The 49,383-nt window shown below is 44.4% G+C and carries 49 protein-coding genes, 1 riboswitch and 1 other annotated feature (1 of these 51 only partly in view); of the genes, 4 read left to right on the top strand and 45 right to left on the bottom strand.

Going from position 1 to position 49,383, the window contains the following annotated elements; genetic code table 11:
- From ndk to prsW, 29 genes are all read right to left on the bottom strand, one after another.
- Positions 1-139: the beginning of a nucleoside-diphosphate kinase gene (gene ndk, locus G475_RS0108730; RefSeq protein ID WP_026700956.1), read on the bottom strand. Its footprint begins 305 nt before the window's first position; the window shows 139 of its 444 coding nt (coding positions 1-139); it begins with the start codon at positions 137-139; its stop codon lies off the left edge, out of view.
- A 96-nt stretch (positions 140-235) separates the two neighbouring features.
- Positions 236-1,207 carry a heptaprenyl diphosphate synthase component II gene (hepT, locus tag G475_RS0108735; RefSeq protein ID WP_026700957.1) on the bottom strand — a complete coding sequence of 324 codons (972 nt, stop codon included), beginning with the start codon at positions 1,205-1,207 and terminating at the stop codon, positions 236-238.
- 11 nt (positions 1,208-1,218) lie between these two features.
- Positions 1,219-2,082: a menaquinone biosynthesis protein gene (locus G475_RS0108740; protein WP_035710594.1), complete on the bottom strand. Its 864-nt coding sequence runs from the start codon at positions 2,080-2,082 to the stop codon at positions 1,219-1,221.
- Positions 2,079-2,669, bottom strand: a complete 591-nt coding sequence (locus tag G475_RS0108745) for a UbiX family flavin prenyltransferase (RefSeq protein ID WP_026700959.1) — start codon at positions 2,667-2,669, stop codon at positions 2,079-2,081. Before G475_RS0108745 ends, G475_RS0108740 begins: the two co-directional genes overlap by 4 nt.
- Complete coding sequence (locus tag G475_RS0108750) at positions 2,666-3,526, bottom strand: UbiA-like polyprenyltransferase (protein ID WP_026700960.1); 861 nt, start codon at positions 3,524-3,526, stop codon at positions 2,666-2,668. The genes G475_RS0108745 and G475_RS0108750 overlap by 4 nt, the downstream gene beginning before the upstream one ends.
- On the bottom strand, positions 3,523-4,257 hold the full coding sequence (locus G475_RS0108755; protein WP_026700961.1) for a demethylmenaquinone methyltransferase: 735 nt from the start codon (positions 4,255-4,257) through the stop codon (positions 3,523-3,525). The genes G475_RS0108750 and G475_RS0108755 overlap by 4 nt, the downstream gene beginning before the upstream one ends.
- 16 nt (positions 4,258-4,273) lie before the next feature.
- Positions 4,274-5,194 (bottom strand): heptaprenyl diphosphate synthase component 1, encoded by a 921-nt coding sequence (locus tag G475_RS0108760; RefSeq protein ID WP_026700962.1) that lies wholly within the window; start codon positions 5,192-5,194, stop codon positions 4,274-4,276.
- Between the two features lie 7 nt (positions 5,195-5,201).
- On the bottom strand, positions 5,202-5,420 hold the full coding sequence (gene mtrB, locus G475_RS0108765; RefSeq protein ID WP_026700963.1) for a trp RNA-binding attenuation protein MtrB: 219 nt from the start codon (positions 5,418-5,420) through the stop codon (positions 5,202-5,204).
- Positions 5,421-5,439: 19 nt separating this feature from the next.
- Complete coding sequence (folE, locus tag G475_RS0108770; protein ID WP_026700964.1) at positions 5,440-6,009, bottom strand: GTP cyclohydrolase I FolE; 570 nt, start codon at positions 6,007-6,009, stop codon at positions 5,440-5,442.
- Positions 6,010-6,199: 190 nt separating this feature from the next.
- Positions 6,200-7,681: a stage IV sporulation protein A gene (gene spoIVA / locus G475_RS0108775; protein WP_026700965.1), complete on the bottom strand. Its 1,482-nt coding sequence runs from the start codon at positions 7,679-7,681 to the stop codon at positions 6,200-6,202.
- A gap of 157 nt (positions 7,682-7,838) precedes the next feature.
- Entirely contained in the window at positions 7,839-8,561 is a 723-nt protein-coding gene (locus tag G475_RS0108780; RefSeq protein ID WP_233275753.1) for a DUF3939 domain-containing protein, read from the bottom strand.
- Positions 8,562-8,628: 67 nt separating this feature from the next.
- Positions 8,629-8,823 carry a DUF2768 family protein gene (locus G475_RS0108785; protein ID WP_026700967.1) on the bottom strand — a complete coding sequence of 65 codons (195 nt, stop codon included), beginning with the start codon at positions 8,821-8,823 and terminating at the stop codon, positions 8,629-8,631.
- A 254-nt stretch (positions 8,824-9,077) separates the two neighbouring features.
- A complete protein-coding gene (locus tag G475_RS0108790) occupies positions 9,078-9,338 on the bottom strand; it encodes a stage VI sporulation protein F (protein WP_026700968.1) in 261 nt (86 codons plus the stop codon).
- 64 nt (positions 9,339-9,402) lie between these two features.
- Positions 9,403-10,485: an NAD(P)H-dependent glycerol-3-phosphate dehydrogenase gene (locus G475_RS24610; protein ID WP_051302349.1), complete on the bottom strand. Its 1,083-nt coding sequence runs from the start codon at positions 10,483-10,485 to the stop codon at positions 9,403-9,405.
- A gap of 18 nt (positions 10,486-10,503) precedes the next feature.
- Positions 10,504-11,154, bottom strand: a complete 651-nt coding sequence (gene plsY, locus G475_RS0108800) for a glycerol-3-phosphate 1-O-acyltransferase PlsY (RefSeq protein WP_407636195.1) — start codon at positions 11,152-11,154, stop codon at positions 10,504-10,506.
- A 36-nt stretch (positions 11,155-11,190) separates the two neighbouring features.
- Positions 11,191-12,504, bottom strand: coding sequence for a ribosome biogenesis GTPase Der (der, locus tag G475_RS0108805; RefSeq protein ID WP_026700970.1), 1,314 nt, complete (start codon positions 12,502-12,504; stop codon positions 11,191-11,193).
- A gap of 124 nt (positions 12,505-12,628) precedes the next feature.
- Positions 12,629-13,228 (bottom strand): YphA family membrane protein, encoded by a 600-nt coding sequence (locus G475_RS0108810; protein ID WP_026700971.1) that lies wholly within the window; start codon positions 13,226-13,228, stop codon positions 12,629-12,631.
- A gap of 42 nt (positions 13,229-13,270) precedes the next feature.
- Positions 13,271-14,356 (bottom strand): type 2 isopentenyl-diphosphate Delta-isomerase, encoded by a 1,086-nt coding sequence (gene fni / locus G475_RS0108815; protein WP_026700972.1) that lies wholly within the window; start codon positions 14,354-14,356, stop codon positions 13,271-13,273.
- Positions 14,357-14,368: 12 nt separating this feature from the next.
- The gene (rpsA, locus tag G475_RS0108820) at positions 14,369-15,523 is read right to left on the bottom strand and encodes a 30S ribosomal protein S1 (protein ID WP_026700973.1); all 1,155 of its coding nucleotides are present in this window, start codon (positions 15,521-15,523) and stop codon (positions 14,369-14,371) included.
- A gap of 71 nt (positions 15,524-15,594) precedes the next feature.
- Entirely contained in the window at positions 15,595-16,212 is a 618-nt protein-coding gene (locus G475_RS0108825) for a lysophospholipid acyltransferase family protein (protein ID WP_026700974.1), read from the bottom strand.
- A complete protein-coding gene (cmk, locus tag G475_RS0108830; RefSeq protein ID WP_026700975.1) occupies positions 16,209-16,886 on the bottom strand; it encodes a (d)CMP kinase in 678 nt (225 codons plus the stop codon). Before cmk ends, G475_RS0108825 begins: the two co-directional genes overlap by 4 nt.
- Before the next feature lie 108 nt (positions 16,887-16,994).
- The gene (locus tag G475_RS0108835) at positions 16,995-17,687 is read right to left on the bottom strand and encodes a flagellar brake protein (protein WP_026700976.1); all 693 of its coding nucleotides are present in this window, start codon (positions 17,685-17,687) and stop codon (positions 16,995-16,997) included.
- An 88-nt stretch (positions 17,688-17,775) separates the two neighbouring features.
- Positions 17,776-19,128, bottom strand: a complete 1,353-nt coding sequence (gene ypeB / locus G475_RS0108840; RefSeq protein WP_026700977.1) for a germination protein YpeB — start codon at positions 19,126-19,128, stop codon at positions 17,776-17,778.
- A gap of 18 nt (positions 19,129-19,146) precedes the next feature.
- Positions 19,147-20,166: a spore cortex-lytic enzyme gene (sleB, locus tag G475_RS0108845; protein ID WP_407636196.1), complete on the bottom strand. Its 1,020-nt coding sequence runs from the start codon at positions 20,164-20,166 to the stop codon at positions 19,147-19,149.
- Between the two features lie 262 nt (positions 20,167-20,428).
- Positions 20,429-23,884, bottom strand: a complete 3,456-nt coding sequence (metH, locus tag G475_RS0108855) for a methionine synthase (RefSeq protein ID WP_026700979.1) — start codon at positions 23,882-23,884, stop codon at positions 20,429-20,431.
- A 109-nt stretch (positions 23,885-23,993) separates the two neighbouring features.
- Positions 23,994-25,826 carry a bifunctional homocysteine S-methyltransferase/methylenetetrahydrofolate reductase gene (locus G475_RS0108860; RefSeq protein ID WP_026700980.1) on the bottom strand — a complete coding sequence of 611 codons (1,833 nt, stop codon included), beginning with the start codon at positions 25,824-25,826 and terminating at the stop codon, positions 23,994-23,996.
- Positions 25,827-25,861: 35 nt separating this feature from the next.
- Complete coding sequence (locus tag G475_RS0108865; protein ID WP_026700981.1) at positions 25,862-26,965, bottom strand: methionine biosynthesis PLP-dependent protein; 1,104 nt, start codon at positions 26,963-26,965, stop codon at positions 25,862-25,864.
- A gap of 99 nt (positions 26,966-27,064) precedes the next feature.
- Positions 27,065-27,170: riboswitch (SAM riboswitch) on the bottom strand.
- 63 nt (positions 27,171-27,233) lie between these two features.
- The gene (locus G475_RS27530) at positions 27,234-27,398 is read right to left on the bottom strand and encodes a hypothetical protein (protein ID WP_169728515.1); all 165 of its coding nucleotides are present in this window, start codon (positions 27,396-27,398) and stop codon (positions 27,234-27,236) included.
- Positions 27,399-27,413: 15 nt separating this feature from the next.
- Complete coding sequence (gene prsW, locus G475_RS0108875) at positions 27,414-28,064, bottom strand: glutamic-type intramembrane protease PrsW (RefSeq protein WP_026700982.1); 651 nt, start codon at positions 28,062-28,064, stop codon at positions 27,414-27,416.
- 105 nt (positions 28,065-28,169) lie between these two features.
- Here prsW and G475_RS0108880 point away from each other — a divergent pair, with 105 nt between their 5' ends.
- On the top strand, positions 28,170-29,144 hold the full coding sequence (locus tag G475_RS0108880) for an asparaginase (protein ID WP_026700983.1): 975 nt from the start codon (positions 28,170-28,172) through the stop codon (positions 29,142-29,144).
- Between the two features lie 12 nt (positions 29,145-29,156).
- On the opposite strand, the gene G475_RS0108885 is transcribed toward G475_RS0108880, so the two are convergent.
- The 6 genes from G475_RS0108885 to G475_RS0108915 form a co-directional block, all read right to left on the bottom strand.
- A complete protein-coding gene (locus tag G475_RS0108885; RefSeq protein ID WP_026700984.1) occupies positions 29,157-30,131 on the bottom strand; it encodes a YpdA family putative bacillithiol disulfide reductase in 975 nt (324 codons plus the stop codon).
- A 29-nt stretch (positions 30,132-30,160) separates the two neighbouring features.
- The gene (locus G475_RS0108890; protein ID WP_026700985.1) at positions 30,161-30,721 is read right to left on the bottom strand and encodes an adaptor protein MecA; all 561 of its coding nucleotides are present in this window, start codon (positions 30,719-30,721) and stop codon (positions 30,161-30,163) included.
- 202 nt (positions 30,722-30,923) lie between these two features.
- Positions 30,924-31,676 carry a metallophosphoesterase gene (locus G475_RS0108895; protein ID WP_026700986.1) on the bottom strand — a complete coding sequence of 251 codons (753 nt, stop codon included), beginning with the start codon at positions 31,674-31,676 and terminating at the stop codon, positions 30,924-30,926.
- 378 nt (positions 31,677-32,054) lie between these two features.
- On the bottom strand, positions 32,055-32,291 hold the full coding sequence (locus G475_RS0108905) for a hypothetical protein (RefSeq protein WP_026700988.1): 237 nt from the start codon (positions 32,289-32,291) through the stop codon (positions 32,055-32,057).
- A complete protein-coding gene (locus G475_RS0108910; RefSeq protein WP_026700989.1) occupies positions 32,288-33,796 on the bottom strand; it encodes a RecQ family ATP-dependent DNA helicase in 1,509 nt (502 codons plus the stop codon). Before G475_RS0108910 ends, G475_RS0108905 begins: the two co-directional genes overlap by 4 nt.
- Complete coding sequence (locus tag G475_RS0108915; RefSeq protein ID WP_026700990.1) at positions 33,780-34,844, bottom strand: helix-turn-helix domain-containing protein; 1,065 nt, start codon at positions 34,842-34,844, stop codon at positions 33,780-33,782. Before G475_RS0108915 ends, G475_RS0108910 begins: the two co-directional genes overlap by 17 nt.
- A 163-nt stretch (positions 34,845-35,007) precedes the next feature.
- On the opposite strand from G475_RS0108915, the gene G475_RS0108920 reads away from it, so the two are divergent.
- Both G475_RS0108920 and G475_RS0108925 read left to right on the top strand, forming a co-directional pair.
- Positions 35,008-35,253 carry a ferredoxin gene (locus G475_RS0108920; protein WP_026700991.1) on the top strand — a complete coding sequence of 82 codons (246 nt, stop codon included), beginning with the start codon at positions 35,008-35,010 and terminating at the stop codon, positions 35,251-35,253.
- A 110-nt stretch (positions 35,254-35,363) separates the two neighbouring features.
- Positions 35,364-35,858: an inorganic diphosphatase gene (locus G475_RS0108925; RefSeq protein WP_026700992.1), complete on the top strand. Its 495-nt coding sequence runs from the start codon at positions 35,364-35,366 to the stop codon at positions 35,856-35,858.
- A gap of 146 nt (positions 35,859-36,004) precedes the next feature.
- Here G475_RS0108925 and G475_RS24620 read toward each other — a convergent pair whose 3' ends face one another.
- Entirely contained in the window at positions 36,005-37,078 is a 1,074-nt protein-coding gene (locus tag G475_RS24620) for a M14 family metallopeptidase (RefSeq protein ID WP_169728516.1), read from the bottom strand.
- A gap of 113 nt (positions 37,079-37,191) precedes the next feature.
- Positions 37,192-37,411: a binding site (T-box leader), on the top strand.
- A 102-nt stretch (positions 37,412-37,513) separates the two neighbouring features.
- Between G475_RS24620 and serA the strand changes: the two genes are divergently transcribed.
- Positions 37,514-39,136, top strand: coding sequence for a phosphoglycerate dehydrogenase (serA, locus tag G475_RS0108935; RefSeq protein ID WP_026700993.1), 1,623 nt, complete (start codon positions 37,514-37,516; stop codon positions 39,134-39,136).
- Between the two features lie 708 nt (positions 39,137-39,844).
- Here serA and G475_RS0108940 read toward each other — a convergent pair.
- The 9 genes from G475_RS0108940 to G475_RS0108980 form a co-directional block, all read right to left on the bottom strand.
- Positions 39,845-40,252, bottom strand: coding sequence for a hypothetical protein (locus tag G475_RS0108940; protein ID WP_026700994.1), 408 nt, complete (start codon positions 40,250-40,252; stop codon positions 39,845-39,847).
- 73 nt (positions 40,253-40,325) lie between these two features.
- Positions 40,326-41,039 (bottom strand): peptidoglycan DD-metalloendopeptidase family protein, encoded by a 714-nt coding sequence (locus G475_RS0108945; protein WP_035710599.1) that lies wholly within the window; start codon positions 41,037-41,039, stop codon positions 40,326-40,328.
- An 84-nt stretch (positions 41,040-41,123) separates the two neighbouring features.
- Positions 41,124-42,224 carry a Ger(x)C family spore germination protein gene (locus G475_RS0108950; RefSeq protein ID WP_026700996.1) on the bottom strand — a complete coding sequence of 367 codons (1,101 nt, stop codon included), beginning with the start codon at positions 42,222-42,224 and terminating at the stop codon, positions 41,124-41,126.
- Positions 42,225-42,226: 2 nt separating this feature from the next.
- A complete protein-coding gene (locus G475_RS0108955) occupies positions 42,227-43,342 on the bottom strand; it encodes a GerAB/ArcD/ProY family transporter (protein ID WP_233275754.1) in 1,116 nt (371 codons plus the stop codon).
- Entirely contained in the window at positions 43,335-44,834 is a 1,500-nt protein-coding gene (locus G475_RS0108960) for a spore germination protein (protein WP_026700998.1), read from the bottom strand. The genes G475_RS0108955 and G475_RS0108960 overlap by 8 nt, the downstream gene beginning before the upstream one ends.
- A 165-nt stretch (positions 44,835-44,999) precedes the next feature.
- A complete protein-coding gene (locus G475_RS0108965; RefSeq protein ID WP_026700999.1) occupies positions 45,000-45,581 on the bottom strand; it encodes a cob(I)yrinic acid a,c-diamide adenosyltransferase in 582 nt (193 codons plus the stop codon).
- Positions 45,582-45,608: 27 nt separating this feature from the next.
- Positions 45,609-47,009 (bottom strand): ABC transporter ATP-binding protein, encoded by a 1,401-nt coding sequence (locus G475_RS24625; protein WP_051302353.1) that lies wholly within the window; start codon positions 47,007-47,009, stop codon positions 45,609-45,611.
- A 6-nt stretch (positions 47,010-47,015) separates the two neighbouring features.
- The gene (locus G475_RS0108975; RefSeq protein ID WP_084414062.1) at positions 47,016-48,086 is read right to left on the bottom strand and encodes a FecCD family ABC transporter permease; all 1,071 of its coding nucleotides are present in this window, start codon (positions 48,084-48,086) and stop codon (positions 47,016-47,018) included.
- On the bottom strand, positions 48,043-49,038 hold the full coding sequence (locus G475_RS0108980; protein ID WP_026701001.1) for an ABC transporter substrate-binding protein: 996 nt from the start codon (positions 49,036-49,038) through the stop codon (positions 48,043-48,045). The genes G475_RS0108975 and G475_RS0108980 overlap by 44 nt, the downstream gene beginning before the upstream one ends.
- Positions 49,039-49,383 lie beyond the last annotated feature (345 nt).

Raw genomic sequence — 49,383 nt, forward strand, 5'->3', positions numbered from 1 at the left:
CTTCCGCAAGTTCTTTAGAAATTGTCATTAATTTTCCGGCGGCCAGCGCATAGCCTTTTTTTTCAAAACGCTGTATAATTTCACCGATCAGGTTACGCTGTACTCCATCAGGTTTTACCATAATAAAAGACTTCTCCATGTCCTATCCCTCTTTCTATGTATTCCTGTTACTAAACCCATATGATTATACCAAACGTTGAAAGCGTTAGCAATGTAACAACCAGAACATCGTGGTTTAATTACTTCGGCTGCCGATATAGGAAGCTATATCCTGCAGAGATTTTTTTGCGGAAATATCCGGTAGACCATCCAGAGAACGAAACGCTTTATTAAGGTATTTTTTACTTAAATTTTTAGAATACTCAATGCCGCCGGACGTCTTAATAATATCGATAAGCGGTGCCATATCCACATTTGTTTTATTAGCGTCATCCAGTACGGCAGCAATCTGGCCTTTGTGGCTGGAATCATAGTACATCGCATACAGGGCCGGCAGGGTGACATTCCCCTGAAGAAGATCACCGCCGGCCGGTTTTCCCAGTTCTTTTTCCGTCCCTGTGAAATCCAGAATATCATCGATAATTTGGTAGGACATCCCTACATTATATCCATAATGATACAGTCTGGATTGGTCCTGTGCTGAAGCGCCGGCACTTATGGCTCCAAGCTGGCAGCTCACGGCAATTAGCAGAGCTGTTTTTCTTTTGATTCGGCGCAAGTATGTTTTTAAATGCTGGTCCCAGTTATACTGGTGCCGTATTTGCTCAATTTCTCCAAGGCACATTTCCGTCATAGCTCCGGAGATAACCCGGTGAATAGACTCGTTCTCAAAAAACGCCGCTTTTTCTATCGCCTTGGCAAAAATATAATCTCCGGTATACATAGCCACCCTGTTATCCCACTGCGCTTTTATTGTCTTTTGTCCCCTTCTTAAATCAGCATCATCAATGACGTCATCATGGACCAGTGAAGCCATGTGGATAAGTTCCAGGGCTGCAGCTATATGTTTGATCCTGTTAATATCATAACTGCCGAATTTTGCACTTAACAATACAAAAACGGGGCGGATTCTTTTCCCCCCGGCCTGAAGGAGGTGAAGTGATGCCTCCCTTAATACAGGATGTTCTGCTTCGACCGCTTTTTCCAGTTCTTTTTCTATTTTTGCAATATCCGGTTTTAAGAACATATACAAATCCGCCAACTTCATAATATTCACCTTCAAGATAAGTGTTGCACCTCGTTTCCGGCCACCCACATATTAATGTTTCTTACTGGATGTTCTAAATAATTGTGTTTATGCAATAATTCGAAATAATATAAGAGCCCTGTTTTTTCCTTTTCTCGAAAATCATAATGAAGGCCGCGGAAATATTGTTCCCAAAATGATACTGTTCCTCCGTACTTTTGCTGGACCTCTCTGATCATAGGAGGAAAATAAGTATGTAAAGAAAGAGTTTTACTATATAAAAATTCTTTATATATTTTTTTTACCGTTTGCGGATGCTCATCGCCAGCCGTTTTTTTTACAGCAAAAACAGCATAGGTCATGGGCAGTCCGGTATGTTGATACCATAATTCACCTAAATCATAACGGTGCCAGGTTTCCTCTGTATTCCACGAGGCGCGTATCGCGTCATCTCCGATCAATAAAAATGCATCATTATTGATTTTCATTTTCACTGGGTCCGGTTCCATGCTTTGATACGTAACCTCCCGGAACCCGTAAAATTCGTTTAATATAATCTTTAACAGATGAATCGAGGTCGCACTGGAGGTAGTAAGCGCAATGCGTGCCCCTTCCAGTGCTTCAATCTTTCTGCTTGAAAATAAATAAATCGAACCAACTTTTCCGTATGAAGATACGGACAAGTCCGGCATTAATTCCAGCTCCCCGCAGTTTTCCCCAAAGGCAAACGAGGAAATTCCTGCAACATCAATATTACCTTCCGCCATACCTTGGTTTAAAGCTGAAGGGACCTTTGGATAAAAGCGGCATCCTTCCGCTTCCAACGCTTGTCGGTTCATGCAGAAAAAAGCTGGAATGATGTTTGTATAGGAGATTTCTCCAACTCTTATACTCACTTTTTCTGCCCCCATCTCGTAAACAAAGCATGGTTGACATGCAGTGCATCCAATACCTTGCCTACTACAAAATTAATGAGATCGTCTTTTGTTTCAGGTAAATGATAAAAGCCCGGCATCGCCGGAATAATCCAGGAGCCGTTTTTTTCGGCTTTCCATAAATTTTCGAGATGGATCCCATTCAAAGGGGTCTCTCTCGGCACCAGAAGGAGGGATCTTTTTTCCTTTAAATGAACGTCCGCTGCACGTTCTATGAGATTACCGGACATACCGTTCGCTATTTTGGACAGGGTTCCCATCGAACAGGGGATGACGATCATGCCGTCGGTATAATAAGAGCCGCTTGCAACCGGTGCCTTAAAATCCTGCAGACCATGGACAGCAAGATGGTCCGTAGAGTGAAATAAGCCTTCCAGGCAGGTTTGTCTATCTGAGGTATCAAGAAGCAGTTCTTCTCTGAATACCTGCCATCCTGCTTCACTGATTAAAAGATGTACGTAATGGCCCTGCTGCAGCAGTTCATCCGTCAACCGAACGCCGTACACCGCACCACTGGCTCCTGTAATGGCCACCGTAAATATCTTCATAGAAGCACGTCTCCAATCGTAAAGAGCAGCATCACAACACTGATAACTCCATTCATCGGGAAAAAGGCGACCCCGACTTTTGAAAGATCATCGGGTTTTACCATTGAATGCTCATACGTCATAATCAATCCGGCAATCAGGACACCTGCTAGATAAACGATAGAAAGCGGAGATAAAAAATGCAGCGTCAAAAGCGACAGAAAGCTTATCACATGAAACCATCGTGCCGTGTACAATGCGCCGGCAATGCCAAACCTCGATGGAATGGAATAGATCCCTTCTTCTTGATCGTGTTCCTTATCCTGTGTAGCATAAATGACATCAAAGCCGGCTGTCCAAAAAGCCACCGCAAGAAACAAAAAAAACGCTTCTGCCTGCAGGGTGCCGGTAGCTCCCACCCAGCCTCCAAGCGGCGCAATAGCAATTGTTACCCCAAGAATAACATGACAGAGCCAGGTAAATCTCTTGGTATAAGAGTAAATCGTTAAAAAGAAAACAGCCACAGGTAAAAGATATACAGACAGCATATTCAGTTGAAACGCTGAAATAAATAAAAGAGTAAAAGAAGCAGCTATAAAAAGAGCACTTTGATTAACGGATATAAGTCCGGCTGGAATGGCCCTCTCTGAAGTACGTGGGTTTTTTTTATCGATGCGGGCATCAATGACACGGTTTAATGTCATAGCAGCACTTCGTGCCCCGACCATGGCAAGGGTGATCCAAACCCACTCTGATACACCGGGCCATGTTCCTTCCACCATTAAATTTCCAAGAACAGCTCCAAGGAACGCAAAAGGAAGAGCAAATAGTGTATGTTCAAATTTTATCATTTCCAGTATTATCTTTATTTTTTTCATGTATGTATGTTCTCTCCTTGCACTGCACCAGGTTTCCGGGCAAAATGTGCAGCTGCGGTTCCCATCGAATAAGAAGTTACCTCTATCTGCTTAAAACCGGCTCTTGAAAACATAAAAGTGAGCAGATTTTTATTTGGAAACGCAGCCGTGGACTCCTGAAGCCAGGAATACTCGTCATAGCTTCCTGCAAATAGCTTGCCTAAAACTGGCATGAAATAAGTAAAATAAACAGAGTATAACGTATGGATATATTTGTTTTCCGGCATCGATGTTTCGAGACAGACCGCTTTCCCTCCAGGCTTTAAGACCCTGAACATTTCGTGTAAAACAGTTTGATAGTCTGCGACGTTGCGAAGTCCAAATCCAATGGTGACATAGTCAAATGTTTGATCTTCGAAAGGGAGTTTCATCGCATTGGCCTTTTTTAATTTAATAGAGGGCAGCTTTTCTTTTTGAATTTTTTCCCGGCCGACGTTCAGCATGTTATCACTGAAATCGACGCCGGTGACAGATCCTTCTTTGCCAGCAGCTTTGCCGAGATCTATTGTCCAGTCCGCCGTTCCACAGCAGACATCCAACACTTGAGCCCCGTTCCTGACATCCATCGCCTCCATCGTCTTCCTGCGCCAGGATTTATGAAGGCGAAAGCTGATGACGGAGTTCATTTTGTCATATTGATGATAAATGCTTTCAAACACCTCATGTACACGTTCTTCTTTTGACTGACTCATTCCAACCCTTCTCTCATTATTTAATCTCTGCTTCATCCTGAAATGCAGTCCATGAAAGCAGCCTGTCATAAAGAGCACTGTCTTGCTGGAAAGAAAATGTATGTAATTGTTGATAAAGTTCCTTTTTCAGGTGTGAAATTTTATCGGAAAGCCATTTTTCCGTCCGTTCCGGAGGCCAGTTTTTCACCTTCTCCCTGAGCTCTTTTTCAAAGAATTGATGCACGGCCCCAGCTGCTGCTGATAAAAATTTGACTTCCGTATACTCTCTCTCCCGGTTTAGTCTTTTTAAGAGAAAGAAAGTTTCAGCCAGCGACCCAAGCTCTGGTTTTCCATAAAAGGCGCTGATATTTTTGAAAAAGCAGCCTTCGACAAGAGCCAGGCGGTGCATCAATTCGTCTTCGCTTGTGTTTTCCCCAAAGTGGAGACACATTTTTTCTTCGTTAATCCGCTGAATAGCGTCGCTGAACACCGGGATGATGGTTGAATGGACATTGTTAATAAGCATCGTATGGTACAGGCTGCTAAAAAAATCTCCTGCCAGTACCGTCAGTTGTTTTGGTTTTTTCTCTGCCGGTGAACTTCCTCGATCATTCTCCACTTTTTCATGAGTGGCAAAGGCGGCCTGAACAAATAGAGCAGACAGAATCTGTTCTTTTTTCTGGTCCTCTGTCAGATCCGTTCCCGCCAAAATCTCCCTCATGAAAAAAATGATGTCGTATTCGATGTCAGCCTCTTCAATGTATTGTTTCAGATAAGAATGGCTTGTCATATTTTTGAACGCACGTTCGATACGTTGTACATCGACAGCTTCATAAGGCTCATTAATCATACTGTTGTCCCCCATGTGTTTGTAAAATAACGCAATAAATGTTTTTATGGGTAAAGACGTGCCAATGCCGCTATTATAGCACAGATCCAGTCCTGGCTGAACCGGCAAAGCCTGACTATTCCTCGTTCCTTATTTCCCCGTGACTCGTTTGAATGAGCGCTTTTCCTCTTACTTTCACGGCTGAAGTATGTTCCGTAAACTGAGCTATCATTACTTCGCCGCGGTCAAGTTTTTCTGAATGATGAAACCTTGTGTCCGTACCGCGGGTCAAGCCAATTACATTTACTCCATCTTCTTCTGCCTTTATAACGAAAAAATCGTCTTTATCCGACATGCCTGCTTCCCCTTTCTATTTAAGACCGGTTAATTAATGTCAATACTTCAGATCTGGAAGCTTCATCTGTTTCAAAAGATCCACGGACCGCTGATGTTACTGTTTCTGTACCAGGTTTCTGAATACCTCGCATGGTCATACACATGTGCTCTGCTTCCACCACGACAATAACACCGTGAGGTTCCAAGGTGCGCACAATCGTATCTGCTACAGTGGAGGTAATCCTCTCCTGAAGCTGAGGTCTTTTTGCAACTGTCTCCACTGTCCTGGCAAGTTTACTCAATCCTGTAACTTTCCCGCCCTTTGGTATGTATCCAACATGCGCTTTCCCATAAAAAGGAACAAGATGATGTTCGCACATGGAATAAAAAGGAATATCCCTGACGAGCACCAGTTCTTCGTGATTTTCTCCAAACACTGTCTGCAGATGTTCGGACGGATCTTCATGAAGCCCCTGAAAAACCTCTTCATACATTTTTGCTACCCGCATCGGAGTATCAAGCAGCCCATCTCTATTTGGGTCCTCTCCTACTGCTTCTAAAATTAATTGAACAGCTTTTCGTATTTTATCGTGATTAAAGGTGGACACTCTTTTTTCCCCCTGTCTGCAGTTAATATGACCTTTGAAAAATTTTAGCATAAGGGTATAGAGAAAGCAAAGATTCAGCGCAAAGTTACCATAATTATATTATGTAAATTAAAGATGCTTGTCCCAAGCAGAAGCAATTTTTTTGTACAAAAAAAAGCAGCCGGTTAGTAGCTGCTTTTTTCCCTATTGATTATAAAATAATCGCGATTAACCCGCCGGAGCCTTCATTTATAATCCTTTCCAGGGTCTCTTTTAGTTTATATCTTGCATTTTCGGGCATAAGGGAGAGTTTTGCCTGAATTCCTTCCCGGACGATGGAATTCAAAGAGCGCCCGAAGATATCAGAATTCCATATCGATAAGGGGTTTTCTTCAAAATCCTGCATCAAATAACGGACGAGTTCTTCACTTTGTTTTTCGGTTCCTATAATCGGAGCAAACTCTGATTCCACATCCACTTTAATCATATGAATGGACGGGGCGACTGCTTTTAATCTTACGCCAAAGCGGGAACCCTGTTTGATTATTTCCGGTTCATCCAGACTCATGTCTGTCACAGCTGGAGCAGCGATTCCATATCCAGTTTGTTTCACCATCTTTAAGGCGTCGCTCACCTGATCGTATTCATGTTTGGCGTGGGCAAAATCCTGCATGAGGTGGAGAAGTTGATCCTTGCCTCTGATTTCCACGCCTACGACTTCTTTTAGGATTTGATCATACAGATGATCTGGGGCGTATAAATCAATTTCTGCAACGCCCTGCCCCATTTCAATACCAGCCAGACCGGCCTCGTCAATAAATTCAAAGTCATTTGCAAACTGGCGGACCACCCTGTCAACATCCCGCAGACGCTTGATGTCCTTTACCGTATTACGAACCGACTGCTCATATTCCTGCCGCAGCCAGTGGTCATCCCGCAGCACCATCACCCAGCTTGGCAGGTTCACGTTTACCTCATGGACGGGAAATTCAAACAATACTTCTCTCAGTACATTGTTAATATCATGTTCCGTCATGCTTTCAATACTTAACGCAAGAACCGGAATATCATGTTCTTCAGCAAGCTCCTGACGAAGCGCCTCTGTTTCCGGATGATGCGGACGTACCGAATTGATCACCATAATATAAGGCTTTCCTACTTCATTTAATTCTTCGATCACTCTTTCTTCTGATTCCACGTAATCCATGCGCGGAATTTCCCCGATTGTCCCATCCGAAGTGACGACAACCCCAAGGGTCGAATGCTCTTGTATTACTTTACGTGTTCCGATTTCAGCTGCTTCCTGGAATGGAATCGGCTCTTCATACCAGGGTGTATTGATCATACGCGGACCATTTTCATCTTCATACCCTTTTGCCCCTTCTACCGCGTAACCGACACAATCAACCAGCCGTACGTTGACTTCCAGTCCTTCCTCCACTTCCAGAGATACCGCATTATTTGGTACGAACTTAGGCTCTGTCGTCATAATAGTCCTGCCTGCTGCACTCTGCGGCAGCTCATCCGTAGCCCTCGCTTTATCAGCTTCACTTCCCATATTAGGAAGCACAACGAGTTCCATGAATTTTTTAATAAACGTGGATTTACCGGTACGGACGGGCCCGACTACTCCTAAATAAATATCTCCTCCAGTCCGTTCTGCGATATCCTTAAAGATATCTACCTTTTCCACTAGATCCCCTCCTGTTCAATAAAATTCCGATACCGGTCTTACATGTATGACAATATATATCTATGACTGTGTTTCTAAGTTATGCCTTGTTTATTAAAAGGAAAGACAAGCATAAAAAAACTCTTCCCTGTTTTATCCTTTGGAAAGAGTTTTCTATTCAATGTTCTTTAAATATCGGTTCGTTGTTATCATTTACTGTATATGGAACAGAAAAAGCAGGGGCAATCGGATAATTGTCCACGAGGATACGCCGTATGTCGTCTCCTTTTTCCAGCTCATGATCAAATTCCTGAAGGGCAATATGCAGATCAATCGCATAATCGATTCTCACTTCTCCGTTTTCATTCATCAACAGCGGAAGAGTCGTATCTGACTGATAGGGGCTTTCTACTTTAGCCTCTCCATTGTAATCCAAACGTTCCAGGTCAATTTCAAATATTTCCGGTCCTGCCGTATCTTTGATCGGGGCATACTCATTTTCCTCAATGTATGCATTAATGGCTCTCTGCAGCTTCTGCACTTCGTTCATTACACTCAAGTCAAGGACTTTAACAGTCGGCTGTTCTTCCGGATCGATAATGACATATTGATAAATCCCACCGTTTTCAAATGAATTACCGGGAGGCTGCTGCATATATCGCGGAATTAACTGATTAAAGTCGATCATGTACTTTTGGTAAATGGGAGTATCTTCTTCGGTGGTCTTGATGGGAAGCACATTGTTATCCTTGCGGTATTGATCTACCGCCTGCTGGACCGTTTGAAGCTGCGCTTCATAAGGAATCCGATTTTCCGCCCGTTCTTCCTGCGGAAACATACAGCCTGTTAACAAAAAGGCGAGGGCAGTCACGCAGATTATAATATTTTTAAAGCTGTGCACTTATCGTCACCTCCCGAGAAAAAATGGTTCGGTTATTGGGAAATAACGAAACATCTCATTTCCTCATTTATTCTGCAATCGGGCCGCGCATGACAATAATTAGTACGATGAGCCCGGCAACCATTAAAAATATAAACGAAATGATAAGGATAAGTATCCGAAGAACCCCGGATACTTTCTGGGATAATACGGATAATCCTGCTGATGCAAACATTAGAAATATACCAAAGAAAGCAAACCACATATTCTGCAGTGCCGTCATTTCCTAGTGCCCCCTTTTATCCAGACCATATTATAACATAATGGAGAATTCTCTTGGCAGAGGTTCCTGCTGACATAATCGTGACAAAATCATGAAAAAACCAGCTCGTATAGGGGCAAATACGGCTGGTTTTGGCTATATTCTTTCCTTTTTCAATTTTACAGCCTTTGTTCTACTCTGTTTACTGTATTCATAAACGTGTCTATTGGAATGAGCATATGCCTTTGAAGCATAAAGAAATTTTCATTATTTTGTTATTTTGACTGAAACCACTTGCTTAACGAAGCCAGATCGAGCGGGACGTTATTATTCATAACGGCTTTGACTAATTCGTCCTCCTGCTTTCGCGAAACGGATTTGCCGGCAAGCCTGGAAACGTCTTTAATTACTTTGCGCACGGTATTTTCATCCTGAAAATCAGCACCGTTCAAAGATTGGACCAGCTTCATCAGGTCTTCCTGTTTCACGTTTGTTTTCTTCTCGATCTGGTCAAACAGTGAATCGTTCTGTCTCATACAGCAGCCTCCCTTTATCACTATTCATCTTATCCTATGCGTGATAAAAAGAAGCCGTGCCTTTTCATTCGTTGTCATCCGGGCTCCAGACCATTTCCTGCCACTTTGTCTGAAAATCGGGGCCGAGCAGAAGGGACATATTTTCTACTTCATGTTTCCTTACCCTGCCCATCAGCTGCAGAACGGCATCCTCCGGTTTTTTCCCGTCAAACAGCACATCATATAAAGCTGCAGTAATCGGCATTTCAACTTCCATTACATGAGCAAGGCCATAAACGGCCTTTGTAGTCCGGACTCCTTCCACAACCATCCCCATTTCTTCAAGAACACTGTCCAGATCGTTCCCGCATCCCAGTTTGTATCCAGCCCTCCAATTACGGCTGTGCTGACTGAAACAGGTAACTATCAAGTCGCCTAATCCTGATAATCCAGTAAAAGTAAGCGGATTTGCTCCCAGTTTTATTCCAAGACGGGCGATCTCAGCCAGCCCTCTGGTCATTAAAGCAGCTTTCGCATTGTCTCCGTAACCAATTCCATCTGTTAAACCAATCCCAAGCGCGATGATGTTTTTTAGGGCACCGCCGATTTCAACGCCAATGAGATCCTGATTTGTATATACTCGGAAATGACGGTTCATAAATAAACCCTGAACCTCTTCCGCCGCCGCTTTGACATGGGAAGACACCGTAACAGTTGTCGGCTGTCTTTCACAAACCTCTTCGGCATGACTTGGCCCGGAGAGAACTACGGTCGCCTTCCCCTGTTTTCCATTTAATTCTTCTTCCATCATTTCTGAAATTCTTTTTGATGTACCAGGTTCAATCCCTTTGGAAGCGTGGATTAGTATGGTTTCTTCTTGAACCATGGAACGGAGGTCTCTCATGACTTCCCGTACTGCTTTTGTCGGTACCACGACTAAAATATAACCAGCATTTTTTGTACATTCTTCCATGTCTGTCGAAGCCTGAATGGAAGCAGGCAGGGTAAACCCCGATAAATACTGATTGTTCGTATTATATTGGTTAATTTCCTCTGCGTGATCCTCTCTTCTGGTCCATAAATGAACATTATGATGATTATCAGCTAATACAGCGGCCAACGCTGTGCCCCAGCTTCCCGCTCCGATGACTGCGACCTTTTCCGTCATGATTTCCCACCTTTGCCATTACGAAATCTTTTTCCCAATTTTATGTTCCGTTCCCTTCAGCAGCCTCTGAACATTGGTTCGATGCTTCCAGACTGTCAGAATTCCAAAAATTACTGTTAAATAAAAATAGGGTTCTGGATGACCGTAATAGGATTTCGTAAGTCCGATTAATACAGGGGTGGCAATGGCGAATATTAAAGAACCCAGTGAGACATATCTTGTCAATACAATGGATAAAATAGCTACAATTCCTACATAAACAGCCGGGAAGAAAACGAGGCTTGCTACAACCCCAATCGTGGTTGCCACTCCTTTTCCACCCCTAAATCCATAATAAACCGGCCAGTTGTGCCCCAGAATCGCCGCTGCTCCGGCCAGTGCAGATGCTAACCCTTCTATTTCTCCAACCGTTGTATAAACCGGGAGAAAATCTGTCATTTCCAGCCACTTTGCTATCCACACGGCTGCCACGCCTTTTAGTACATCCAGCGAAAGCACAGCAGCAGCCGGACCCTTTCCCAGGACCCTTAATATATTCGTAGCCCCGGCATTGCCGCTGCCATATTGTCGTATATCAATTTTTTTTATATTCCACGCCACAACATAACTAAAGCTTATGGACCCTAATAAATAAGCAATAAGAACAGAAATAATAAGTTCCACTAATATTCTCCTTTATCCGCCTTAGACCGGCATCCCATAATATTAATCACTCTTTCTGCGGGCTATAATCTTTATCGGGGTTGCTTCGAAGTGAAATGCTTCCCGCAGTTTGTTTTCGAGATATCTCCGGTAAGAAAAGTGCAGTAATTCAGGGTCATTGACAAACAAGACAATAGTTGGCGGTCCAACAGCTACCTGAGTTGCATAGTTAATACGCAGACGCCGGTTGGATTCAGTCGGGGTAGGATTCATTATAACAGCATCCAAGATGACATCATTTAATACATTGGTGGGGACACGCAGTTTATGGTTATCAGCCGCTTGTTTAACGATAGGCAGTAAATGCTGCATCCGCTGTTTGGTTTTTGCAGAGATAAACAAAACGGGAGCGTAGGTTAAAAACTGAAAGTGGTCACGGACCTCCTCCGTAAAACGGGCCATTGTCTTATCGTCTTTTTCGACAGCATCCCATTTGTTTACGACCATGACTAAAGCCCGCCCCGCTTCTTCTGCGTAACCGGCAATTTTTTTATCCTGTTCCCTTATTCCTTCCTCCCCGTTAATTACCATTAATACGACATCAGACCGCTCGATGGCGCGCAGCGCTCTCATGACACTATATTTTTCGGTATTCTCATACACTTTGCCACGTTTTCTCATCCCTGCCGTATCAATCATGGCATACTCCTGGCCGTCCCTTTCAAAGACAGTATCCACTGCATCCCGTGTTGTACCAGGAATGTCACTGACAATGACCCGTTCCTCTCCAAGAACTGCGTTGACGATAGAGGATTTCCCAACATTTGGTCTGCCGATAACAGACATCCGAATTGTGTCTTCCTCATATTCATCTTCTGCCTCCGCAGGAAAATGGTGAATTACTGAATCAAGTAAATCTCCCACTCCAATGCCGTGGGAACCGGATATAGGATATACTTCTCCGATGCCTAAAGCATAAAATTCGTAAATATACTTTTCCATTTCAGGGTTATCAATCTTATTCACCCCTAAAATCACAGGCTTTTTTGAGCGAAGAAGAAGACTCGCAACTTCTTCATCCGCCCCAGTCACCCCATCTCTTCCATCTGCCAGAAATATAATAACGTCGGCTTCGTCAATGGCGATTTCCGCCTGATGCTTCATCTGGACAAACAAGGGTTCTTCCCCGATTTCGATACCGCCTGTGTCAATAACATTAAACTCTCTATTCAGCCATTCCGCTTTACTATAAATCCTATCACGGGTCACCCCCGGGACGTCTTCCACAATAGCCAGGCGTTCTCCAACTATGCGGTTGAATATGGTTGATTTTCCCACATTCGGCCGGCCAACTATAGCCACTACAGGTTTAGACATATGGACTCTGTCCTTTCTTCTTTCTTCACTAATAACTAAGCAGCTGCTATTTAAAATGGAAGGAGCCTGAGGACTCTTTCCTTATTACACCATAAACAGCTAATATATTCTAGCAGATGAAAGGTTATTGAGGCAAATGGGCAGACGAAGCAGAATGGCGGCTAAACACAACATTTGCCGCTTTTGCCGACAAATGATGAAGATGCAGTATAAATAGAATCAGCACGACCGTATCGAGTACAAAATAATCTCCAGCCTGTACCAGTTGAGTCCAGGGGAATAAATGGATCTGGGTAATAATTTCCCCGGATAAACAGGTAATAAGCGCTAAGGCAGCCCTTTCTCGTAATGTTTTGGCAAAGACAAGAAATAATATGGAAAACAGCACCACATACGTAAGGGTCTGGCCGAATAAAAACACTACCGGTTCGTACCATTCCGCCAAGCGCAGGGCAGCAAACAAAAAAGACAGAGCAGCGGCCAAGCTCACCAATGTCCATTGTTTCCTTTTATTCACAGAAGCCAACAGTACCCAGCCGCCCCCATAAAAAAGAACAAAGGCAGGTTTGAGCGTCACGAAACGCTGGTTCCACTCTAAAGGATATAAAATTATTAAACTTAATATAAAGATGGCGGACACCAATCGAAACGTGTCTTTGGGAGCAAAGAACGTCTGGATGATCCACAGGTACCACAAAATAGAGAAATAAATAATGCCACTCATTTTTTTCCTTTTTTTCTAAAGCCTTGCCCATTCCGTCTTTTTTTAATCATCTTCGGATAGATCCGAAATGGAAAAGCCATCACGTTGACTGAATCGTTTTGTATTAATTCCTCTTTCGTTCAGCCACTCTTTTGTTTTCCCGGTAATAACCAACGGCTTTGTTTGAAGCTGGGAAATCGTTTCCGCCCCTGTCGCAGCCATAATCATTTTTAATTCTTCTATACAGTTCTGCAGAAACTGTTCCGCCCCTTTCTGACCATGTTTTTGCACAGCAGCCAGGACATTGCCGGCCATACCCACTCCTTCAGCGCCCAATGCAATTGCCTTCGCCATGTCTGCCCCATTTCTTATCCCGCCTGATCCGATTACAAAAAGAGAAGGGCAGGCATGAACCGCCTCTATAATCGAAGCAGCTGTAGTGATCCCCCATTCGTTAAAGAAAGAAAAGGTATGAGTTCTCCGCTTATTTTCAATAGCAGCGAAGTTCGTGCCTCCGTGTCCGCCGGTATCTATCATTTTTATACCAGCTTCTTTCAATAGTGCCGCTGCTTCCCTTGACATTCCAAATCCGACTTCTTTTACAATCACCGGAACTTCCAGCTGTGCCGCTACTTCCGCTATGCGGTGCAGAGCTCCGCGGAAATCCCGGTCTCCTTCCGGCATAACCAGCTCCTGAATTACATTTAAATGGATCTGCAGCGCATCAGCCTCAAGCATTTCCACTGCCTCCCGGGCCTGTTGAATGGTTAATTCACTCCCAAGATTGGCAAAAATAACTCCATTTGGGTGATTTGATCTTACTGTTTTATATGTATAAGATTCCCGTTCATCTTTAAGCGCTGCCATTTGGGAACCAACAGCCATAGCTGTCCCTGTACCGGCAGCAGCTGCGGCCATGCGGCTGTTCACTACTTCTGTTTCCTTCCCCCCTCCCCCTGTCATCGCATTAATAATAATCGGCGAACTTAAAGAAAGTTCGCCGATTGTAACGGATACATCCACACGGGAAACCGAGGTTTCCGGTAAGCTGTTATGAACGAAACGGACATCATCCAGGCTGTTGTAAGAAGCCATTCCTGTAGATAAAGCATAGGTCATGTGGTCCTTCTTCCGTTCTGATCTTGACACGTCACCAAACTCCTATTCTTTGTACTTTTTCAGTTTATCGCCGATCATGTCGCCAAGGGAAAAACCGGAATGATCTTCCTCCGGGGCCTCGTATTCTTCCTGCACCTTTTGATCCGTTGTTTCTTCGCTTTCGAGCTCCCGGATACTGAGAGAAATGCGCTGTTCCGCCGGATTAATATCAAGTACCTTCGCATTCACAGCCTGTCCTTCTTCTAATACTTCTCCCGGTGTACCTATATGGCGGTTGGCAATTTGAGAAATGTGGACGAGCCCTTCCACTCCTGGTGCCACCTCAACAAATGCACCAAATGAAACAAGGCGTTTTACTTTTCCTTCGATTATATCTCCTGCTTCAATCTGTCCTTCAATCGTAGTCCACGGTCCTGGAAGCGTCTCTTTAATGGAAAGGGACACTCTCTCGCTTTCCGAATCGACAGCAAGAATCTTTACATCAATCTCATCCCCTTCATTTACCACTTCGCCAGGGGACTCTACCCGGTGATGGGCCATCTGCGAAATATGCACAAGACCGTCAACTCCTCCGATATCAACAAAAGCACCGAAGTCCGTGAGGCGTTGAACGGTACCTTTCACTGTATCTCCTACCTGCAGATTATCCAGCAGCTCTTTTTTCTGATGCTCTGCTTCTTCGTCTAATACAGCACGCTGGGAAAGGATAAGTTTATTATCATCCGGATCAATTTCAGCAATTTTCAAGCGCAGGGTGCGGCCCTTATAATCACTGAAATCCTCAACAAAGTGACGTTCTACAAGAGAAGCTGGGATAAAACCGCGGACTCCAAGGTCAACGACCAATCCGCCTTTAACTACTTCCGCTACTTCTGCCTCGATAATGTCATTGTTATTGTATTTTTCCTCCAATTCCCCCCATGCTTTATCAGCAAGAGCTGCACGGCGGGAGAGAACCAGCTCGTCATCATCCACTTTTGTTACTTTACATTCCAGTTCATCCTCTTCCTGCAGAATGTCACTAACCTTTTCTACATGAAGACTGGACAACTCACTTATCGGGATAACGGCATCCACTTTATAACCGGCATCCGCATAAGCCTGTTTTTCCTCCACTTTGGTAATCTTTGCTGTCACAAGATCACCTACATTCAATTCATTCATACCAGCCATTTCATTATTCATTTCGTCTACCATTGACAACTGCCTCCTTCACTGTCCTTAAGGGAACTTCAAACTAAAATATTTAAATTCTTTTTTTAAAGAATTTATTTTCCTGATTTTTTCCTTTCGTTATTCATTTGTTCTTTATGTTTTTGTTTTAAATCTTGAATGCTTTCCATAATTTTTTCTGTGGCTTCCGCAGCATTAATCTTTTCTTCACGCAGTGGCTGAAAATCCATGGGCGGGCCATAAACAATCGTTATTCTGCCAAAAGGCTTATAAGGTCCCGAAATGACTACCGGTACAATCGAAGCTTTGGAACGAAGAGCAAAAAATCCAGACCCGGACAAACCTTTACCAATTTCTCCCGTCTTACTCCTTGTACCCTCAGGAAACAAACATAAAACTTTTCCTTCTTCCAGCAGCTGCAGCCCCATCCGTAACGCCTGACGATCTCCGCTCCCTCGTTTTACGGGAAAAGCACCGAGAGAGGGGAGAAGACTTCCCAGTCCCTTTTTTTGAAAAAGTTCATCTTTGGCCATAAAATGGATGTTACGTTTCATGAAACTCCCAACCAACGGAGGATCCAAATTACTGATGTGATTGGAACAAAGCAGCACCGGTCCTTCCTCGGGTATGTTCTCTCTGCCTATGACTTTGACCCTTGCAAAGAAAGTAAAACCTAATCTGCAAACCGTTTTTCCGATAGTATAAAGGATCATGATTTTCGAATCCTCTCTTCGGCCAGCTCACATATTCTATCAGCAGTTTCCGGAATAGAGAGGTTAGTGGTGTCGATTTCCACCGCGTCCTCTGCTTTTATAAGGGGAGATATCTCCCGGCCGGCATCTTTTTCATCTCTGGCCTGTATGTCTTTTTGCATCATCTGCAGTTCGGAACGTAACCCCTTTTCGATATTTTCAAGATGTCGGCGTTTCGCTCTCTCTTCCACAGAAGCGATAAGGTATACTTTCAATTCTGCCTCCGGAAGTACCGTGGTGCCTATATCCCGGCCATCTAATACCGCCCCTTTTCCGGCAGCAAGTTCTTTCTGCTTGTTCACCATCTGCTCTCTCACACCCGCATGGGCAGAAACATCTGAAACAGCAGCGGTCACTTCATTGGAACGAATAGCTCCTGTCACTTCCTCATTGTTTACAAATACACGATTCCCATCTTCAGATGGCTGTAGTTCTATGTTTGTCCTTCTTAACAGCGAGGAAAGAAACGCTTCATCCTGAATGTCGGCATTATGATTGAGGGCCGCCCATGCTAGAGCGCGGTACATAGCGCCTGTGTCAATATAGACATATTGTAATTTTGAGGCTGCGGTTTTAGCCACTGTGCTTTTTCCAGCTCCTGCGGGGCCGTCAATCGCAATGTTGATTTTTGTCATAGAGCACCTCGTTAATACAATATGTATTCCTTTGATGTAGAAGGGATAAAATACCCTTTTTCCATGTTATCATTCTCAGATTATCATATCACAAACCGTTGAACAAATCTAACGATTCCGACTTTTGCTGGATCTTCTCATTTGCAGCTGCTGCTCAAAACAGTATTTAATAATATTTTGTCTATCGGTTTCTTTAATATGTTCAAACCGCAGGGAGCAGCGGTCTTTTAAACGGCCTTCTTCATTCATGATACGGATCACCACACAGGAGATGTTTATATACTGAATGGTTCCATCCATTTGCTGCAGTACGATCCAGGTTAAAACGTTATCATTTTCCTGAAGGGTGTGATTGGAAGGAAGCAGAACAGCCATCCCCCCTCCGCTTATATCCTCCGTTGAGGTAATAAACGGAGAAGAGTGCTCTCTGGCAGGATGTACTGCTGTATTAACCGATGCGTTAATTCTAACATAGTTTCTGCGCTGAATTCTTACATATTGTTCTTCCCCAGGCTCTGTAATAAGCAGGGACCTTATTTTCCTGCCGTGTTTTCCTTTCACTTCTGTTTCAAACATATACACGGCCTGATCTTTACCAACGAACCAGGCCTGCATCTGAATTCCCTTCATGAAAAAAACTGTCTTGTTGGTCTCCTCATCAACAGGAAGATCTATAACCAGTAAGTCCTTTTTTCTATCTATCAATTTGCAGCGGTATTTCCCTGCCTTTTTCCCAGCCGGAAGAGAGGCCTTCCCGGGATCTTCCAACTCCAGGTATATGGTATCCCCGATATTTATCATGTTTACCCCCCTCGGTACGATACTTCCAAAGGAACGGGAAAAGAAGAAGCATCGCTGCTTCTTCTTTCCTTCCTTCTCCTTTTATCATTTACATCGTATCATATACCGGTTCCGCATGCTTCATTTTTTCTACTTTTTCTTCATCTCCATTTTCTGCATTAATGTAAATTCTGTACGTATCATCATTGATCGTACCCAAAAATTCATAGCATAACACATCTTCTTCCTCTTCGTTTTGAATAACCGCCAATTTCTGCTCCATAACGTTAACATTAGGATTCAGCTGTTCTGCTGCTTCCTCCTCGGTGATGGAAGGGCTCAACTCTTTTCTTTCCTTCTTGTTGACAATATATTCAGCGCCCTTGTATCCCACTACTTCTCCATCATCCAGCGCCACTTCAATATACACTGTTTCCGGGTGAATAGTGACGTCATCAACGACCGGAGCAAATTTAAATGTGCCGATAGTGTCATACTGCTTCCCGTCTATCATTTCCATATCTTCAAATCCATTGCCCTCTAAAAATTCCAGAGCTTTTTGTGAGGCTTTATTTAAACTGATTTCAGGTTCATCGACTGGTCTTGACTGTAAAAACCAGAGCGTATGGCCGCCTTTTTTGGTCATGTCCAGATAGATCGTATCTTCTCCCTCCGGCTCTTCTATCGTTAAAGAATATCCTTCAAATGCCACTCCTTTTTCAAGCTCCGACACATCCACATTCATTGAATCCGGCAGACCCAAAAACTGTTTTGCTTTTTTAGCGGCCTGCTCCTTGCTGACAGCTGCTTTTCCGCTGACGGTTTCTGCTATTTTTTCATCCACATCCGGATTGATTTGCTCGTTTGGACCAAATTCTGTTTCTGCATACCCTTTTGCTTTTTCATCAATGGTTTGAAATCCGTTTACAATAGAATTATCCATCGGTTCATTGCTGCCGGACATCGCTTCTTCTGCTTCCGTCCACTTTAGTTGATCTTTAATGGAAGAAGCCTGCAGTTTCCTGAGATCGTTTTTTATTTCGCCGGACTGGTCGTAATATTTTTGAAGCTTCTCGTATTCTTTATCCGATAAGGGATCATTTCCTAGATCTCTAATCGTTGTTTTGTAACTGAAATCACCAATCTTATTTAGTAGCTCTTCTGTTTCATGTAATGCCATCATTCCAAGCGGGAGCTGCCCCAGTTCGTTACGAGCAATCGAACTTATACGCCAAACCTCGGCGAGAGAGCTGGATAACTGTTTTTTTGAATTCATAGCCAGTGTCGTTCCTACTTCATCTTGTAATTGATCGATATGAAAAGTTAAATCATGGAAAGCCCGCTGATAGTTATTTTCGTTGTTCAACAGCAGGGATTCCTTTTGTTCTGCCTGATTGGCGCCCCATATACCGGTGCCGATCAATGCTGCTGCGAGTACCCCGATTAACACGTTGCGTATCATGGATAACGTTCACCTCCATTATTTGCTGAATTTGTGTTTTCCTATTTCTTTAATGGTCGGCCGGGAAAATATCCAGCCAGATGTTGCTGTAGCAGGGTTATAGTAATAGATAGCGCCTTCGGAAGGGTCCTGGCCGTTAATAGCATCCAGAACGGCTTTTCTGGCCTGTTCATTCGGTTCCATGTAAATTTGACCATCTGAAACCGCAGTGAACGCACGTGGTTCAAAAATGACACCACTGGCTGTATTTGGAAAAGAAGGACTTTCAATTCGGTTAAGAATAACAGCTGCCACTGCTACCTGCCCGATATATGGTTCGCCCCGTGCTTCTCCGTACACTGCGTTTGACATGATTTGAATATCATTTTCTGAATACCCTTCCGGCACATTCATGGCTTTCTGAATATTGGCCTGGTTGGATTGATTATCATCTACTTGGCTGCCGCCTCCACCGTCATTTTGTCCACCCTGCCCAGAACCCTGCTGAGCACCCTGCTGTCCGCCTTCTCCCCCTGTTTGATTATTTCTTCCATTGTTTTGGTCCCCTGAACCGCCCCCTCTGTTCGCATTACGCTGCTGGTTATTAGGAGGTCCTCCATTTTCCTTCTGCTTCTGGGACGGCTGTTCCTGGGACTGGTTGTCTTCCGGCTGATCCGCACTGCCCTTTGGACCTTTCTGAATATCTTTTGGCGTGCTGCCATAATGCGTGAAATCTCTTCCATTTTCGAGAGCCTCTTTGACAAATGCTTCATCATACTCCGTCGATTTTTCGAGCATGGCCTTCATATCCTGACCAACTAACCCGTCTACCTCCATTCCAAATTCATCTTGAAAATTTCGGACGGACCAGTACGTTCCCCATCCAAACACTCCGTCAATTCTGCCTTCATAAAATCCATTGTGCTGAAGTCGCGCCTGCAGTTCAACGACGTCGTCTCCCGTGGCTCCTTTCTGGATTGTCTGCCCGGAAAAAGCATCAGCCGATTTATCTGGGAAACCAATGGATAAAATCAAAAATAACAGCGAAACCAGGATCATGCGGCTTCTATATTTTCCTTTTTCCATTATTAACTTATACCTCCTTTATTCATGTCACTCCATCCCTTGTATGATTATTTTCTTCCAGCTTTTCTTTTTTATGCATTACTTCTCTGTAGACGAAAATATCCTTTCCCACCGTTAAAATAAAAAAAGGGGCTAAGACAACACCTTCCAAAGATAAAAAAATTCCGAAAGATTCACAGTAGAATCTTTCGGAATTCTTTGTGCGTAGCGCTGCCCTGCGGGGTTAATGTTGTCTTTATAGAACACTGAAGTATCTTGCTTCCGGATGGGCAAATACCATGGCTGATACAGAAGCTTCCGGTTCCATCATGTATTCATCTGTTAACTGTACTCCTATTTTTTCCGGCTCCAGGAGGCTGAATAATTTGGCTTGATCCTCCAGCTCCGGACAAGCCGGATAACCGAATGATACACGGATTCCCTGGTACTTTGCGGCAAATCGTTCTTCCATTGTAAGATCTGGCGAATCAGGAATTCCCCATTGGTCTCTCATCATTTGATGGAGACGTTCTGCAAAACCTTCCGCTAATTCCAGCGCCGCAGCCTGAATTAAATGGCTGAATAAATAATCCCCTTTTTCTTTCGCCTCTGCGGATAATTCCCGGACCCCCTGTCCAGCCGTTACCGTCAAGAGTCCGATAAAATCCATCTCTCCGCTTTCCACAGGCCGGATGAAATCAGCCAGGCAGAGATGGGGGGGACGGGGCTGACGCGGAAATGTGAAGGTTTGCAGGACCTCCCTGGCTTCCGTATCCTTATAAATATAAATAGAGTTCTTTTCTGACTGGGCCGGATAAAATTTGTACATTCCATGAGCCTGTAATAATCCTTCCTGTTTGGCACGCGAAAGCAGACCGTCCACTTTCTCTTTTAAAGAAAGGGCTTTTTCATTACTTTCAGCCAGCATTCGGCTCACTTTTCCCTGGAGCCCTAGGTGTTTCCCCATTAACATCTGCAGATTAACATACGGTTCCAAATGTTTTATACTAAAATCTTTCAAGATGTGTTCTTTAAAATCCGGGGGCGTACAAACCGGTACATCCAACGATACATTAGAGCGTTCCGGCTTCTCTTCTGGAAAGGCCTGAACCACCTTACCGGCCGCGCCCTGTTCCGCCCTTTTTATTCTTTTTTCCCGAACATCTTCTTCAAGTTTTATCCGTTCATCCGGTACAGCCAGTTTATTCGCAATATCAAGACCATTCATAGCGTCTTTTGCGTATAACACCATGCCGTCATATTCTGCACTGATTTTCTCGTCCGTGAATTTCCGTGTCAGCGCTGCTCCGCCGACGAGAACCGGGATGGAAATTTCCTGATTTTTTAAGTCCTGAGCCGTTAGTACCATTTGCTGCGCTGATTTTACTAAAAGGCCGCTCAGCCCGACAAAATCCGGGCGTTCGTTATTGATCGCTTCTATCAGCTCGTTAGAGGTTACTTTAATACCTAAATTCACAATTTTGAATCCATTGTTTGATAAAATAATATCAACCAGGTTTTTTCCAATATCATGCACATCCCCTTTGACCGTGGCAAGCAGAATTTTTCCCTTACCTGTGTCGTCCTCTTCTTTTGCCTCCATATACGGTTCCAGATGAGCAACTGCTGCTTTCATGGCTTCGGCACTCTGCAGCACTTCTGCGACAATCAATTCATTATCATTAAACAGCTTTCCGACCTTGTCCATTCCGTTCATTAACGGGCCGTTGATGATATCCAGGGGTGCCTCAAATTTTTCCAGTGCCTTATCCAAATCTTCAAAAAGCCCGTCTTTGGTGCCTTCCACCACGTATTCCGCCAGTCTGGCTTCCAATGACAGGGTTTTTTCCACTTTTTTCTTTTCTGCTTTTTTCCCGCGATAATGAGCTGTAAACGCTGCAAGCGTCTCATCCGATGTTTCAAACAACAGTTTACGCGTGAGCTCTTTTTCCTCCTCCGGGATACTTGCAAACCGTTCCAGTTTTTCCGTATTGACAATCGCATAGTCAAGACCGGCATTGGTGCAGTAATACATATAGGCGGCATTCAGTACCTCGCGACCAACCGGAGGGAGACCAAACGAGACGTTACTGACTCCAAGAATCGTTAAACATTCCGGGAGGTGTTCTTTTATCAGTTTTATCCCTTCCACTGTCGCCTCGGCAGATCCGATATATTGCTCATCTCCCGTACCAACTGGAAAAACGAGAGGATCAAAAATAATATCCTTAGGATTCAAGCCGTACTGATGAACAAGCAGGTCGTGGGAACGTTTTGCAATCTCAAGCTTTCGTTCTGCTGTCACAGCCATGCCTTCTTCATCGATGGTTCCTACCACCACCGCAGCGCCGTATCGTTTAATAACCGGAAGGATATCCGAAAACCGGGCTTCCCCGTCTTCCAGGTTAATGGAATTGATGATTGCTTTCCCCTGAGAATAAGTTAATGCTTTTTTTATGACACGGGGGTCGGTAGAATCAATCATAAATGGAACTTTTACTTTATTCACAGCAAAGCTTAAAAAGTTTTCCATATCTTCCAGCTCATCGCGGTCCGGATCAGCCAGACACACATCAATGACATGCGCTCCCTTTTTTACTTGGGCCCTGGCGATTTCAGAGGCCTCTTCAAATTTCTCTTCGTTAATCAGCCGTTTAAATTTCCTGGAACCAATAACATTCGTACGTTCTCCGACAAATAAAGGTCTCATATCTTCTTCATAAATCAGCGCCTCAATTCCGGAGACAGTGTGTTCATGCGTTTGTGCAGGAACCCGCGGCCTGTAATCCTTTAACCTATCGCGCAGTACCCTGATATGCTCTGGTGTTGTGCCGCAGCAGCCGCCGACAATGTTAAGCCAGCCTTTTTCAGCAAACGTTTCGAGTTTGGAAGCAAGGGATTCTGCCGATTCATGATAGTGGCCTTCTTCATCCGGAAGACCGGCATTCGGATAACAATGGACAAAAGTAGTGGCTAATTCTGACAGAGAACGGAGATGATCCCGCATAAATTCCGGTCCTGTGGCACAGTTCAGCCCCACTACGGTAGGATTCATATGTTCAAGGGATATATAAAAAGATTCGATGGATTGACCGGCAAGTGTCGTTCCCATCGGCTCAATTGTGCCGGATATGATCAAGGGAAGCTCTTTTTTCAAAGCTTCTTCGGCTTTTTTAATTCCTACATAAGCCGCTTTTACATTCCTCATATCCTGGCTTGTTTCCAATAGAAATACGTCAACCCCGCCTTCTATCAGCCCAACAGCCTGTTCCTCATACGCTGCTGTCAACTCTTCAAATGTTGTCCCGCCTGTAACCGACAACGACTTCGTTGTCGGCCCCATAGCGCCTGCTGCAAAACGGGGCTGTTCCGGCGTGGAATAGTCAACAGCTGCTTTTTTTGCCAGTTTGGCCGCAGCAATATTGAGCTCCTTTGCCTGATTTTGCAGATCATAGTCGGCAAGCACAATGCTGGTTGCTCCAAAAGTGTTTGTCTCAATAATATCCGCTCCTGCCGACAGATACTCCCGATAAATCCGATCGACAACATGAGGAGCCGTAACGTTTAAATATTCATTGCATCCTTCGTAGTGCTCTCCACCGAAATCAGCCGGGGTCAGATCAGCATTCTGAAGCATCGTCCCCATAGCTCCGTCCAAAAATAATATAGATTGCTCAAGCCTTTCTCTAAACTCAGATGTCACATCTCCCACTCCTTCACAGGTCTTCCCTTTTTCTCCGGCGAAAAGCGTCTGTTATACTCCCGGTCTCCTGAAAGTAGAAGATACGGAAGCAAACCCTCCGCTCGGATGGGAATTTCCTTTATTTCTGCAGTTCCTTCTTCCTGACATACGCTGTAAGTTCTGCTGTAATATCATACCTTAAAAACGGTGTTATGAGATATATACCATGAAAGTACTTCAATGCCTGATCAATCAATTCCTCTGCAATAGCGATTCCTTCAGCCTGAGCTGACTCACGATCGTTGCCGCACGCTGCCATTCGCTGCCTCGTTTCATCGGTCAACTGTATTCCAGGTACTTCATTATGAAGGAATTCGGCATTTTTACTGCTCACCAGGGGCATAATGCCTATATATATTGGAACGGATAAGTGCTGTACTGCTTCATATATTTCCTGGAATTGAGAATCACCATACACAGGCTGAGTCATAAAATAATCAGCCCCGGCGTCTATCTTCTTTTCAAGTCTCTGCACTGCTTTATGAAGGTTTCTGACATTAGGATTAAAGGCAGCAGCTACCGTAAAAGATGTTTTTTCCCCGAGGGACTTTCCGGAATACGAACGGCCTTCATTCATTTCTTTTATAAGGGAGATCAGTTTAATTGAATTCATATCATACACGGAGGTAGCTCCCGGAAAATCTCCTACCTTTGTCGGGTCACCCGTTACTGCAAGCACATCATGAATCCCAATGGCATGCAGCCCCAGCAAGTGCGACTGCAGGCCGATTAAATTACGGTCCCGGCAGGCCACATGCAATAGCGGTCGGGCGTTTGTCCGGTTTTGCATCAGCGCCCCCATAGCAAGATTATCAATCCGGGGGCTTGCCAGGGAATTATCAGCCATAGTAACAGCATCTGCTCCAGCTTGATAGAGTGCTTCTGCGCCCCGGATGAATTTCTCTGCGGCCAGTTTTTTAGGCGGATCCAGTTCCGCTATGACGGAAGGCTGTTCTCTATCCACCTTCTCCAGTTTTTTATAAAACGAAGCCGTCGTTGAAGCAGCAGGCGGTTCTTGTCTTCCCTCCGCCGGCGTCGTTACTTTTTCAAGAACAGGGGCAGTATTTTTAACGGCCTCCGCGGTTTTAGCAATATGGGCCGGTGTCGTCCCGCAGCAGCCTCCAATTAATCGAACCCCTTGTCTTTTTAAATCAAGGGCCCGCTGATAAAAATACTCAGGGTTCGATTGATAAACAAAACGTCCGTCGTCTAAATCCGGAAGGCTGGCGTTCGGATAAGCAGTGAAGAAAAGGTTCTCCATTAATGGAACAGGTTCCAGCGACCGAAGAATATGGTAAGGCCCCATTCGACAGTTTAATCCTGCTGCATCTGCTCCTGCTTCCTGCAGCAGCATAAAGAGATCTGTTACGGAAGTACCGCCATGCATTACGCCAACCTCTCCAAGGGAAGCCTGGGCAATAATCGGCTTATTTGTCAGCTGCCGGATGAGACGGGTGGTTTCCAGCAGCTCCGTGACGTCATAAAAAGTTTCCAGAATTATAGCGTCCGGATCCTCTGAAAGCAGGGCCTCCGCTTGTTCTTGAAAAGCTTCATAAATGGCTTTCCGTGTGGTATCTATTTGCTGGACCCCTGTTATCCCTCCTATTGTTCCTGCTGTGAAAATCTCCGGCCCCGCTGCTGATTTAGCCAGCCTCACCCCTGCTCTATTGATGTTTTCCACTTCGTGTTCCAATTGATATTTTTCCAGTTTTATTCTGTTTGCGGCATATGTATTGGACTGAATTAGGTCAGCTCCAGCTTCTACATATTCCTGATGCACGCCTTGGATCACATCAGGTTCAGCAGTGTTGAGAGACTCAAAGGAACCGCTGTATCCTTTATCATACAAATACGTTCCCATCCCGCCGTCCCCGACCAATACCCTTTTTTCCAATTCTCTGAGAATATTCACGTCGTTTTGCACCCTTTCTTATTTTCCCCTGTTCTTTACAGCTTATTTAATGCCTGATCGAGATCGGCAATTAAATCCTCGGCATTTTCAATACCAACGGAAAAACGAAGCAGCCTGTTACACACCCCATTTGCTATTCTCACTTCTTCCGGCATATCAGCATGTGTCTGCGTGGCCGGGTAGGTAATAAAGCTTTCCACACCGCCGAGGCTTTCAGCAAATGTTATGACCTGAAGCTCCTGCAGCAGAGGGTTTACCCATTCTTCCTCAAGAAGACGAAAGGACAACATGCCGCCCTGCCCCGGGTATAAAACATTCAAGATCTTCTCGTGATTTTCCAGAAACGCAGCCACAGCACGAGCGTTTTCAGTATGCTTTTTCATCCGCAGGGATAGTGTTTTCATCCCTCTCATTAACAGCCAGGAATCCATTGGAGAAAGGATGGTCCCCATCCCATTTTGAAAATCTCCGATCCTTTTTCCCATTTCTTCGTCTTTTGTCACAATCAGTCCGGCAATCACATCGTTATGTCCGCCCAGATATTTCGAGGCACTGTGTACGACAATATCCGCCCCTTCCTGCAAAGGCTGCTGCAGAAGCGGGGTGTAAAAAGTGTTGTCGACAATAAGCAGCAGACCATACTGCTTTGCGAGCGCCGCTAAAGCCTGAAGATCCGCTTCCTGCATAAGCGGATTGGTCGGAGTTTCGATAAATAAAGCCCGGGTGTTATCATTGATCAGCGATGCAAAGTTATCGATATTTCTCGGGTCCCCATATTGAATCGTCACCCCCCAATGGCTCCATCCTTCTTCGAACAAACGATAGGTTCCGCCGTATATATCCTGAGAGGCCAGAATTTCATCGTCTTTTGAAAAAACCGCAAACAGCGTCTGGATCGCGGCCATTCCAGAACTAAATGCAAATCCTTGGGCTCCGCCTTCAAGTTGTGCGATCGAATGCTCAAGAATATCACGGGTTGGATTTCCTGTCCGCGAATAGTCATAACCCGTAGATTGGCCGATTCCACGGTGTCTGTATGCGGTGGAAAAATAAACAGGAGGGTTCACAGCCCCGGTTTTTTCATCTGTGTTATTACCTATTTGGGCAAGGTTTGTTTCGACATGGTAACGACTGCTCATGGTTTTATTCCCACCTTTTATTAAAAATGATGATTTCTTATCTACAAGGAAGGCCTTCTTCCGGATAAGAAAGAAGGCCTGTAATTAACACGAACATCCTTCTTATCTTTCAGACGGATACGTCTGACGGAATTAGCACCTGACCGCCGGGCGGCTGGTTGCTGAGATATCTCAGGGCCTGTCCCTCCATCTCTCTTGATAAGAATATCTGTATTTTAGTTGTTATTAAAACCGTACACGATACGGGGACGTTTTGCAACACTGAATATTATTCCGGTGTTACATCAATCCGAAGATTCGTTTCATTTCCGCAGACGCACTGTTTAAACCCGGTTTCTAATTCCCCTTTTTCATTATTGCGTCCACGCAGAATATATTTTTCGCCGCAGTTTGGGCAGCGTACAATAACGCGGTATCTTGTTTCTACTGTCATTTGTATGCACCCTTCCTATGCTATTTTTTCATTGGCCTTTTTTGACCGGGATAACGCAAACCACCATAAAAAGAACATAAATGGAACGATAATAAACATTACATTTTCGTGAACGGTTAAGAGAATCAGGTCATACACACCATGTAAAAAAATGGGCAGGACCAGAGAGAGCGTAAGCCAAAGCAGGCTGTTTTGATTCCCTGTTTTCTTAGCGCAGCCCATGTAATATCCCATAACCACTCCAAACAACGCATGGCTTGAAACAGGCAGGAAGGCTCTTCCTATTGCAGAATCAATACCAAGTGCCATTAAATATAATACATTTTCTGCCGAAGCAAACCCTAACGATAAAGCTGCTCCGTAAATAATACCGTCATATCGTGACTGAAATGTCACAAAACGATAAACCGCAAAATAGAGTAAAAACCATTTAAAAAATTCTTCAAGTCCTGCAACCCCTGCAAAAGCATGAGCCCATTCTGTTGAAAATACTGCTTCCGCTTCCAGAGCATATTGCAGTACCATGATAGGAAATACAAGCAGCGCGCCTATAACAAAGGCTCTTAATACCTGAATAAGCGTACTTGATTCATATTCGTTTCTAAGATAAAAGTAGCTTAACAAAGCAACCGACGGCGCCAGAGCCGCTGTTATAAGCGCAATCACTTTCGTATCCCCTCTCATTGTATTATCGTAACATGCTGTTTTCACAGTGGGAAAGAGGGCTTATGATAGTATTATGCCACAGTAAAACGGAAAGGAATGATCCTGATGAAAAAAATATTGGTTCTTCATACCGGAGGTACGATTGCCATGCAGGAAAATGAAGAAACTGGCGGCGTCACCACTGGAGATTCCAACCCTGTTCAACAGTGGAATACCCTGGTATCCGAAGATTATGACATTGTATCGGATGACTTTTTGCAGCTCCCCTCTCCGCATATTACCCCTTCTCATATGCTGAAACTCTTTCACCATATGAACGAACGATTACAGGACACAAAAGCGGAAGGAGTTGTTATTACCCACGGAACGGACACACTGGAGGAAACAGCTTATTTATTAGATCTTCTTCACACCATGGAATTGCCTGTCGTGCTGACTGGAGCGATGAGATCCAGTGATGAAGTCGGATCTGACGGCCCCCACAACTTCATCACAGCCGTGCGCACCGCGGCAAGCGAAAAAGCAAAGGGGATGGGGGTGCTGATTGTTATGAATGATGAAATTCATACGGCTAAAAACGCGACAAAAACCCATGCTTCCAATGTAGCCACATTTCAGAGTCCTCAATACGGACCGATTGGGCTGATTACAAAAAGAGAAATCTTTTTTCATCATCAACCGCTGCAGCGGGAACATTTTCACGCAGAGAAAATGGATAAAAAAGTGCTGCTGATAAAAACATACGCCGGCTTGGAAGGAGACGTCTTCCAGCATCTGATTTCCCAGCCGCTGGATGGAGTGGTTATTGAAGCTTTGGGGCAGGGAAATGTGCCGCCTGCCCTGATGGAGCCTGTTCAATCATTAATCGATCACAGGATTCCCGTCGTTCTGGTCACTAGATGCTTCAGCGGGGTTGTTCAGGATATCTATAGTTATCAAGGAGGGGGGAGAACGTTAAAAGAAGCCGGAGTTATTTTCACGAATGGGTTAAATGGTCCAAAGGCACGTTTGAAATTAATGGCTGCCCTGGAAAATCACCTTTCCCGGGAGACACTTCGGAAATGCTTTGAGCGCTATTAACCACCGAACAAGCTATCCTCGGACGATGGCTTGTGCAATACGTTCGCCGTGGTGGCGTCCATTTTCGATAAAAATCTCATTCGCATCATTCCCTGCGGCAATGACACCTGCTATAAAAATTCCTTCTTTATTCGTTTCCATCGTGTGGTAGTCATGAACCGGCCTCCCTGTTTCCGGTTCCACCTCCACTCCCATGTTCCGCAAAAAAGAATGGTCAGGGTGATAACCTGTCATAGCAAATACAAAATCAGCTTCAACCCGGAAGGTTTGTCCATTTTGAGCGTATACTACTTCAGCCGGGGTAATATGCTGAACTTCAGCCTCGTAAATCATCGAAATTTTCCGGTGGCGGACGAGGGAATAAAAGTCTGGCAGGATCCACGGCTTAACTGCTGGGGAGAACTCGCTTCCACGATACAGCACAGTGACTTCGGCCCCGGCTTTTTCCAGTGCCAGTGCTGCGTCGACTGCGGAATTTTTTCCCCCGATCACCGTTACCCTTTTCTGAAAAAAAGGATGGCTTTCTTTAAAATAATGAAAGACGTGAGAGAGGTCTTCTCCGGGAATATGCATTTTGTTTGGATTATCATAATAACCGGTCGCCACTATTATTTTCTCCGCTTCATACCTACATTCCTGTCCATCCTTGGTTCTTGTAAAAACAGAAAAGCTTCCCCGGGCATCTTGTACCTTTTCCACCTTCTCATAGGACTGAATTCTAAGACCGCTTCTTTGTGCCACATGTCTATAATACACCAGAGCTTCGTGCCTTTTTGGCTTCCGTTCGATGGAAGGAAACGGGTACCCGCCAATCTCCAGTTTTTCACTCGAACTGAAAAACGTTTGGTGAAGAGGATAATGTTGAATAGAGTGGACAATATTATTTTTTTCAATCAATAACGGGTCGCAGCCTTTTTCCTGAAGAGCAAGCCCTGCGGAAAGACCACACGGGCCGGCCCCAATTATAATAATTCTTTCGTTTCTCATCATCATATCTCCTTGATGCATAAACTGTTCTAATGAAAGGTTCCCGCAAGGTATTGAAGCGCAGATTTATCCCTGATCACCTTGCCTCTGTTTCGAACATATTCGGTATCTAAATACGAACGCTCTCCATATTCTTCCAAAAGCATTATTAATTTATCGTGCCGTTTCATATCTAACCTGTCAAACAGTAAATAGTAACATGGATAAAAAACAATAAATGTACCGCCTTTTAAATTATTGGCTTTGGCCCGCTCCGCAAAAGAAACAAGATCTTCTTTTTTGGCAAAGCGGAACATCATTCCGGCACGACTGTTGGGCGTCTGCCGCAGTCTTAGCTTATTGCCTGCTTCGTCAAGACATTCAATGACCAGAAAAACTGCATCTTCCTGAGTCTGTCTCATTTCGGCGTTTAATTGAATGTCGTCTTCCATGTAAAAATGGTCACATATCATTTGAAACAGCATGGCGAAAAACCGTTCCGCCTCTTCACTTGATATATTTCCCTCATATGGATCCCATCCATTTTCAAGCCATTCCTCTTTATGAATAATCACCTTCACACGGTCTTCGGGCCAGGTGTATAATTCCATTCTTTTCTCTCCCCCTGTTCTGCCGGCGTTTTTCCTTGTAATATCGATGATGATTTGGATGTTTACCCTATATTATTCACCGACCGAAAAAGAGGTGAGAAAGGATCAAGGGAAATGGTTGATCTACGTCCCTTGTTCTTTTTTAGTATAAGAGAGCGATGGCGCCTTTTACAAATTCCGCGGCGCTGCCGGAGCTTTCTTATTACTTTTTTTTCAACGTAATAAGATGCGTTTGGGCGGGAGCGCCAAAACGGAACGGAAGTTTGGTTGTACCGTATCCATTGCTGATTAATAAAGGGAACCCGCCGGAAAATCTCCATCCTCCTTTTTCTCTAAGGCTGAAACGACCAATACGGATCTGCCCGCCGTGAGTATGGCCCGCAAAAGCCGCACTGAGCTTTTCCTTATGATCCATCTCTTTTATAAAAGCCGGATCATGGAGAGCAAGCAGAATCGTATCATCACTCCGGCATGAATGCAGCAAGGATTTATCGACGGTTTGACGGCGGTTTCCAGCCCCGGCGATCCAAATATTTTCCTTTTGCCGGTTCCACATATAAACACTGTTTTCCAGTACAGTCACTCCTTCTTCCCGAAGCAATTGAGCAAGCTTTTCCGGATTTTCTTCCATATCATTATTCCCCCAAACGAACACAACGGGACCAATAGATTTTAATTTTTGAATATTCTTCTTGACTCTCGGGAACGGAACCCCCTTTTCCATCAGGTCTCCCCCGATAATAACAAGATCAGCGCAGGACGCCGTCTGGATGACTTTCTTTGAAATTCTTCTAAAATGAATGTCAGAAATAAAAAAAATGCTTCTCCCAGAGAAGCTGTTCGGCAGATTCTTCACATCCAGGAATTCGTTTGAGACTTTATTTCTTTTGGCTTCAGCAAACATCCATCCCAGCCAGAAAAAGCACCCAATCATTAAATAATTTATGTATCTCACTTGTTATCTTCCTTTCCTCTGTGCTGCCCTGTTTCCCACATCATTATATAGCAGTCATTTAAGAAGAGAAAGTACAAAAAATTACTTTTACAGAAACATAGCATTTCCAAATGCATGTCTATTATAATAGATAGAGAAAATTTTTTGTTGAAGGATGAATACGAATGGACTTAACCATTTTTATGACGGGAACAGGAATATTTGGAGCTGGATTCTTTTTCCTATTGTTTTGTTTATTGCGGAAAAAAAAGCTGGTTCTCCCGTTTATTTTGATGGGAACCGGGGTAGTGCTTTGTTTCTTGGGACTGATACTTTCTTCTCCTTTAACCGTGGAGGCAGGGGAGCATTCACTCCCATCCATGGAACAGAGCTTTCTCATCACCACTGATTTGAGACCACCGGAGCAAGCACTGCCGTTAAAACGATAGCTAAAAATAAAAGAAGAAGAAGTCTTGCCGTTGGAAAGCGAATGTTCCATTTTGTTTTGGACCGCCGGTACTTATGCGTTTCCGTTCTTGGCGGCAGCGATGAAGCTTCTCCCTCTTCCTTTATGTCCTTCTTGTTTTGAAATCTCCGACGCAGGCTTTCTGCCTGGTCTTTATGATTAGATGTCATGATCCTTCCTCCTCGACTTCCTTATTCCCCAGCTGATGAAGAAGAGCCTGCAGCCTCTTTTCCCAGGATATACTGTCTGCCTTTTTTGAACGATTCGCAGTTTTTCTCAAAGGGAGGGAGTGTCCACAGTTGTCACAGCAAAGCTCCGGGGAGACGGTTTCAAATTCACCAAATGCTTCCAATAGGGTTTGACGCCGGCATCGATCCATCCGGCTTATCCATTGTTCCATTTGCACCAGTTTCTTGTGTTTCCATTCTTTTCTCCGGCGGATTACCGCAAGAATATATTCCTGTGGGTTCTGGTTTCCCGCCTTTTTAGCTTCTATCCAATAATAGTAAAAAAACCTGGCATGTACTTCCTCCATTCCGTATGTCTCGAGAAGAAGGGGATAAGTGAGCTCATTTTGGCCGCGGCTGGGATGGGAATCACAGACAATCTTCACTTCCTGTTCTGTTGGAAATTCTTTTTCAATCATTTTTCTTGGAAAGTGGCCGTCCTGTTCGGAATAAAGTAAAATAGAAAAACTCTGGTTTCCATCTCTTCCTGCGCGGCCGATTTCCTGCATAAATGATTCGATGTCCTTGGAAAAATGAAAATGGATAACGAACCGAATATCAGGTTTGTTTATCCCCATACCAAAAGCATTGGTACAGCAGATCACCTCTATTTCCCCCGAAAGAAACTGCTGCTGTATAAGATGCCGGTCCTCCTTTGTCATCCCTCCATGGTACGCAGAAGTCTGCAGGGAGGTTTCCCTTCTGATAATTTCAGACAGTTCTTCCGCTTTATGGCGGCTGCTGACATAGACCATTCCCGGTAGAGAGAGGTTACTGACGTATTTTTTTAAGGCTTCCCTTTTTTCCAGTTCGAGATGCTGTTGATCCACATACAACGAAATATTAGGACGGTCCACTGAATCACACAACACCACAGGATTGGAGAGTCCCAGCTTTTCCATCACGTCCTGCCGTACTTCCTCTGCCGCTGTGGCTGTTAAGGCAAGACAAGGCGGATTTCCCGACTGACGGCGGACTTCCTTAATCTTTAGGTAATCCGTACGGAATTCGTGCCCCCACTGCGAGATGCAGTGGGCTTCATCTACGGCCAGCAGGGAAACATGTAAGTCCTGCAATCTGGAAAGAAAATCCGGCTGCTGCACACTTTCAGGCGATATGTAGATTATTTTATAAGAGGAGAGATGTTTTAAAATATATTGTTTTTCCTGCGGGGTTAAAAAACTATTGTAGGCCGCGACCCGTTTCATTCCCATCTGTTTCAATTCTTGTACCTGGTTTTCCATTAAAGAAAGCAGCGGCGAAATGATAACAGCCGTCCCCTCTTTCCACAAGGCTGGTAATTGATAGCAGAGAGATTTTCCCGCGCCTGTTGCCTGCATGGCAAAAACATCTCTATCCTGTAAAACAGCTTCTATAATACACCGCTGATTATGTTTAAAGGATGTAAATCCAAACGTTTTCTTTAAAAAGTTATCGAGTGTTTCCATGATGCCCTCCATAATAAGCAAGCGTTAAGCGGATCGAAAAATAATCGATGTCTTCTTCCTGCACTGCTTCTTTGATCGCTTTTAACCGCATGGTCTGCATTCTTCTGGAATGATACAGGATGAGCTGCTGGTTTTGGCTGGAAACATACTGTTCCAAAGGAAAATCTGCCTGTTCCGATGCAATTTCTACGATGTGGTCTTCAATCGTGCTTGTTTTCAGTTTTCGATGGAAGGCAATGTCATAAAGGGAATAATTCTGGTTAAGATAGCGGAGTGTCTTTTTTGTAGTGTTGGTTAACATGCTGGTTTGCACCAGATCTGCCGCAATCCTGTTTAATTGTTTGGAATAGCCGGCCTGTTCCAGCAGGTAATGGACCGCTGCCTGAAACCGGAAATAGCACTCATCTGTATCTTTTTGTACCAGCAAAGTAAGCTGCTGAAAAGTCAATCCAGTATATCCGCTGCCGCTCAAACGATAGGTTATTAATACAGCATCGAGCGGAGAAAGCCATTGTAAACAATTGTGCAGTTCTCTAAACATTTCCTCTGCCGCAGCCAGTTTTTCATTTTTGTTTTTCGGCCAGACCGTTTTCAGCCACTGCTGGACCCCGGGGTCTTCAAATACGGGCAGGAAGGTACGGTTCCCTGCCAAAGAATGTGAAATACACTGTACATATAAAGCCAGCCTTTTCCAGAAAACCGGGCCGCTTCTCCCGTACTGCCATCCATTAAAAAGAAGCGGCCATTCATAACCGGCAAGAAAGACTGCATTCTGCCTCCTGCCTTTTTCCGTTATACAGACACGGTTATCTCTCGTTGAAAAAAAGTGGTTACGAAGTAATTCCTCTGCTTCTTTCATAAAATCGCTCTCTTTCCAGTAAGGAAAGATATAAAAATAGTTCGTCAGCCTGTACCATTTAATATCCTGGATGGTTTGGGAAGATTTTTTCCCTGTCATGATATGATACAGCGACTGGATAGATCTTTCCTGATCTATCTTTTCAGCCAAAAGTAAAAATATCTGCTGGCGGAAAGACAGATTACTCAATTAAAACCGCCTCCCCGGGTTGTACTGAATAAAGAGCTGGAACGCCTGCTCTCAGCCTCTCCTGTTGAAAAGTTTACCATGAAAGCATACAATATAAAACAGAATTCGATGGAGGCTTTCGTGTAAAATAGAGAGGCACACCCTCTTTCATGGGGAGGAAAGTATGGCACTTTATACCATTGTAGATAAAGATACCTGTATTGCCTGTGGCGCATGCGGCGCCGCGGCACCGGATATATTTGATTATGATGAGGAAGGGCTGGCAGAAGGAATTCTGGATAATAACACAGGAACTGTACACATTCCAGAAGCGTGGGAAGACGATTTACTGGATGCTTATGAAGGCTGTCCGACCGACTCTATTAAAGTAGGAAAGCAAGTCTTTAACGGGGAGCCGTATCCTTCATAATGCCTTCTTCCCTCTACTGTTTGTACTATCTTTTCGATCATTGTTTTTATTTTTTTTCGTTTCCTGCTATAATTACCAAGGGATAATACATATTTGAAGGAGGCGCCATTATGGCTGGTGAAAACAGAGAAGTAGAAGCTATTATTGAAATTCCGACAGGCAGTCAAAATAAGTACGAATTCGACAAGGATAAGGGACATTATAAACTGGACCGCGTCCTGTTTTCTCCAATGTTCTACCCGGCGGAATATGGGTACATCGACAACACCCTGGCTTTGGATGACGATCCGTTGGATATTCTTGTCCTCGCCACTAACCCAACTTTTCCCGGTTGTGCTATTGATGCGCGTGTCATTGGTTACCTTCACATGGTGGATGATGGAGAAGAAGACCAAAAGCTGCTGGGTGTCCCTACAGAAGACCCGAGGTTTGATAATGTCCACTCTATTAAGGACATTCCCCAGCACAAACTGGAAGAAATCGCCCACTTCTTTAAAACGTATAAAGATCTGGAAAATAAAAAGACGGAAGTTGGAAACTGGGAAGATGCTGCTGCAGCCGCTCAATTAGTGGATGATTGCATTGAGCGTTATAAAAAACAGTAAGTTAAAAACTCAGCCCGGGCGTACCCGCTCAGGCTGAGTTCTTTTTTGGGACTGAGATCCCTTATGACACCAATCTTGCGGACATATATTCCGTTAAATAATTTAAATCGATGAAATATTGGAAAATATGTCCTAATCGCATGTTTTCACTCGGAGGAATAGTCCGGGAAGGTGCAGCTTTCCAGCAGCAGGGGTACGCTTGTTACCCAAATTCGGGCTGATGCCTCCATCGGCAGGGGATTCTGGCCTATACCCGTCTCCACCGTGAACCCGGGGCGCCTGAAGGTTTTAATGAACCAATCCTTATATCCCGCTTTACTGTCCGCTGTTCTAATGGCTTTAAAAGAACTTGCCCTGGCAAGCCGGGCGGCGAGTTCTTCACTCCCCTCCGGCTCGTGTCTGCGGTACCCCCAGTAAATTTCCTCCCCTTGAGAATGCAGGGCAATAATTTGAGAAAATTCTTCCTCCATTGTTAATTGGTACACCGCTTTCGCCTCAGGTTCCGTCAAAGGAGCCTCTCCTCCATAATGCCGGGGAAACGGACGATCCGGACTTTCCCGCGCTTCTTCTTTCCATCCAGCCGGCCACTGATGATTCAAATCCACCCCTGCCGCATTGGCTGACCAATGCTGAAAATTCATCATTCCTCCATTTATTTGGAGAATGCTTTCTTTCTTCTCCCCAAGAGCTTCTGCCCCCTCCTGTACAATTTCAACACCATCTGGGTTTACCAATGGTACAACAAAAAGCGTCACTTCACGGAGGAGCATACAAATATCTATTCCATGCCATATCTGCCTGGAATCATTTTTTACCTGAAGCTCTTGAAGAAATCTCATTAATAACCAGGTATTCAGCCATTCATTGCCATGCCATGCGGCAGAGAAAAAAACTTTTTTCTTCCCTTTCCCTATACGAAATGACCAGATCGGTTTCCCTAACACCGAGGTGCCGATTTTTTCAGATGCAATCCCTGGAAGGTAATGCTGCCGGTCCGCTTCCAGTTCGCGCCATCCATATTCATACAAACACTCCCCCTTTTTTTCATAAGGGGCACTCCCTTTTTGTTCCGGTATTTCCACTACTGTGCCAGGCTTTAAATACATACTTGAAGACAAATGATTCAGCCGCCTTAAATATACTTCCTCCACCTGGTGTCGATAGGCCAATTTCGCAAACGTGTCTCCCCTTTCCGTTTTATACTGTGCTATTTCAACCACCTCTTCCTGGGGCAATCCTTTATTTATGAAGTATATTGACTTTCTCCTATTCCTATGATACATTTACAATCAATAAAAGGAGAGGACAGATGTCCTTGTTGAATGCACAGTAACATAATGCGAAGACGAAGAATGACGAAATCCAGGTTTATAACAGAGAGCCGGGGAAGCTGGAAACCGGTATAAACCATTTCCGATAGCACTTCTGAGCAGCCGCTTTGAACCAAAGTAGAGGCGGACGGTTAACCCGTTACCTTGGAGCTTTGGCTCCCTGAGAAGTATTATTTCCAATACTTAAATGAGGGTGGCACCGCGGAAACTTCCGCCCCTTGCGAATTGATTCGTGTGGGCAGGAAGTTTTTTTTATACGGTAAAACCAGGAATTCTGTGCAGCTGAGGTGTAATCTGTTATAAATAAAAGGAGTGGAGAAAGAGATGATTCAACAGGCAGCAGCAGAAACAAAGAAGGAAGATGAATTAAAGGGAAAGGCCCGCATTCTGGTCTCCGATTCCATGAGCAAAGAAGGACTTGCCCCTTTACTGGGGCAGGAAAACATTGAATGTGTTCAGGAAAACGCGGATAACGTGGATGATTTTGAAAGCTATGATGCCTTGCTGGTAAGAAGCGGAACCACAGTTACTCCGGAAATGATGGACAAAATGACAAATTTAAAAATCATTGCCCGGGCCGGAGTGGGTGTCGATAATATTGATATTGATGCCGCCACTAAACGCGGGATTGTTGTGATTAACGCCCCGGATGGCAATACGATTTCTACTGCGGAGCATACATTTGCCATGATGATGTCCCTCGCCCGCAATATTCCGCAGGCCAATGCCTCGATTCAGGCCGGGGAGTGGAACAGAAAAGCATTTCAAGGGGTGGAGCTGCGCGGTAAAACACTCGGAATTATTGGGTTTGGCCGTATTGGATCAGAACTTGCCAAGCGGGCACGCGCTTTTGACATGTCCATCATCGTCTATGATCCGTTTTTAACGCAGGAAAGAGCGGAAAAACTCGGCGTTGAACTTGGAGAACTCGATAACGTTTTGAGAACGGCTGATGTTATTACAGTCCATACACCGTTAACCAAAGATACCAAAGGTTTATTAAACAAAGAGAATATAGGAATAACCAAGCCGGGAGTTCTTCTTTTAAATTGTGCACGGGGCGGAATCATAGAAGAAGACGGGCTTTATCATCATCTGGAAAGCGGGCATGTAGGCGGCGCTGCCCTGGACGTGTTTGAAGAAGAGCCAGCCCAGAACAACAAACTGGTGTCGTTCGATCAAGTTATTACAACTCCTCATATCGCAGCTTCTACGAAAGAGGCGCAGATGAATGTAGCAGCTCAGGTTTCCGAAGAAGTTCTGCAGTTCTTAAACGGAATGCCGGCATTGAACTCTATCAATCTGCCCACGATGTCGAAAGAAAAATTTGAAACACTGCAGCCTTATTATGAACTATCCAAAAAAATGGGATATATTTTATCACAAAGCATGAAAAGCCCTGTTCAGGACATCGAGGTCCATTACAGCGGTGAAGTGACAGAACTGGAAACGTCGGTTCTGACCCGCTCCCTTGTGGCCGGCTTCCTGAGTACAAGAATTGATGCTCCTGTAAACGACGTGAATGCTTCCATTATTGCAAAAGAACGTGGTATTACGTATGGAGAAAAGCATCACATGAATACATTGGGTTATTCCAATCTAATGCAGGCTACGGTCTATGGGGAGAACCGCAGTTTTACCATACACGGCACGTATGTGAAAGAATACGGCCCCCGCATCGTACGCATTAATGACTTTAACGTTGACTTTTATCCGACCGGACACCTCATCTACATCCAGCATTCCGATAAACCCGGGGTTATTGGAAAAATGGGGCAGCTCCTTGGAAAACACGAGGTCAATATTGCAACAATGCAGGTGGGACGTAAAGAAGAAGGCGGGGACGCCATTATGATGCTGGCCGTAGATAAAGAAGCAAGCGAAGACGTGGTGGAAGATTTAACTTCCATTGAAGAAATCAAACGCGCCGACAAAATTGAAGTATAAGAACGAAGGGGTATGAGTCTGGGACAAAACATTATCAAGGACAAAAAATCCGAACGATTTTTTCCATAAATCGTTCGGATTTTTGTGTATTGTTCTATCGCTGCGTCAAAAATAGGTCGCTTTCCGCGGGCACGGCTCGAATAAAGGAGGAACGGCTAAGGACGGCACATCCTGTGCCGACGCCGATCTGACCCGCATCCTGCGGGCCCTCGGGAAAAAATCCCTTCCTGCGGGGTCTCGAGACTCGTGCTTTTCCCGCAGGAGTCGACCTATTTTGACTCCGCTGAATGGACGTTCTTGTTATATAAACCCTAAGATGTCCGTTTTACCAATTTTTCTTTCGTTTGGCCCAACCTCCTTCTCTATTCAGCCGAGGCCGGTCACGGAGACCCCGGATTCACTTGGTAATGCGAGCTTCTTTACCAAGTGAGCTGAAGCCGTCGCCATGGAAAGTGCAGGGACCGGGTGCAGCGATCCCATCGTCATTGTTTTGTTCGGGTTTTCGGCCAGCTCCTATCCTTCTGTCCCGGCCTCTTTCCTGTGGCAAAGAAAATGTAACCGAGGCAGAGGCGGAAGGCGGCGACTCCGGGCCAACAGGATGTTGGTCATGCAGGCGCTGCCACGTGATGTGGCGGTTTTCCCTGTTTCCTTTTCAAGCAGCAGGCGGACGATTTTTTGCTTATTATGGCTTGAACAGCTCTTTTATTGTTATGATTCGGGCCAGATATACTCCAAAATTTTATTCCATTGGGATTTACGGGGCATCGCAAGGAACTCCCGGCCTTTGTCGGTGATGGCGGCATAACAGCCTTCCTTGCTTATCCATTCTTCGGTATGCGCCACCGTCTCCATAAAACGATACAGCACAATATCTCTTGGTTTTTTGCTTTTCGTTAAAAATCTGTACTTAAAGACGCCTTCCATTCCTCTCCAAAAACGCTGATGAAGATAGTCCTCCTTATCGAGACGGATCTGCCCATGAAGGGCAATTTTACGTAACAGAAACAGAAAGGCGTCGAGCATCCATTCCTCATTTTCATATTTCCCTGTCTGTTGGTTCAGCCATATTAAAAAAGAGGTATCCAGGTATATTTCGTTTGATGAACGGTATTCCATATGCCAGGCTTCCTTTTCGAACAGAATACCTCTATTTTACCACACCTATTTTATTTCTATCTAAGCAGGTTTTTCAGGAAATCACGATCTGTTGATCCGGGTAGATAAGGGATCCCGGAATATCATTCGTTTTTTGAAGATCTTCCACCGTTGTGTCATAGGTTTGGGCAATATCCCACAAGGTATCCCCTTTTTCTATCGTATGTGTGACTCTTTCCCCTTCTTCATCCCCCTGGCTTTTTACTAAACTCGCGACCTCATTGGTACGATTGTTTTTATCGGCGGCATACCTTGTCTCTTTTTCCTCCGTTAAGAATAACAGGGGATCGGCTGCAAATGTTTTTTCCGCATTCCATTCGCCATGATGAAGTTCAAAGTGAAGATGAGCTCCCCGGGACCGACCGGTATTTCCCACTTTTCCTATGACTTCTCCTTTGACAATAGACTCTCCTTTTGACTTCATGATGTCAGATAAATGAGCATAAACCGTTTCTGAATTATTTTCATGTTTTACCATAACGACATTCCCGTAGGAAGAAGAGTATTCGGCACGGGTTACTTCCCCGCCTCGTGCCGCTTTGACCTCCGAGCCTGTATCAGCTGCAATGTCTATTCCATCGTGATGTCCGTTTCTCGAGCCAAACGTATCGGTCAGAACCCCGTTTTCCACCGGCCATATGTAGTCTTCCTCGGCAGCATACATTGAGGAAGCGCCAATAAACAAGAACAATAATATTAAAAAAATGGAAAAAATCCCCACCAGCACAAACCGCTGTACATAATCCATATATATTAAACCTCCATATCACTAGATAATTCATCCTTTACTATCAGCATATGAAGACTTGTCTTATATTATGACAAGCTTTTTTTATTCGATAGCCCCGGATTGAAGGATTTCTAGATTCACATCTACATTTACTTTCATCTCTGGATAAATGGTTTCCTTCCACTCTTTCTGTTTCCAATTTCTTGTTCTGCTTCTGTATTTCTCTCCAAATCCAAGCGGATCTATTTCCTTTTCTTTAAATTGCTGAATCATATTTTTACTTACTGTTTTAATCTGATCTTGAACAACCGTCTCTATTTTTTTTATATCCTTTTCTTTCTCAAGATTAAATTCTCCAGTGTGGTCTGTGATTTCCCCTTTCATCTTTAAATGAATATTAAATTCTGGAACGGGGTCTTTCGTTATCAAGTCGTAGGAAACATCCGTGAAAATATTTTGAATGACGACATATCCCCTTCCGCCTTCTTTTGGAATGGCAAATTGGCTGGTACCTTTATCGCTCCCCCGCAGCAGCAGCTTAAATATAAAGGATTGGTCCATGTCCAGTGTTCCAACCATCTTGTCAAAATCAAACAATCCCAGCCCAATTAACTTCAGCTCATTATCTTCTCGTTTCACTAATGGCAAAAACGCATCTTTTCCATCGCTGTACAAGTCAAATAAAAATAAATGCATGTTCGTCTCGGGAATATTTTCAAAATCCATATTATGTTCAATTAAATCAGAAAAGTACATCCCTATTCTTTCCTTTACTCCTTCTTTAAACCGAAGAGCTTTTCCAGCGCTGCCTTCGGCGGCGGAAAGAAAGACGCGATTTCCAATTCTCGGATTCCTGTAAAAAGATTTTACATACTGCTCCACTCCCTCTTCTGCTACTTCTCTGCCGAATAACACAACTCGAAGCTGTCCATAGCGGAGCGGCTTTTGCGAGCGGGTATTTAATAAACTGCGTGCTTCTTCCGGAGTTTCGGAAATAATAGAGCGGTGTTCCATTCCTATTTCACTTTCTTTGCCCTGCTCGACAAAGAAAGGATAAAAAACCGTATATCTCAGTTTATTGCCTTCTGCTTTATCAAAAGAAACGGTTTGAATCAGGGAAATATCATCAATTACTTGACTTTGCAGACATCCCGCCAGAAAAAAGAATGTGCATATAGCTAAAACTGCCCTGCTTCGTTTCATACTTACTCCTTCTTCCTTATTTTTTCTGCAAGAAACTGACATAAACATAAAAATGGAATATAAACCAGAACGGTCCAAAACCCGATTTTCGAAATAATATCATTGAACGTATCAATATTTTCACGATCTTCGATAAGCGGAGTCACCACAACTGTTAAGATCGTTAATATGATAACGGCACTTCGCTGTTTCATTGGAAACAAGCGCTTCATCCCCCGGCTCGCTGCCCAGAACGTCATCGCAATATTGGGGGCGACAATAACCATCCAGATAGAAATACCAAGGTATTCAAACCTTTCGACAAATGGAAATTCAATAATTTTAAACAATGTGAGGGTCGGCCATATCGTCATCTTTAACTGCGGCTCGCTGAAAAAAGCAAGGGTAACAATCATTAGAACCACGTAGACAAACACGCTGGTCCAGTGCCCGATCTGCGCCCATTTCTGGGAAGAACGCTGTTCCTTTAAAAAGGGGTAAAACAATAGCAGAAGTTCAAATCCAAGAAAACTTAGCGTAGATTCACGCGCGCCGAGCATCAGCTTATCGAACGAAGTTTTAAAGAGTGGAAGCAGATTAAGGAATTTTCCGTACTCCAGAGGCATTAACAAAATGAAAAAAATAACAGAAGGGATGAAGACTCCGGCTACGCATAACCCGGTAACTGCACGAAACCCTCCACTCACAGCATAATATAAAAAGTAAGCAGCCAATATGGTCAGCACCCATGTAGGAAGATCTTCAAATACCCATACCTGCACAATTTCGATATAGGTACGCAGAACAACGATCCCTAAAATGAACAAATAAATAATAAACAAAAAACTGAGCGTATCCCCTGCCCATCTTCCAAATAATGCCTTATGAATACCAATGACATCATCCCGGCCGTGGTTTAACAAATAATAAATAATAGAAATAAGAATAGAGACCATGATACCGGCCAGGAGAATGGATATCCAGCTATCATAGCCGCTGACTTTAGCAATTACCTGCTGATACCCAAGCACCCCTATCCCCACCTGCATCGCGTGTATTAAAAAGAATGCCATGACCGGAGATACTTGAAACTGTTCTTTTACTTTCACACTCATAGGCTGATCCTTTCCGTTATTCATCAATATCTTTCTTTTTCCCTATCTTTTCGGCCGGAAGTTTTTGTCTGTAAGCGGCCCTTGATTGATGAGGTCGTTTATATAATACATTGAAAGGCAGACGAACAAACGTATCCCTCCAATCTGAAATGCGGAGGGGAAAAAACGGAGCAAAATAAGGGCGTCCGAGTGATTCAAGCCGGATGAGATGAGTAACGACAAATACAAAACTTATCGCAATACCAATCCCTCCCATTAACGCGGCTCCGATCATAAAGGGAAAACGAATGATTCTTATAGTGTTGCCCATCTGGTATACCGGAGAAGTAAACGATGCCAGGGCCGCCAGTGCTACAACAATCAAAAGAACATTACTTGTTAAACCGGCTTCCACGGATGCCTGTCCGATCACTATTCCTCCAACGATACCAATGGTCTGTCCAACCTTTGTAGGCAGTCGTGCCCCTGCTTCCCGAAGCAGTTCAATTGTAAATTCCAAAAAGATTGCTTCAATTAACGGAGGAAACGGGATATTACTTCGCGAAGCAATCAAGGTCGACAATAAATCCTTTGGAATCATTTCATAATGAAAGGTAAGGACTGCTACGTAAACGGGAGTAGCGATAATGGAAAACGTAACAGAAATTAATCGAAGCAGCCGTACAAACGATGCAATATGCCAGGGAAGGTAGTAGTCTTCCAGCGAAGTAAAAAATTCTACCAACGTGGACGGAGCAATAATGGCTTCCGGCGATCCGTCACACATAAAGACAACTTTTCCTTCAGCAAGAGCCGCTGCGGCGCGGTCTGGACGTTCCGTATTAACAAAGGCGGGGAATATAGTAAAAGAATGGTCCTGAATCATTTGGGACAATGCATTGGAACCAAGAATTTCGTCGTATTCCACGTCTTTTATTCGTTGAATCACAGTATTTACATTTGCTTTATCAGCAATCGAGTCAATGTAAAATACGGAAGTCTTTGTTTTTGATAACTCTCCAATTGTTATGTTCTTTACGCGGAAATCTTCAATCGGCAGCCTTTTTCTTATTAAAAATACATTCGTCTCCAGCTTTTCCACGAAAGCTTCCCGCGGTCCCACTACGCTGAACTCTGTTTCGGGAATGCTGATGTCACGCTGTACATTCGTTGGAACTTCCAGCATCAGAACCTCGTCTGGAGCGGATGGTAATTGACATACCACACTGCCTGTAAAGAGACGTTCATTGATCTCTTGAATATCTGTCGTTCGTTTTATAGTGTCTGAATAAATGATTCGTTCTATATCACTGTAGGAGGTCCAGGGATTTTTCTTTAACGGCCGCAGAGCGTCCATATTCAGTCTCTCGGTATTAATTAAGTCGTCAACATAATATAATGTGAGCACACCAAAGGGCGTTTCCACCAATTCAGCCGATACATCTTTACTGTTTTCGGAGATTTCACGAAGCCAGGCAGACACCCTTTTCGATGAGGGAGCGGCCCTGTATTGTCTTTTTCTCCTGAATAGATTCATCCCCGCTTCTCTCCTCCTTCATTATTACGTCTTAGTATGAGACTGTCCTCCTGCTGTTATACGCCGCTTTTCGTTTCTTCAGGACGCCTACATAAAAATTCCCGAACGATTTATATAAATCGTCCGGGAATTTACTCGTTTAATGGGTTTGTCCCAGTCCCATATTCAGCTGTTATTCTTATCCTGTGTATCTTGAAAAACCACGGCACTGCGTTCGTATTCCACATCAGAAACCGACTGCCTTACATTTGCCACGCGAGCAGCCGCAAAAAAATAATCAGACAGCCGATTTAAATACTTGAGGACATATTCGTTGACAGGCTCTACTTTCTGGAGAGAAGAAATCAGTCGTTCAGTTCTTCGGGCCACTGTACGGCAAATATGAAGATCTGCCGCTGCCTCCGAACCTCCCGGCAGTATAAAACGCTGTAATGCAGGGGCTTCTTCCGTATAAGCGTCTATTTTTTCTTCTAAAAAGGTTACCATCGGTTCATCCACTTTCCATTCAGCGGTTTCTTTCACCGAAGAAAGATCGCTGCCGCAGTCAAATAACTCGTGCTGAATCCGGACAAGTTCTGGTTTGATATCAGGAAAAAGGGTCGGGGGGAGTGTCACTGCAGCTTTCCCGACAAAAGCATTCAGTTCATCGCAGGTACCATATGCTTGAATGCGGATATCGTCCTTCTCCCGTGTTCCGCCTATTACCCTCGTCTTTCCTTTATCACCGCTTCTCGTATACAATCTCATGCTACCTTCCCTCCATTGCTATGAATGTTATAATTGCTGGTTTTCGTGCCATTCCTCTTCCACCTCATCAAATACCACATGGTACACAGCCTGAGCAATTTTTGTACTAAGCAGGGAATAGCTTTCTTGCGTTTGATATAAACTTCCGCGTTGGCTTGCTGCAATGAGTACAGCGGCCGTGGAAACGTCCAATTTATCCGCGGACGCACCTTTAGTCTGTATCTGCTTATCATAACAGGCCCGGGATACTGCTTCTACAACTTTTACCAAAAAGTGAGTATAGGCAGCTTCTGTCAACTTTCCGTCAATAAATATTGATACCCCGCCGGAGATAATGAAAATGGCAAAACCCGGTTCCCTCTCCGAGCGATAAGAGGCCGCGATCTCCGAAATATATGGAAGCAACATAACAGCCGTTTCATGCTTCTTTGTCTTTCTTTCGTCAAGAAGCTCATAAAACTGTTGTTTCTGTTTTTCTTCTGCTTGTTCTTCCATTCGTTTATAGAGAAAACAAGAATGCCAGCCGAAGCCCGACCCTATGATCTCGGTTGATAATGTCTTCCAATAAATTGACGAAGTTATCATCACATAATCTGCCTGCTGCTCTATTTTTAAATCTTCAATGCAAGAGGGTGGATATGTTTCTGATATATAACGGGGTTCTAAAAAAAGCTGCGGTCGGGGCAGAGAAGGATGCTCCCTGCGGTAAAGTTTTGCTTCATATACAGTTTCTAATTGAGATTTTTCAAGAACAGACGAAGGTTTACCGAGCGCCTTCTGTCTTCCATTATCAAGCAGGAGCAGCCTATCGCTATATATAGCCGCAATATTCAAATCATGAAGGGCCGCGATAACTGTCATGCCTTTCTCGCGGCTCCATTGTTTTAGAGTATCGAGAAGCTGGACCTGAAACGATATGTCCAAATGATTCGTGGGTTCATCGAGAAGCAGAACGCGTGGTTCCTGGGCCAGTGCTCTGGCCAAAAATACACGTTGTTTTTCCCCGCCGCTTAAACTTTCTAATGTTTGCGAGGCGAATTTCAACACATCCGTTTCCCGCATGGCCTCTTCCATTTTCTCCCTATCCCCCGCCGAGTCCCTGCCGAACCACCCCTTCTGGTGGGGGTATCTGCCAAGTTCCACCACTTCCTGTACGGTATAGTAAAATGTATTTTCCATATGCTGCGGAAGGACGGCGATCTGTTTGGCTATCTCTTTCTGGGAAAGGGAGGTAAGCGGCACAGCTTGAATCGAAACCTTGCCGTCATAAGGTTTCAGTCCGCCGTACAACAGTTTTAGCAGAGTTGATTTCCCACTGCCATTTGGCCCGATGATTCCAAGTATTTCCCCGGCATCGACGTGAAACTGAAGCTGCTGCACAATGGGAAAGCCCCCATATCCGCCGGTCACATTTTCTACTTCCAGCATATATACTCACCCTTTTCTTTGAAGGCGGCGCTGATGATAAAGAAGGATACCAAATACAGGCGCCCCCAGCATCGCTGTAATAACACCTATGGGTAATTCAGAAGGGGCGATAATAGTCCGCGCTCCTAAATCTGTTAATACAAGAAATCCTGCTCCCGTAAACACAGAAAGCGGCAGCAGTAAACGATGATCCGGACCAGCCAGCAGACGGACCAGGTGGGGAACCACTAATCCTACAAAACCGATCGTCCCGGAAACAGCTACAGCGGATCCGGTTAACAGCGAAGCGCCAGTTAAAATAAGGAGACTTCGTTTTCCTGTATTTACTCCAAGAGTTTTGGCAGTCTCTTCGCCAAAAACAAGCGCATTTAATTCTCTGCGGTTACCCATTAACAGAATTAACCCAATAATAAAAAACGGCAGCATCAAACCGGCATATTCAAAGCCACGCATCGAGACACTTCCGAGAAGCCAGGAAATAATCTGTCTTAACTCCTCTCCGGTTAACGCAATGATAAGCGAGAGAAAGGAGCCCAAAAAAGAGCTAACGATGATACCGGCGAGTATAATGGTTTCCGTGCGCAGGGTTTTTTCAATCCACCGGACAAAGGCAAGAATAAAAAACAGGGTTAAAAAACCTGTGATAATACTGATTACCGGCAGGGTGAAGCTGCCGAGAACAGGAAGGGATACTCCTGCGTACAGCACTACAACGGCGCCAAGTGCAGAACCAGATGAAACGCCGAGGGTATAAGGATCGGCAAGAGGGTTTTTCAGCAGTCCCTGGAAGGCCGCCCCAGCTGCGGCAAGAGCTGCGCCAACCAAGGCAGCCAGTATCACTCGGGGAAGTCTAATATTTAAAACAATGGCAATGTCCGATTCCGGGATCCTTTCGGGCATTTTTACATTCCATAAGGCCCTCCATAAAATATCAGAACTGACGGAAACGGGAATAGAGATACTTCCCAACGAAACCCCCGCTATCATACAAAGACCAACAAATAATATCCCTCCTCCATAGCTCAGGACTATGCTACTCCGCAAATACATCCGGATACACCAGTTCGGCCAGTTCATCTGCCCCTTCTGTCAGACGGGGCCCGGGCCGGCTGACAAGGTCACTGTTAACATCATAAATTTCCCCGCTTTCCACAGCAGGAATATTACTCCATCCAGACCGACTTTTTATTTCTTCTTCCGGATCACCTTCTGCGTAGCTTCCATAGGTGGTGATGATCACATCCGGGTTCAGACTCACGGCTTCTTCTGCACTGTATGGAAGCCATCCTTCTTCATCACCGGCCGCATTATCCGCATTAATAATTTCCAGCATTTCATGTTGAAAGGTTCCCTGACCAGTAGTGAAAATTTCTGGAGGGGGCTGGATTTCCATCCAAACCGTTTTTCGCTCTTCCTCGTTTATTTCTGCTGCTTGTTCTTCCAGATCCTGTACCTGCTTTTTCATTTCTGTCACCATGTCTGAAGCTTCTTCTTCCGCCCCGGCTGCTTTTCCAATCATTTCTATCGACTCATAGGCCCCTTCAAAAGAGGCAGCTTCATTCACGACAAGTACATGGACTCCTGCTTCTTCTATCTGTTCGATTCCTTCTTCTGCCTGCTGCAAAGCAGAAGCATGAGCCAGCAGGAGATCGGGTTCCAGCGAAATAATTTTCTCTACATTAAAATCCATGCCTCCGACCCGTTCTTTGTCCATGGCTTCTTCCGGGTAGTTAGCATGATCGGATACCCCCACGATTTCTTCTTCCAATCCTAAAGCAAAAGCTATCTCGGTATTACTTGGAATAATACTTACGATACGTTCCGGTTTTTCCTCTATTGTCAGGGTCTCTCCGGCGGCATCCGTCATTTCCACCGGAAAACCACTGGTTTCCGCCGTATGATTCTCCGTTTCGGTTTCGGGAGCGTTATCTTCTTCTGAGCTCCCGTCGAGGTCTTGTCCTCCATCGGCACATCCATTTATCGTAAGCAGACTGACTGCTAAAAAGAGACCGTAAACCGGTTTTTTCATCGTTAATTCCTCCCTCTTTGTAATTAATTATCCTTCCACATGTTCTTGTTTTCTCCGAATTTCTAACCTATCAATTATCACCAGATAGATTCATTCCCACCTCACGGACACATATATTGTTATTTATAACAATTTGAACCAGTTTGGATTCCTTCCAACTGCTCGAACAGGAATTTGTTGGTAAATTATTATATGACCGTGCTCTTGGTAATCACCCACATCGCACATGGTCGCTAACCCTCCCATATATCACTGGATGGGTGTCCATACATTCCTTCGTCCGGCGTATCCATGTGGTGGGGGGCGGCTAAGCTCCTTAGCTGGGTCTGGGCCCGAATGGAAAAA

Origin of the sequence: Salibacterium aidingense DSM 18341 (assembly GCF_000429685.1) — a bacterium.
In the GTDB taxonomy this organism is placed as follows: Bacteria; Bacillota; Bacilli; order Bacillales; family Marinococcaceae; genus Salibacterium; species Salibacterium aidingense.

What these genes read in the sequence shown, in the direction of transcription:
- hepT (WP_026700957.1), bottom strand. Translation starts at nt 1,207, where the DNA reads ATGAAGTTGGCGGATTTGTATATGTTCTTAAAACCGGATATTGCAAAA.
- G475_RS0108745 (WP_026700959.1), bottom strand. Translation starts at nt 2,669, where the DNA reads ATGAAGATATTTACGGTGGCCATTACAGGAGCCAGTGGTGCGGTGTAC.
- G475_RS0108750 (WP_026700960.1), bottom strand. Translation starts at nt 3,526, where the DNA reads ATGAAAAAAATAAAGATAATACTGGAAATGATAAAATTTGAACATACA.
- G475_RS0108755 (WP_026700961.1), bottom strand. Translation starts at nt 4,257, where the DNA reads ATGAGTCAGTCAAAAGAAGAACGTGTACATGAGGTGTTTGAAAGCATT.
- mtrB (WP_026700963.1), bottom strand. Translation starts at nt 5,420, where the DNA reads ATGTCGGATAAAGACGATTTTTTCGTTATAAAGGCAGAAGAAGATGGA.
- G475_RS0108785 (WP_026700967.1), bottom strand. Translation starts at nt 8,823, where the DNA reads ATGACGGCACTGCAGAATATGTGGTTTGCTTTCTTTGGTATATTTCTA.
- G475_RS0108790 (WP_026700968.1), bottom strand. Translation starts at nt 9,338, where the DNA reads ATGAGACAGAACGATTCACTGTTTGACCAGATCGAGAAGAAAACAAAC.
- G475_RS24610 (WP_051302349.1), bottom strand. Translation starts at nt 10,485, where the DNA reads ATGACGGAAAAGGTCGCAGTCATCGGAGCGGGAAGCTGGGGCACAGCG.
- der (WP_026700970.1), bottom strand. Translation starts at nt 12,504, where the DNA reads ATGTCTAAACCTGTAGTGGCTATAGTTGGCCGGCCGAATGTGGGAAAA.
- G475_RS0108810 (WP_026700971.1), bottom strand. Translation starts at nt 13,228, where the DNA reads ATGAGTGGCATTATTTATTTCTCTATTTTGTGGTACCTGTGGATCATC.
- rpsA (WP_026700973.1), bottom strand. Translation starts at nt 15,523, where the DNA reads ATGGTAGACGAAATGAATAATGAAATGGCTGGTATGAATGAATTGAAT.
- G475_RS0108825 (WP_026700974.1), bottom strand. Translation starts at nt 16,212, where the DNA reads ATGATCCTTTATACTATCGGAAAAACGGTTTGCAGATTAGGTTTTACT.
- cmk (WP_026700975.1), bottom strand. Translation starts at nt 16,886, where the DNA reads ATGACAAAAATCAACATTGCGATTGACGGCCCCGCAGGAGCTGGAAAA.
- G475_RS0108835 (WP_026700976.1), bottom strand. Translation starts at nt 17,687, where the DNA reads ATGATAAATATCGGGGATACCATATACCTGGAGTTGGAAGATCCCGGG.
- ypeB (WP_026700977.1), bottom strand. Translation starts at nt 19,128, where the DNA reads ATGATACGCAACGTGTTAATCGGGGTACTCGCAGCAGCATTGATCGGC.
- sleB (WP_407636196.1), bottom strand. Translation starts at nt 20,166, where the DNA reads ATGATCCTGGTTTCGCTGTTATTTTTGATTTTATCCATTGGTTTCCCA.
- G475_RS0108865 (WP_026700981.1), bottom strand. Translation starts at nt 26,965, where the DNA reads ATGAGCAGTCGTTACCATGTCGAAACAAACCTTGCCCAAATAGGTAAT.
- G475_RS27530 (WP_169728515.1), bottom strand. Translation starts at nt 27,398, where the DNA reads ATGACAGTAGAAACAAGATACCGCGTTATTGTACGCTGCCCAAACTGC.
- G475_RS0108880 (WP_026700983.1), top strand. Translation starts at nt 28,170, where the DNA reads ATGAAAAAAATATTGGTTCTTCATACCGGAGGTACGATTGCCATGCAG.
- G475_RS0108885 (WP_026700984.1), bottom strand. Translation starts at nt 30,131, where the DNA reads ATGAGAAACGAAAGAATTATTATAATTGGGGCCGGCCCGTGTGGTCTT.
- G475_RS0108890 (WP_026700985.1), bottom strand. Translation starts at nt 30,721, where the DNA reads ATGGAATTATACACCTGGCCCGAAGACCGTGTGAAGGTGATTATTCAT.
- G475_RS0108905 (WP_026700988.1), bottom strand. Translation starts at nt 32,291, where the DNA reads ATGACATCTAATCATAAAGACCAGGCAGAAAGCCTGCGTCGGAGATTT.
- G475_RS0108910 (WP_026700989.1), bottom strand. Translation starts at nt 33,796, where the DNA reads ATGGAAACACTCGATAACTTTTTAAAGAAAACGTTTGGATTTACATCC.
- G475_RS0108920 (WP_026700991.1), top strand. Translation starts at nt 35,008, where the DNA reads ATGGCACTTTATACCATTGTAGATAAAGATACCTGTATTGCCTGTGGC.
- G475_RS0108925 (WP_026700992.1), top strand. Translation starts at nt 35,364, where the DNA reads ATGGCTGGTGAAAACAGAGAAGTAGAAGCTATTATTGAAATTCCGACA.
- serA (WP_026700993.1), top strand. Translation starts at nt 37,514, where the DNA reads ATGATTCAACAGGCAGCAGCAGAAACAAAGAAGGAAGATGAATTAAAG.
- G475_RS0108940 (WP_026700994.1), bottom strand. Translation starts at nt 40,252, where the DNA reads ATGGAATACCGTTCATCAAACGAAATATACCTGGATACCTCTTTTTTA.
- G475_RS0108945 (WP_035710599.1), bottom strand. Translation starts at nt 41,039, where the DNA reads ATGGATTATGTACAGCGGTTTGTGCTGGTGGGGATTTTTTCCATTTTT.
- G475_RS0108950 (WP_026700996.1), bottom strand. Translation starts at nt 42,224, where the DNA reads ATGAAACGAAGCAGGGCAGTTTTAGCTATATGCACATTCTTTTTTCTG.
- G475_RS0108955 (WP_233275754.1), bottom strand. Translation starts at nt 43,342, where the DNA reads ATGAATAACGGAAAGGATCAGCCTATGAGTGTGAAAGTAAAAGAACAG.
- G475_RS0108960 (WP_026700998.1), bottom strand. Translation starts at nt 44,834, where the DNA reads ATGAATCTATTCAGGAGAAAAAGACAATACAGGGCCGCTCCCTCATCG.
- G475_RS0108965 (WP_026700999.1), bottom strand. Translation starts at nt 45,581, where the DNA reads ATGAGATTGTATACGAGAAGCGGTGATAAAGGAAAGACGAGGGTAATA.
- G475_RS24625 (WP_051302353.1), bottom strand. Translation starts at nt 47,009, where the DNA reads ATGCTGGAAGTAGAAAATGTGACCGGCGGATATGGGGGCTTTCCCATT.
- G475_RS0108975 (WP_084414062.1), bottom strand. Translation starts at nt 48,086, where the DNA reads ATGAACTGGCCGAACTGGTGTATCCGGATGTATTTGCGGAGTAGCATA.
- G475_RS0108980 (WP_026701001.1), bottom strand. Translation starts at nt 49,038, where the DNA reads ATGAAAAAACCGGTTTACGGTCTCTTTTTAGCAGTCAGTCTGCTTACG.